The organism is Phenylobacterium sp. 58.2.17, from assembly GCF_026411515.1.
Taxonomy (GTDB): Bacteria; Pseudomonadota; Alphaproteobacteria; order Caulobacterales; family Caulobacteraceae; genus Phenylobacterium.
This window is the reverse complement of sequence record NZ_JAPMTQ010000005.1, coordinates 1-55,106: the sequence shown is the minus strand read 5'-3', so window position 1 is coordinate 55,106 and position 55,106 is coordinate 1. Positions and strand designations below refer to the sequence as shown.

Below are 55,106 nucleotides of genomic sequence, written 5' to 3'. Positions count from 1 at the left end.
ACGGCCCTTGGCCAACCATCTGCATATTGGCGATCTTCCCGAGGGCGTGTTCGCCGACGCCGAGGCCGTAGCGGTCGATTCGGAGACCATGGGCCTGGCGCTGGGCCGCGACCCGCTGTGCGTGGTGCAGCTGTCGGACGGCAAGGGCGACGCCCATCTGGTCCAGCTGGACCGCTCGACCTATGACGCGCCGAACCTGAAGCGGGTGCTGACCGATCCGAAAATCCTGAAGATCTTCCATTTCGGACGATTCGATATCGCCATGTTTCACCTGCATCTGGGGGTGGTCACCGCACCGGTCTACTGCACCAAGATCGCCTCGAAGCTGGCCCGCACCTATACCGACCGCCATGGCCTGAAGGACGTCAGCAAGGAGCTGCTGGGCGTCGACATGTCCAAGGCGCAGCAGAGCTCGGACTGGGGCGCGGCCAAGCTGTCGGACGAACAGATCGCCTATGCCGCCTCGGACGTGCTGCACCTGCACGCCCTGCGCGACAAGCTTGACGCCATGCTGGCGCGCGAAGGCCGCGACGGCCTGGCCCGCGCCTGTTTCGACTTCCTTCCGCACCGCGCCCTGCTGGACGTGAGGGGCTGGGAAGAGGTCGACATCTTCGCGCACGCCTGAGACGCCGATGACGTCGCTCGCCGCCACAGTCCAACCGCCGGTCCGCAGCGACTTCGAGCGCTGGCGGCGGCGTTCGCGGCTGATCCGGCGGCTGCGGGTCATCCTGCCGGCGCTGATCGTGGCGATCCTGGCGGCGCTGCTCGGCTTCATCGCCCACACCACGTTCCTTGGCCGCGACGCCAAGCCGCGCGAGGCCGACGCTCCCATCGAGCTGGTCAATCCGCGCTTTGTCGGCAAGGACGACAAGGGGCGGGCCTTCGTGCTGACCGCATCGACCGCGGTGCGCGACGAGAACGACTATCAACGAGTGCTGCTGGACAAGCCGGCGCTGATCCTCGACGCCGAGGGGGTGAACCCGACGCGGGTGACCGCCAAGTCCGGCGTCTACAGCGAGGACCGGCGGGTGCTGAACCTGGACGGCGGGGTGAAGATGAGCGGCGGCGACGTCACCTTCGACACCGCCAGTTCGATCTTCAACACCGCGACGGGCGAACTCGAAGGCGAGGGGCTGATCTCCGGCGCCTCGTCGCTTGGCGAAATCACGGCGAAGTCCTATGGCGTGTACGACAAGGGCGAGCGCCTGGTCTTCAAGGGCGGGGTGCGCGGACGCATCGATTCGAAGTAGAGCTTGCGGACTCGATCTTTTCGCACTCGACTTTCGGACCGGGCTTCCCAGATGGGCTTCATGAGCATGAGCGGGCTTGAAATGACGAAGCTGGCGGCGATGGCCGTAGTCGCATTGACGCTGGGCGCGAGCCCGGCCGCCGCGCAGCTGAGCCAGAGCTCGGATGCGCCGGTGGACATCACCGCCGACGCGCTGGAAGTCATCAACAACGAGTGCGTGTCGATCTGGAGCGGATCGGCCGAGGCGCTGCAGGACCGCACGCGGCTGCGCGCCGACGTGATCAAGACCTTTTCCAAGAAGGGCGCGGGCCGTCCCGGCGCGGCCGGCGGATCGTGCGGCGCTCTCGACCGCATGGAGGCGATCGGCAACGTCTACTACGTGACCCCGCAGCAGAAGGTCCGCGGCGACAACGCCAACTACGACGTCACCGCCGAACGCATCGTCATCACCGGCGACGTGGTCGCCGTGTCGGGGCCGAACGTGATCCGCGGCGACCGGCTAGTGGTCAATGTCGCGACCGGCGACGCGCAGATGCAGTCGGGCGCCAAGGGCCCCGGCAAGGCGCGCCCGCGCGCCGTCATCTATCCGAACCAGCAGGCGGGCCAGCCCGCCGCCCGCCGCTAGGAGTTCACTTGGCTGAGGCCGAACAGTCGTTGCCGGGCCTGGCCGGCGAGGGTCTTGTCGTCGACAATATCGGCAAGTCCTTCCGCAAGCGTGCGGTGGTCAAGGGCGTGTCGCTGCGCCTGGCGCGCGGCGAGGTCGCGGGCCTGCTCGGCCCCAACGGCGCCGGCAAGACCACCTGTTTCTACATGATCACCGGGCTGATCCCGGCCGACTACGGCTCGATCTATCTCGATGGCGAGAACATTACCCGCCAGCCGATGTACCAGCGCGCCCGCATGGGCGTCGGCTACCTGCCGCAGGAAACCTCGATCTTCCGCGCCATGACCGTCGAGGAGAACGTCATGGCGGTGGTCGAACTGCGCGAGCGCAGCCAGGTCCGCGCCAAGCAGACGGTGACCGAGCTGCTGCAGGAGCTGCGCATCGAGCACCTGCGGACCTCGCCGGCGGTGTCGCTGTCGGGCGGCGAGCGCCGCCGGGTGGAGATCGCCCGGGCCCTGGCCAGCGAGCCGTCGTTCATGCTGCTGGACGAGCCGTTCGCCGGCATCGACCCGCTGGCCATCGCCGACATCCGCGAGGTGATCACCTATCTCAAGGGCCGCGGCATCGGCATCCTGATCACCGACCACAATGTCCGCGAGACCCTGGACATCATCGACCGCGCCTCGATCATCCATGCCGGCGAGGTGCTGTTCGAGGGCACCCCCGACCAGATCGTCGACGATCCGGAAGTGCGCCGGGTCTATCTCGGCGAGCGCTTCGGCCAGGACTGATCGCGTCGGGTCCGAGACGCGTTCGTCCGCGCCTGGACAATCGTCGCGCAAATTCCTTCTATGGCGCCGCCGCGATGGGGCGGTCGGGGGCCCTGTTCCAAATGCGCTACGCCAGTCTGATTGTCGCGGCCTGCGCCGTCCTTTCCGTGACGCCCGCCGTCGCTCAGGTCGCCGAGGCGCCCTCGCGCGTGTTCACGGCCCGCGATCTCTTCGGACTCGAATACGCCTCGGACCCGCAGTTCCGGCCGGACGGAGGCGCCATCGCCTATGTGCGGGTCGCGAACGACATCATGACCGACCGCGGTCGCCGCGCGATCTGGCTGATCGATCCCAAGACCGGCGCCCAGAGTCCGTTGATCGCCGACGATCGCTCGAACAGCCGGCCGCGTTGGTCGCCGGACGGGCAGCGCCTGGCCTATGTCGTGTCGGGGCCCGGCGGCCCGCAGATCCACGTCCGCTGGATGGCCAGCGGGCGCTCGGCCCAGGTCGCCGCCCTGGAGCAGGCGCCCAGCGACCTGGCCTGGTCGCCGGACGGCAAGTCGCTGGCGATCCTGATGCTGACCGCCGACCAGCCGGCCAAGCTGGGCGCGCCGCTGGCCAAGCCCGAAGGCGCGAGCTGGGCGCCGCCGCTGAAGGTCGAAGACCGGATGACCTGGCGCGCCGACGGCGACGGCGAACTGAAGCCCGGCTTTTCCCACGTCTTCGTGGTCTCGGCCGACGGCGGCGCGCCGCGCCAGCTGACCTTCGGCAAGTTCGACGCCAACGGCCCGATCGCCTGGAGCGGTGACGGCGGCAAGGTGCTGTTCTCGTCCAACCGCAACAAGGACTGGGAGCGCAATCCGAACGAGAGCGAGCTCTTCAGCGTCTCGGCGACCGACGGCGCCCTGACCCAGCTGACCCGGCGGGTGGGGCCCGACGCCTCGCCGGTGGTGTCGCCCGACGGACGGCTGATCGCCTATCTCGGCTATGACGACGCCGCGCGGCGCAGCTACGAGAACGCGCAGCTCTATGTGATGGGCGCGGACGGTCAGGGTTCGCGGTCGCTGACCGCCGGCCTGGACCGCAGCATCGACGGCGCGCAATGGTCGCGCGACGGGCGCAGCCTGGTGGTCTCCTACGACGATCACGGCGTGAAGAAGCTGGCCAAGGTGGGGCTGGACGGGAAGGTCCAGGTCCTGGCCGAGGGCTTGGCCGGCCCCGCCCTCGACCGGCCCTATACCGGCGGGGACTTCTCGCTGGCGCGGGACGGCGCCGTGGCGTTCACCCAAGGGTCGCCCGAGCGGCCGGCCGACATCGCGGTCGCCGGCAAGGGGCCGGCGCGGCGGCTGACGGCGCTTAACGCCGACCTGTTCGCCGGCAAGACCTTGGGCAAGGTCGAAAGGCTGGCGGTGACCTCGTCCTATGACGGCAAGCCGATCGACGCGTGGATCGTCACGCCGCCGAACTTCGACCCGTCGAAGAAGTATCCGCTGGTGCTGGAGATCCACGGCGGGCCGTTCTCGGCCTACGGTCCCTACTTCTCGAGCGACAACCAGCTCTATGCGGCTGCCGGCTACGTGGTGGTCTACTCGAACCCGCGCGGCTCGACCTCATACGGCGCGGCCTTCGCCAACGAGATCGACAAGACCTATCCCGCCCACGACTACGACGACCTGATCAGCGTGGTGGACGCGGGGGTGGCCAAGGGTTTCGTCGACCCGAGCCGGCTCTATGTCACCGGCGGCTCGGGCGGCGGGCTGCTGACCGCCTGGATCGTCGGCAAGACCGACCGCTTCAAGGCCGCGGCGACCCAGAAGCCGGTGATCAACTGGACCAGCCAGGTTCTGACCGTCGACGGGGCCAACTTCATGGCCGACTACTGGTTCGGCAAAATGCCGTGGGAAGACCCGCAAGGGTACTGGGCGCGCTCGCCGCTGTCGTTGGTCGGCAATGTGAAGACCCCGACCCTGGTGCTGGTCGGCGACCGCGACCTGCGCACGCCCGTGGGCGAGTCCGAGCAGTACTATCAGGCCCTGCGCCTGCGCGGGGTGCCGACGGCCTTCGTCCGCGTGCCCGAGGCCTCGCATGGCGGGCTGGCGGTGCGCCCCTCGCAGTCGGCGGCGCGGGTCCAGGCGATCCTCGCCTGGTTCGAGCGCTACAAATAGGTCAGGCGGCTAGGTGTTCGGCGCGGCCTGCTGGTCGCGCTGGGCCTCCCATTGCGCGTGGTGGCGGCGGCGTTCCTCCTCCAGCGCCTTGCGCCAGCGGGCCCGCAGCAGCGAAGGGCGGTCGGGGTAGCGGTCCTCGAGGAACTCGGCGGCGACCACCCGATCGGTGCGGAAGTTGCGGAAGTCGGTCCGCAGTTCGCACCAGGCGACCAGCATCCGCACCGTCTCGTGATAGCCGACGGTGACCGGCCAGACGGTGCGGCGGCTCTCGCGGTCCTGCTCGTCGCGATAGTGCAGGGTGATCTTGCGGCCGGCGCGGATGGCGGCGCGGACCTGCGCCATGTCGAGCTGGTCGGGCGGGGCGGTGCGCCAGCCAGGGACGGCGCGGCCAGCCGGCTCCAGCACATAGGGCCGCAGGCGCTCGGGCACCGAGGCGCCGATCTTGGCGATCAGGTCCTGGGCGGCGCGGGCCAGCGAAGGGTCGCCGCGGCTGGCCACCCACTGGGCGCCGAGCACGGCGGCCTCGATCTCGTCAGGGGTCAACATCAGCGGCGGCAGGTCGAAGCCCTGGTCGAGGACATAGCCCATGCCGGCCTCGCCGCGGATCGGCACCCGCTGGCCCATCAAGGTGGCGATGTCGCGATAGACTGTGCGCTTGGAGGTCTCGAGCTCCTCGGCGATGGCGTCGGCGGTGATCGGGGCACGCGCCCGGCGCATGATCTGGATGATCTGAAACAGGCGATCGGCGCGACGCATGGAGATCCGCTTCATGGGGCTGGAGCATCGGCCGGCGATGCTGACAGCATGGTGGCAGCAGCCGGGTTCTAAGCCAACGGAGTTCTTTCAGGGAGAGACTCCATGATCACGCTTTACGGAGCCGGCGCGAACTTCGGCGTGCCCGAGGTCAGCCCCTACGTCACCAAGACCGAGGTCCATCTGCGGATGGCGGGCCTGCCCTATGTGAAGGAAGCCGCCATGCCGCATCTGTCGCCCAAGGGCCAGCTGCCCTGGCTGGACGACGACGGCGAACTGATCGCCGACAGCCACTTCATCCGCCTGCATCTGGAGAAGAAGTACGCCGTCGACTTCGACGAGGGCCTGAGCCTGGCCGAACGGGCCCAGGCCTGGGCCATCGAGCGGATGGTGGAGAATCACTTCGGCTGGACGCTGGCGCACGTGCGCTGGCTGATCCCCGAGAACTACGCCAAGGGCCCGGCGCAGTTTTTCGCCGCCCTGCCGCCGACCCTGCAGGAGGACATGCGCCGCGACATCCAGGGCCGCGTCGCCGAGAACATCCGCGCGGCGGGCGTGGGCCGCCACTCGGAGCCTGAGATCCTGAGCCTGGGCGTGCGCTCCCTGGCGGCGCTGTCGGCGCTGCTGGGGGCCAAGCCGTTCCTGATGGGCTGCCGGCCGAGCGGGGTGGATGCGATCGCCTTCGGCATGCTGGCGGGGCTGATGGCGCCGTACTTCGACGCCCCGATCCGCGAGCGGGCGATGAGCTTTCGCAACCTCGTCGCCTATGTCGATCGGATGATGGCCGGGGTCTATCCGGAGTTCGACTGGGCGCCGCTGGCCCCGGCGCGGGAGACCATGGCCGCTTAATCAAGCTGCGCCGTGCGGTTAACACTTCGGTTGGGATGAGCGCGCTAACCTCGCCAGCAAGAAACAGGCCAGGAGGCGGATTTGGCGCTCGGCGCGCGTTTGGAGCTGAGGCAAGGGCAGGGGCTGGTCATCACGCCCCAGCTGCAGCAGGCGATCAAGCTGCTGCAGCTCTCGAACCTTGAGCTCGAAGCCTTCGTCGAGGGCGAGCTGGAGCGCAATCCGCTGTTGCAGCGCGACGAGCGCGATTCGGAGCCCGACCGCGACGAGGCCCCGCGCGAATCGGACGAGGCCGCCAGCGAACATCTGGCCGACCATGCCGCCGCCGCCGACATGGACGCCGCCCACGACCAGGCCTCGCCCGGAGAGCACGCCACCGGCGACGCCCAGGAGGCCCAGCATGCGGGCGGGGCGGTTGACTGGTCCAAGGCCGGCAAGGGCGGCTCCTTCGAGGACACCGAGGATTTCGAGGGCCGGCTGACCCGCGAGAAGACGCTGGCCGAACATCTGCACGACCAGCTGGCGGTGGCCCGGCTGAGCCCGACCCAGAACGCCATCGCCGCCATCCTGATCGACGGGGTGGACGAGGGCGGATACCTGCGCATCGACCTTTTGGAGACCGCCGAGCGGCTGGGCTGCGAGCTGGCCGCGGTCGAGGGCGTGCTGACCACGCTGCAGGGCTTCGAGCCGACCGGGGTCTTCGCCCGCGACGTGCGCGAATGCCTGATGCTGCAGCTGAAGGAACGTGATCGCTGCGACCCGGCGATGGTGGCGCTGCTGGACAATCTGGAACTGCTGGCGCGGCGGGACATGAACGCGCTGCGCCGCGTCTGCGGCGTCGACGACGAGGACCTGCGCGACATGGTCGCCGAGCTGCGCGGCCTGACGCCGCGGCCCGGCGCGGCGTTCGGCGGCGAGCCGAGCCAGCCGGTGGCGCCGGACGTGTTCGTGCGCGAGGGCCTGGGCGGCCTGTGGCACGTGGAGCTCAACACCGACACCCTGCCGCGGCTGCTGATCGACCAGCGCTATCATGCCCGCGTCGCCGGCGGCGCGCGCACCGACCAGGAAAAGGTCTTCGTCTCCGACTGCATGGCCAGCGCCAACTGGCTGGTGAAGAGCCTGGACCAGCGGGCCAAGACCATCCTGAAGGTGGCCAGCGAGATCGTGCGCCAGCAGGACGGGTTCCTGGCCTTCGGGGTCGAGCACCTGCGGCCGCTGAACCTGAAGACCGTGGCCGACGCCATCGGGATGCACGAATCCACCGTCAGCCGGGTGACCTCGAACAAGTACATCGCCACTCCGCGGGGGCTGTTCGAGCTGAAGTTCTTCTTCACCTCGTCGATCGCCTCGACCTCGGGCGGGGAAGCACACTCGGCCGAGAGCGTGCGCCACAAGATCAAGCAGCTGATCGACACCGAGCGCGGCGAGCGCGACGTGCACTCCGACGACCGGATCGTCGAAATCCTCAAGGAAACCGGCGTCGACATCGCCCGCCGCACCGTGGCCAAGTACCGCGAGGCGATGCGCATCCCTTCGTCGGTCGAGCGCCGCCGGATGCTGAAGGAAGCGGTTTAGGCGCGCCTGCAGGCGAAGGGACGGGCGATGAGCGAGGACGCCAAGCAGTCGCTGACCGCGGTCGTGGTCGCCGTGGTGTTCATCGGCGGCGGGCTTCTCGCCATCCACCTGACCCGGGATGTCGAGCTGCCGGCGTGGGGCAAGTGGGTCTGGATGGCCACGGCCGTGATCGTGATCGTTCGCCTTGCGCTGGCCTGGCGACGGCGCAACCGGCGGCGCTGAGCCCTCAGCCCGCGGCGGGCAGGGCCGTCAGATAGGCCTCCAACAGCCGGACCAATTCGTCCTCCAGCGCTTGCGGATCGAGCCCCAGGCCGGGCTCGGCCGCGGCGGCGCGCAGCAGGCTGACCGGCGCGTGGGTGAGCACGAAGGCGCGCTCGGGCGTGAGCTCGGCGTGGAGCTGGACCTTGCCGTCGATGGCGGCGAGGAACGCCTGATGGTGCTGCTGCAGGCCGCCGTCGTCGCGCCCGCGGTACATGGCGTCGAGCAGGGCTGCGCGGGCGCGCGGGGCGTCGTCGAAGCTGCGGGTCAGGGCCTGGACGATGGCGCGGATGGCGTTCGCGCCGGGCGGGCTGATGACCAGCTGGGCGATGTCGTCGCGCACTGCGCCGGCCCGCTGCTGCGCCAGGGCGGCCAGGATGTCGTCCTTGTCCCGGAAGTACTGGTAGACGGTGCCGATGCTGACCCCGGCGCGGGCGGCGATGTGGTTGGTGGTCAGGCGCTCGAGGCCCTCGGCCTCGAGAAGTTGAAGGGCGGCGCCCAGGATCGCCTCGACGGTCGACCCGGCCCGCGCCTGGCGTGGCGTTCTTCGTTTTCTTTCAGACATTTGCCGGAACCGAAAAGCGGCGGGGCGCGGCCGCGTGAACGCGAGTAGGAATGTGAGGAATGCTTACATATCGTTCCGGGCAGACCAAGACCGCATTGCCTGGAGACGTCCATGACCCCCGCCGTCGAGCGCGCCCGCCAGCGTATCGCCGCCCAGCAAGCCCTGCTGCCGCAGATGTATGCGAGCGTGGATTTCGACCGCCAGCCGGAGCGGTTCACCGACGATCCGGCCTTGGCGGTGGTGCGCGACCGCGCGCCGCTGGGCGTGCAGGTGACCGACGAGGAGATCGAACTGGTTCGCGCCTATTCGATGCTGGGCGACGTGGTGGCCGACGCCTATGCGGCGCTGATCCCGCAGTATGGCTTCAAGCGGCTGATCGCCATGTTGGTGCAGGCCTGCGATGAGGGCGTCGAGGCGGTGGAGGACGCGCCGCCGGAACTGGCCGCCTTCATCGGGGCGATGGAGGCGACGCCGGCCTGGGTGGACATGGAGCTGGTCGCCGAGGGCGCGCGGATCGACCGCAACGCCACCGCCAACCTGGCGCCGTTCGCGATCCGAGGGGCGTTCATCGCCACCTTCCTCAACAAGTACTCGGCCCTGCCGATGGCCCTGACCGGGACCTTGAGCAACGACACCGCCGCGCGGCGGGTCAACGAGACCGCGACCTTCTTTGCGACCACCGTGCTGCCCGGCGCGCTGGAGCGCCATGGCGAAGGGTTCAAGGCCGCCGCCATGGTGCGGCTGATGCACTCGATGGTGCGCTTCAACGCCCTGCGCAGCGGCCGCTGGGACAGCGCCGTCTACGGCGTTCCGATCCCCCAGGTCGACCAGATGCCGGCCGGGCTGATCCCGATCTTCCTGATGGCCTTCAAGATCGTGGGCCAGGGGCGCCGGACCTTCACCGCGTCCGAGCGCGCCCAGGTGGAGCTGGCCCGCTACCGCTGCTTCCTGCTGGGCCTGCCCGAGGAGCTGCTGGCCACCACGCCCGAGGGGATCGTGCGCATCATGACGGCGCGCAATTCGACTCTGCGCCACGGGTTCGACGACGAAACCTGCGGCGAGCTGATCCGCGCCACCCTGTTGGCCTATCTGCCGGCCAGCCGGTCGCCGGCCGCGCGGCTGCACAACGTCATCGAAAAGAGCTTCGCCAAGGCGTTCTTCCTGCGCCAGTTTCTGAAGGGCGACCAGGCCGCGGCGCAGCGGATGGGCGTGCCGGTCAGTGGTCTGGACCGGGCGGTGTTCGCGCTGGTGGCGGTGGCCGTCGGCCTGCGGATGGCGGCCTATCGCTGGGCGTCGCGCACGCCGCTGCTGCGCGGCGCGGCGGATGCGATTCTGGTGCGCAAGATCCGCGCGCTGCTTCAGCGCTATGGCCACGCGGAGTTCACGAGCGACGCCGGCGCCTATCGACCGACCCCGGGCGTGCGCGCGGCGGCCTGATTTCGGCAAGAACGCGCCCGGACCTGCGGGCTTTGCGAGAAATTCTGTCTTGAGCCTGGCGGACGTCCCGATAGGGATGCCCGCGTGATCAGCTTTCAATCCGTCGGCAAGACCTTTGCGCGCGCGCCTGCGCCCGCGCTTCATGACGTCACCCTGCAGGTCGCGGCCGGCGAGGTCTTCGGCGTCATCGGCCAGTCGGGGGCGGGCAAGTCGACCCTGATCCGGCTGATCAACGGCCTGGAGCGGCCGAGCGCCGGCAAGGTGGTCACCGACGGCGAGGACGTCGGGGCGCTGGACGCCGCGGCGCTGCGGGCCCTGCGCCGGCGGGTCGGGATGATCTTCCAGCACTTCAATCTGCTGTCGTCGAAGACCGTCGCCCAGAACGTCGCCTATCCGCTGAAGGTCGCCGGCGTGCCGGGCGCGCAGATCGGGCCGAAGGTGGGCGAGCTGCTGGCGCGGGTGGGGCTGTCAGATCATGCCGCCAAGTATCCGGCCCAGCTGTCCGGCGGCCAGAAGCAGCGGGTCGGCATCGCCCGGGCGCTGGCCAACGGCCCGAAGACCCTGCTCTGCGATGAGGCGACCAGCGCGCTCGACCCGCAGACCACCGAACAGATCCTCGACCTGCTGAGCGAACTAAACCGCGAGCTTTCCCTGACCATCGTGCTGATCACCCACGAGATGGAGGTGATCCGCCGGGTCTGCCATCGCGTCGCCGTGCTCGACGCCGGATCGGTGGTGGAGAGCGGCGAGGTGGCGCAGGTGTTCCTGCATCCGCAGCATGCGGTGACCCGGGCGCTGGTGGCCGACGCCGCCGGTCTGGGCGCAGCGGCGACGCCGGGGGCGTTACGGCTGACTTTCCGCGGCCAGGCGACCTATGAGCCGATCCTGGGGCGCATCGCCCGCGACACCGGGGTCGACTATTCGATCCTGGCCGGACGCATCGACCGCATTCGCGACGAGCCCTACGGCCAACTTCTGGTCAGCCTGGTCGGCGGCGACGTGGCCGCTGCGCGCGCGCGGTTGAGCGCGGCCGGCGTGCGGGTCGAGGAGGCGTGAGCATGTTCGCCAACATCAACTGGTCCGACATCGGACAGGCCAGCCTAGACACCGCGATCATGCTCGCCGCGTCGCTGGGCTTCTCGGTGCTGCTGGGCCTGCCGCTCGGCGTGATCCTGTTTCTGACCGGCAAGGGCCGGCTGCTGGAGAACGGTCCGGCGCACGCGGGCCTGTCGTTCGCGGTCAACGTGCTGCGCTCTGTGCCGTTCGTGATCCTGCTGATCGTGATGATCCCGCTGACCATGCTGCTGGTCGGCACCTCGCTGGGGGTGGCCGGGGCCATTCCGCCGCTGGTGGTGGGGGCCGCGCCCTTCTATGCGCGGCTGGTCGAGACCGCGCTGCGCGAGGTCGACAAGGGCGTCATCGAGGCGGCCCAGGCGATGGGCGCCAGTCCGCGCCAGATCGTGTTCGGGGCGCTGCTGCCCGAGGCGCTGCCGGGGATCGTGGCCGGCGCCACGGTGACGGCGATCGCGCTCGTCTCCTACACGGCCATGGCCGGGGTGGTCGGGGCCGGGGGGCTGGGCGACCTCGCCATCCGTTTCGGCTACCAGCGGTTCCAGACCGACGTCATGGTCGTGACGGTGCTGCTGCTGCTGGCCCTGGTGCAGGGGCTGCAATGGGCGGGCGACCGCCTGGTCATCAAGCTCAGCCGCCGCTGAGCCGAGAGGTTATCCAGATGTTGAACAAGCGCACCCTGATCCTGGCCGCCGCGGCCCTGGCGTTGGCCGCCTGCGGCCAGAAGCCCGCCGCCACGGCCGCCTCCGACACCCTGGTGATCGCCGCCACCCCCGTGCCGCACGCCGAGATCCTGGAGGTCGTCCGTCCGATCCTGGCCAAGGAGGGGGTGAAGCTGGATGTGAAGGTGTTCAACGACTACGTGCAGCCGAACCTGCAAGTGGCGCAGAAGCAGCTGGACGTGAATTACTTCCAGACCGCGCCCTATCTCGACGAGTTCAACAAGGCCCGCGGCGCCAAACTGGTGAAGGTGGTCGGCGTGCACATCGAGCCGATCGGGGCCTATTCGAAGAAGATCAAGTCGCTGGCCCAGCTGCCCCAGGGGGCGAGCGTGGCGATCCCCAACGAGCCGAGCAACGGGGGGCGGGCGCTGCTGCTTCTGCAGAAGGGCGGGCTGATCACCCTGAAGGATCCGACCAATCCGCTCTCGACCCTGAACGACATCGTCGCCAACCCCAAGGGCCTGAAGTTCAGGGAACTGGAGGCCGCGACCCTGCCGCGGGTGCTGGGCGAGCTGGACCTGGCGGTGATCAACACCAACTACGTGCTCGACGCGGGCCTGAACCCGGCCAAGGACGCGCTGATCCTGGAGGACGGGAACAGCCCGTATGTGAACCTGCTGGTCGCCCGGCCGGACAATGCCGGCGACCCGCGGGTGCAGAAGCTGGCCAAGGCGCTGACCGGGCCGGAAGTGAAGGCGTTCATCGCCCAGAAATACGCCGGCGCGGTGCAGCCGGCGTTCTGACTTTCCTTCCCCATCGTGATCGGGGAGGGCGGCCTCAAGCGCGATGCCTGACGCTCCCCCTCCCCCGCTTCGCAAGGGAGGAAGGCCGATTACCCCGCCACGACCTCGGCGATCTGGACCGCGTTGAGGGCCGCGCCCTTCAGCAGCTGGTCGCCGACCACGAAGATGCTGAGCGTGCGGCCGGTCGGGTCGGAGAGGTCGGCGCGGATGCGGCCGACCAGCACGTCGTCGCCGCCCGAGGCCTCGTTCGGCATCGGGAAGTGGTTGCGCAGGGCGTCGTTGACCAGCTTCACGCCCGGGGCGGCGGCCAGCCACTCCTCGGCCTCCTGCGGCGTGATCGGGTTCTCGAACTCGACGGTCAGCGACATCGAGTGGGCGCGCAGCACCGGCACCCGCACGCAGGTGAACGACAGGCGCAGGTCCGGCGCGGACATGATCTTGCGGATCTCCTCCATCGCCTTGAGCTCCTCGCCGTTGTAGCCGGTCTCGGCGTCGATCCCGGCGTTGTGGCTGAACAGGTTGAAGGCGTACGGGTGCGGCAGCACCTTGGGCTCGAAGGCCTCGCCGGCCAGGTAGGCGGCGGTCGATTGCTCAAGTTCGGCCATGGCCGCGGCGCCGGCGCCCGAGGCCGACTGGTAGGTCGCGCCGATCACCCGCTGGACCTTGTTGTTGGCGTTCAGCGGGGCCAGGGCCATCACCGCGATGGCGGCGACGCAGTTCGGGTTGGCGACGATGCGCGGCTGCTCGGCCAGCAGGCCGCCGTTCACCTCCGGCACCACCAGCGGGATCTCCGGCTGCATGCGGAAGGCCGAGGAGTTGTCGACCACCACGCAGCCCTTGGCGGCGGCGATGGGGGCGAACTCGCGGCTGATGCTGGCGCCGGCCGAGAACAGGGCGATGTCCACGCCGGTGAACGACTCGGCGGTCAGCGCCTCGACGGCCACCTGGCGGCCCTGGAAGCTGTAGGTGCGGCCGGCCGAGCGCGGCGAGGCCAGCAGCTTCAACGAGCGGACCGGGAAGTTGCGGCGCTCGAGGCACTCCATGAGCTCGACGCCGACAGCGCCGGTGGCGCCGACGATGGCGACGTTGAACAGGCGTTGGCCGGCGGGGCGGGCGACTTGCGTGGAAAGCATGACTCTATCGTCTCCGGTGGGTGAGTTCCGGAAGGCCGAGGTCTTTCGCTTTTTAGAAATTGCGACCCCAGCCTGCCGGCGGGGTCCTTGGGGTCTTACGCGGCGAGCACGCGCGAACCCCCAAGCCCCGCGGGCATGGTGGTTTTAATCGCGCTTTTAATGGTCGAACGACGCATGGCGCTCCGATATGGCAATAGGCGCCTGCTTGTAAATGAAGAAATTCAGGCCAAATCCAATTCACGTCCTGGGCGTTGTGGTCACGCTGGGCGACTGCAAGGGGCCGTAACGGCGAGGCATGATCGAGGACGACGACGGCCACACCTCCATTTCGGCGATCGTCCGTGAGCTGGGCGCGCGCGACAGCGTGAGCGTCGGCGAGATCATCGACCGGTTCGGCACTCGCGCCTTCGGGGCGCTGTTGTTCATCTTCGCCCTGCCCAACCTGCTGCCGCTGCCGCCGGGCTCCTCGACGGTGCTGGGCGCGCCGCTGCTGCTGCTGGCGCCGCAGGTGGCGCTGGGGGTGGAGGCGCCCTGGATGCCGCGGTCGGTCGACGGGCGGCGGATCAGTGGGGCGGACCTCAACAAGGTGTTCGGGCCGCTGCTGCCGTGGGTGGAGCGGTTCGAGAAAATCTCCCGCCCGCGGATCGCGGTGCTGTTCAGCGCCTGGGGCCAGCGGCTGATCGGCGTGATCTGCACGCTGCTGGCCTTCGTGCTGATTCTGCCGATCCCGCTCGGCAACCTGCTGCCGGGCCTGACGATCGGCGTTCTGGGGTTCTCGCTGTTCCAGCGTGACGGCTTTTTTGCGGTCGCCGGCTACGTGTTGGCGGGGTTCAGCGCCTTTCTTTTGTACGTCGCGGCGGACGCGGTGATCGCCGGAGTTCGCCTTCTCGTGAACTGGCTCGGGGGTGCTTGACACCGGCGCCGCTCAGGCGCGTTGTTAGCTCATGCAAGTCTTGGTCTCTGGCAAGCATGTCGCCGTCGGGGAGGCCCTGCGAGAGCGGGTCACCGACGAAATCACCGGTTCCATCGGCAAGTACTTCGAACGTGGCGGAGACGCCGACGTCGTGGTCAGCCGCGAGGGCCATTCCTTCCGAGTCGACTGCGCGGTGAAGCTGGCCTCCGGCCAGGCGTTGCAGTCCCATGGCCTGGGGAGCGACGCGCACGGCGCGTTCGATGCGGCGCTCGCCAAGATCGAGACTCGCATCCGCCGCTACAAGCGCCGGCTGAAGAGTCACTCGGCTGCGGCCAACGCCAAGCAGGCGGAAACGGCGTCCTATTTCGTCATCCGTGCGCCGGAGGGCGAGGAGGACGTCGACTGGGACGACGGCGAAACGTCGCACGCCGCCCACGCCCCGCCTTCGGCGATGGTGATCGCGGAAACCGAAAAGCCTGTTCGCGAAATGACCGTTTCCATGGCGGTCATGGAGTTGGACTTGACGGAATCTCAGACAATCGTGTTTAGGAACGCCGCTCACGGAGGCTTGTCCGTGGTGTACCGCCGGCCGGATGGGAATATCGGCTGGATCGATCCCGAACGTACGAAAACGCTCGATGGGAACGGCGTAAACGGAACCAGCGTCTAGGCGCTGGATCTCGCCGTCCCCGAGCCGGACGTAAGTCGGGCTTTGTTCGAGTTTGGGCGTCACGAGATTATGCAAATAGGCGATATCCTGGACCGCGCGGCGATCGCGGCGCGTGCGAGCGCGCCAAGCAAGCGTCAGGCCCTGGCCGTGGTGGCGGAAATCGCCGCGCGGGGCTTCGGGCTGGACGCGGGCGCCGTGCTCGACGCGCTCATCGAGCGTGAGAACGCCGGCTCGACCGGCGTCGGCCATGGCGTGGCCGTGCCTCATGCGCGGCTCGAGGGCCTGACCCAGATGCGCGGCGTGTTCGTGCGCCTGGACCAGCCGGTCGCTTTCGAGTCGGTGGATGAGCAGCCGGTGGACCTGATCTTCGCGCTGTTCGCGCCGCCGAACGCCAGTTCGGAGCACCTGCGGGCCCTGGCCCGGGTGTCGCGGATGCTGCGCCAGGGCGACCTGCGCGAACACCTGCGCCAAGCCAGGACGCCCGACGCCATTCATGCGCTGCTGGTTCAGGAGCGGCCGTCGGCGGCCGCCTGATACGGCGACCGGCCGGGCCCCGCAGGGCCCGACCGGCGCAATCTGCTATCGATGATCTAGTGGACCGAGACCGGCGCCAGTTCGTGGGCCAGCGCCGCGGCCACGGCCGAGTCCTTGTCAGTCAGCACCGCCAGGCGTTCGCCGTCGGCGCGGTGGACCGCATACAAAATCTGATCGGGATCGAGCTGAAACCCCTGGATCTGTGCAGCGGGCGTGCTCGCCATGATCTCAGCGGCCTTGATCGGACGGACATAGACCAGGTCCGGGGCGCCAAGAGCGGCGAAAGCTTCAGTCGTAAGATTGGGCGTCATCATGACCACCTCCGTAAAACTCAACGCGTCGAACGGCCGCCGGTTCAGCCGGCCGTCTTGATGGGGATCCGCTGAACGAGGCGCTCTGGTTCCGGGCGGATCAGGTCGATGTGCAGCAGGCCGTGGGCCAGGGTGGCCCCTTCGACCTTCATGCCGTCGGCCAGGACGAACGTGCGGATGAAGCCCCGCGCGGCGATGCCGCGGTGCAGATAGGCCTCCTCCGAGCCGCCCTCGCGCTTGCCGGCCACGACCAGTTGGCGGTCGTCCTCGACCGTCACCTGCAGCTGGTCGGGGGTGAAGCCGGCCACCGCCAGGGTGATCCGCAGGGCGCCGTCGCCGCGGTCTTCCACGTTGTAGGGCGGATAGCTTTCAGCGGCGGCCTTGGCCGCGCGCTCGATCAGGCTGCGGGTATGATCGAAACCCAGCAGGAAGGGGCTGTCGAAGACAAGCGACCGGTTCATTCCAGAGTCCTCAGCTTAAGCGACTCCCCGGAACCCCCGCCCTAGGTTCGGCGCGGCGGTCCGGTTGGATTTCATGTGGCGATTGGCCGGCGCGATTTCAACGGCGCGGCGAGTCGGCCGGCTGCTGACATGTTTCGGCCGCCCGCGCGTTAGGGGGCAGGTCCCGTTGATTGAGGAGCCTTGCCCGATGTCCCTGACCGCTTCCTGCCATTGCGGCGCCACCAAGATCCAGGCGCCGGTCCCGACCAGCGCCACGGAGTGCAACTGCACCTACTGCGCGCGCACCGGCGCGGTATGGGCCTATTACAAGCCCGGCGAGCTTGCGGTGCTCTCGCAGGACGACGTGCGCACCTACTCGGCCACCGAGGCCGACAACCGCCACCACTTCTGCGGCCGCTGCGGGATGCAGACCTGGGGCGACTCGCCGGACTGGGGATCGGTCTACAATACGGATGGGACGCCGAAGCCGGGGTTCGAGGCCGGCGCCATGCCGAGCGCCCGCATCCACGCGCTGAACCTGCGGCTGGTGGACGACCTCGACTGGTCGGCGATCGCGGTCGAGAGGGTCGACGGGCGCAACAGCTGGTGACGCCGCCTGACTCGAAATTCCAAGAGTTGCGCGCAATTCCAATCCAATCAGATCGGACGTTGCTCTAGGCCGGACCCCGGATAAGGCGAAGGCCCGCAGGGTGTCCTGCGGGCCTCCATGGTGGAGCTAAGGAGAGTCGAACTCCTGACCTCTTGAATGCCATTCAAGCGCTCTACCAACTGAGCTATAGCCCCGAGGTCTCGGGTCTCTTCAGTGGTCGCCCCCCGAAGAGGCGCGGAACCTAGTCTGAGAGTTTCGTGCGATCAACCCACCCTGAAAGAAAAATTTGAGCGGGTTGTCGCACCCCTGATTTTTACCGGTCGTCGTCGTTCCCTTCGCCCGGCAGACCCTCGATTTCGGCGTCGTCGAAATCGTCTTCGTCCTCGTCCTCGAGGAACGGAACGTCGTCACCTTCCTCGTCCTCGAGCTCGTCCTCGCTGAACTCGGAGAGCTGGTCTTCCGGCGTGGCGTCGGGCGCCTCGTCGTCGTCGTCCGAGACCAGCGGCGGCTCGTCGGTGACTTCGTCGAGTTCGGGGGTCACCGCCTCGTCTTCTTCTTCTTCGTCCTCGTCCTTGGGCTTGCCGCGAACTTGATCCTCGGCGTCCTCATGGTCCACGGTCGAGGTCCGGGCGCGAACCCGGCGGTTGCGGACGGCTTCGTCCGGGTCGAATTCCGTGCCGCATTTCGGGCAGACGGCGGGCCGGCGGGTCAGGTCGTAGAATTTTGCCTGACAGTTGGGGCAAATTTGCTTTGCGCCCAGTTCTGGATTGGCCAAGGGGCGTAGCCTCTTAGAGAGGTTGGAATTGAAGCGGGCTCCCTTGCCATGGGCGGGGAGCGCTGTCAAAAGCAATCCCCTTTTCGAAAAACAGCAAGCCCTCAAGGAGGCTTGGACATCCCATGACGTCGGCAGGACTGACCGCGAAACGCGGCGGCCCGCTGCGGGGCCGCGTGCGCGCCCCAGGCGATAAATCGATCTCTCACCGCTCACTTATTCTCGGCGCGCTGGCGCGGGGAACGACCGAGATCGAAGGGCTTCTCGAAGGGGACGACGTGCTGCGGACGGCCGCGGCGATGCGCAGTTTCGGGGCCAAGGTCGAACGGCTCGGCGAGGGCCGCTGGCGGGTCGAGGGCGCGGGCGGGTTTTCCGAACCTGCGGACGTGATCGACTGCGGCAACGCCGGCACCGGCGTGCGCCTGATCATGGGCGCGATGGCGGGCTTTCCGTTCGCCGCCACCTTCACGGGCGATGAGTCCCTGCGCGGGCGGCCGATGCGCCGGGTGCTGGGGCCGCTCGGCCAGATGGGCGCGAGCTTCATGGGCCGCTCGAACGGGCGCCTGCCGCTGACCCTGCAGGGCGGGGCGCTGCAGCACCTCTCCTATCGGCTGCCCGAGCCCTCGGCGCAGGTGAAGTCGGCGGTGCTGCTGGCCGGCCTGCATGCGCAGGGCGGCGCGCAGGTGATCGAGCCGGAGGCCACTCGCGACCACACCGAGCGGATGCTGCGGGCCTTCGGGGCGGTGGTCGAGGTGGAGGACAAGGCCGATGGTCGCTGGATCACCCTGCCGGGCGGCCAGACGCTGACCGGGACCACGGTGCGGGTGCCGGGCGATCCGTCCTCGGCGGCCTTCCCGCTGGTGGCCGCGCTGGTCACGCCGGGGTCCGAGGTGACGGTCGAGGGCGTGCTGCTCAACGAGCTGCGCACCGGCCTGTTCACCACCCTGCAGGAAATGGGCGCCGATCTCGCCATCACCAATGTGCGCGAGGAGAGCGGCGAGCCGGTCGGCGACATCACCGCCCGCCATTCGGCGCTGAAGGGCGTTGCGGTGCCGCCGGAGCGGGCGCCGTCGATGATCGACGAGTATCCGATCCTGGCCGTGGCCGCCGCCTTCGCGGACGGTTCGACCGCCATGCGCGGCATCGGCGAGATGCGGGTCAAGGAAAGCGACCGCATCGCCCTGATGGCGGCGGGGCTGGCGTCCTGCGGCGTCGGGGTCGAGGAGGAGCCGGAGGGGCTCATCGTCGTCGGCTCGGCGCGGGGCAACCATCCGGTCGCCGGCGGCGCGCGGGTGACGACCAAGGGCGACCATCGGATCGCCATGTCGCACCTGGTCATGGGCCTGGCCTCGGACGCGCCGGTGGCGGTCGACGAGCCCGGCATGATCGCCACCAGCTTCCCCGGCTTCGTGGAGCTGATGCGCGGCATGGGCGCGGAGATCTCGTGAAGAGGCCGTTCGTCATCGCGGTCGACGGGCCGGCGGCCTCGGGCAAGGGCACGATCGCCAGCCGGCTGGCCGGCGCCTACGACATGCCGATGCTGGACTCCGGGCTGCTCTATCGGGCGGTGGGGGTGCTGCTGGCCCGACACGGCGGCGACCTGGACGACGTCGCGGCGGCCACCCAGGTCGCCCGCGACCTGACCGCCGAGATGCTGACCGACCCGGCGTTCCGCACCCGCGAGGCCGGCGAGGCCGCCAGCCGCGTCGCCGTCCATTCCCCGGTGCGCGAGGCGCTGCGCGACATGCAGCAGGAGTTCGCCCGCCGGCCGGGCGGGGCGGTGATCGACGGGCGCGACATCGGCACGGTGATCGCGCCGGAGGCCCCGGCCAAGCTATACGTCACCGCCGCGCCCGAGATCCGGGCCGAGCGGCGCTGGAAGCAGTTGCAGGGGCAGGGCGAGGCGGTCGCCTACGAGGATATCCTCGAAGACATCCGCAAGCGCGACGCTCGCGACGGCGGCCGGGCCGACAGCCCGATGCGGCCGGCCGACGACTCCGTCTTGCTGGATACCAGCGAAATGACTATAGAGCAGGCCACCGATGCGGCCCGCCGCATCGTCGAGGCGGCGCGCGCGCGCTGGGAGAATTCCTAGCCCGCAAATCCAACCGCGCCTTTCCCTCGCACGGCCGCGGGCAAATCACCGGCGCGGGGTTTCCCGCGTCATCGGTCGCAACCCTCAACCTGACGCCGGGACTCCGTCCGAACTCCGTTCGGCTGGGGTCATGCCCTTTTCGAGGGGCGCCGAGGTCATTCAAGTACGAAAGAACATCAATGGCTGACGATCTTAGCCTGAACCCCTCGCGTGACGATTTCGCCGCGCTGCTCGACGCCTCGATGGGCGGCCGTGACTTCATGGAAGGCACTGTCGTCAAGGGCACCGTGGTCGGCATCGAAAAGGACTTCGCGATCATCGACGTCGGTCTGAAGACCGAAGGCCGCGTGTCCGTGAAGGAATTCGGCGTTGATGAAAGCGGCAAGCCGACCCTGAAGGTGGGCGACACCGTCGAGGTCTTCCTGGAGCGCGTCGAGAACGCCATGGGCGAAGCGGTCATCAGCCGCGACAAGGCCCGCCGCGAAGAAGCCTGGACCCGTCTGGAAGGCGTCTACGAAAAGAACGAGCCGGTCATGGGCACCATCGTGGGCCGCGTGAAGGGCGGCTTCACCGTGGACCTGGGCGGCGCCTCGGCCTTCCTGCCGGGTTCGCAAGTCGACATCCGCCCGGTGCGCGACGTCGGCCCGCTCATGGGCAAGGAACAACCCTTCGCCATCCTCAAGATGGACCGTCCGCGCGGCAACATCGTCGTGTCGCGTCGCGCCATCCTGGAAGAAGCCCGCGCCGAACAGCGCACGGAGCTGGTCAGCCAGCTGCAAGAGGGCGAAGTCCGCGAAGGCGTGGTCAAGAACATCACCGACTACGGTGCGTTCGTTGACCTGGGCGGCATCGACGGCCTGCTGCACGTCACCGACATGAGCTGGAAGCGCGTCAACCACCCGAGCCAAGTGCTCGCGGTCGGCGACACCGTGAAGGTCCAGATCGTGAAGATCAACCCGGACACCCAGCGCATCAGCCTCGGCATGAAGCAGCTGCAGTCCGACCCGTGGGACGGCGTGGAAGCCAAGTACCCGGTGGGCGCCAAGTTCACCGGCCGGATCACCAACATCACCGACTACGGCGCCTTCGTGGAGCTGGAGCCGGGCGTCGAGGGCCTGGTCCACGTCTCGGAAATGTCCTGGACCAAGAAGAACGTCCATCCGGGCAAGATCGTCTCGACCTCGCAAGAAGTCGACGTGGTCGTGCTGGACGTCGATCCGTCGAAGCGCCGCGTGTCGCTGGGCCTGAAGCAAGCCATGGCGAATCCGTGGGACGCCTTCGTGGCTGCCCATCCGATCGGCTCGACCGTCGAGGGCGAAGTCAAGAACGCCACCGAGTTCGGCCTGTTCATCGGCCTGGACAACGACATCGACGGCATGGTGCACCTGTCGGATCTCGACTGGACCGTGTCGGGTGAAGAAGCGATCGCCAAGTACAACAAGGGCGACGTGGTCAAGGCGCGCGTTCTCGACGTCGACGTCGAGAAGGAACGCATCTCGCTGGGCATCAAGCAGCTGGCCGGCGACCCGATGGAAGGCGACACCTTCCGCCGCGGCCAGACCGTGACCGTCACGGTGACGGAAGTCACCACCGGCGGCATCGAGGTCAAGTTCGGCGACGACGAAGCCCCGATGACGGCCTTCATCCGCAAGTCGGACCTGTCGCGCGACCGTGCCGACCAACGTCCGGAACGCTTCGCCGTGGGTGACCGCGTCGACGCTCAAGTGATCCAGATCGACAAGGCCGCCCGTCGCGTGTCGCTGTCGATCAAGTCGCTGGAAATGGCCGAAGAAAAGGAAGCCATCGAGCAGTTCGGCTCGTCGGACTCCGGCGCTTCGCTGGGCGACATCCTCGGCGCGGCCCTTCGCGAGAAGGCCGGCAAGGAATAAGCCTCATAGCCGCATAGCGGTTTGAAGCTGGCGGCGGATCGGGAAACCGGTCCGCCGCTTTCTTTTTGGGGGCCGGGGATCGGGAAGCCGGTCCGCCGTTTCCTTTTCCGGTTAGGCCGGTATCGTGCGCGCCCTCAGTTCCCCGTGGAGGCGCGCCGCCTTGTATCGTACGACCTTGGTGGCGATCGCCGCCGCCGCCTGGTTCTCGCCCGCGCTGGCCGCCAACCGGCCGAGCTTCGGTCCGCCGGCCGCCTGGGTGGCGGTGGCGGATATCCCCCAGACCCCGCCCGAGGACGGGGGCGCGGCGGTGCAGGTGGTGCTGGACGACAACCAGACGCGGTTCTCGCCGGAGGGGGATTCCTACTACAACCGCCGCATCTACCGGGTGACCCGGTCCGAGGGGCTGACCGGCTTCCAATCGCGCAACGTGACCTGGGACCCGTCGGTCGAGCAGGTGGCCTGGCACACCCTGCGCATCGTCCGCGACGGCAAGACCATCGACCTCCTGAAGGGCGGCAAGGACCTGCTGGTCCTGCGCCGCGAGACCAACCTGGAGCGGGCGATGCTCGACGGGCGACTGACCGCCAGCCGCCAGATCGAGGGGCTGCAGGTCGGCGACCTGGTCGACATGGCCTGGACGACCACCCGCCGCGACCCGATCGTCGAGGGCCACTCCTACGACTATGAGCGCATGCAGTTCCCCGGCGCGGCGGGGCGCTATCGCGTGCGCGTCTCCTGGCCGCAGGGCAAGGCGGTGCGCTGGCAGGGCACCGAAGGCTTCGGCGAGCCGAAGGTCGCGAGCCAGGGCGGCTGGACGGTGCTGGAGCGAGACCAGGCCCTGGCCACGGCGCCCAAGCCGCCGCTGGGCGCGCCGCTGCGGTTCCAGCGGCTGGGCGACCTGGAGGTGTCGAGTTACGCCGCCTGGGGTGATGTCTCGCGCATCATGCACCCACACTTCGCCAAGGCCGCGACCCTGGGCCCGGACTCCGATGTGAAGGCGCAGGCCGCGGCCATCGCCGCCGCGCACAAGGATCCCAAGGACCGCGCCTTCGCGGCCCTGCAGCTGGTCGAGGACCAGACCCGCTACCTGTTCCTGGGCATGGGCGAGGGCGGCTATGTGCCGGCCTCGGCCGACGAGACTTGGCAGCGGCGGTTCGGCGACTGCAAGGGCAAGACAGTGCTGCTGCTGGCGCTGCTCAAGGATCTGGGGATCGAGTCCGAGCCGGCGCTGGTGTCGCTGGGCGGCGGCGACGGGATGGACGAGCGCCTGCCCTCGCTGTCGGCGTTCAACCACGTGCTGGTGCGCGCCGTCATCGGCGGCAAGACCTACTGGCTGGACGGCACGCGGACTGGCGACCGCGGCGGGATCGACACCCTGCCAGCGCCCGGCTGGCGCTGGGCGCTGCCGCTGCGCGCCGACGGCGCCGAGTTGGAGCGGGTGGTCGAGCCGCCGCCCAGCCGGCCGCAGATCGTCGCCGAGATCCACCTCGACGCCTCAAAGGGACTGTCGGAGGCCGCCCCGGCGCGAGTCGAACTGCGCATGCACGGCGACGCCGCAGCCGGCTTCCGCCAGGTCGCCGCGCGCGCGCCCAAGGCCGACCTGGAGCGCACCTTCCGCCAGGCTTTCTCCGCCAGCTACAGCTGGATCGCGCTGGACAGCGTCCGCTGGGACAGCCAGCCGGGCGACAACAGCTTCACGCTGGTGATGACCGGCACGGCTGAGGTCGACTGGCGCGAGAACCCCGACCTGGGCGTGCGCGAGTTCAAGCTGCCGGGAGCCGGCGGCGGTGTGACCGCCTATCCGCGGCGCGAGCCGGGCCCCAACCGCGACGCCCCCTATGCGGTGGCCTATCCGACCTTCCGCGAGTCTGTGACCGAGGTGGTGCTGCCGGGCGGCGGGCGGGGCTTTACGATCCGCGGTCCGAACGGCGAGCAGACGATCGGCGGCTACGAAGTGCGGCAATCCTCGCGGATCGAGGGCGAGGTGGCCCGGTTCTCGACCCAGGTGCGCGCGATGGCGCCCGAAATTCCGGCGGCCGATATCGAGGCGGCGAATCGGGGCCTGCGGGCGCTGGCCGCGCAGGAATACTTCGTGCGGGCGCCCAAATGACGTCGCGTGACACTTACCTGACGTCACCTGACGGTTGAAAAACCGGCGAACGGGGCTGTGGGAGGGGGCGTCAACCTTCTTTGCGCCTTGAACATCCAATCGGACTCGACCATGGTCCCGCTCGCTTCCAGCGATTTCTTGCGAGGCGCGCCGTCTGGCGAAGTTGTTGCTCCTAGTTGAAAGCCTATGAGCCGTCTCCCCACGGCTCGGGGACCCGGAAATAGGCATGATCAAGTCGGAACTTATCGCCCGCTTGTCGGAGGAAAACCCGCACCTGACCCAACGCGACGTCGAGCGCGTGGTCGGGGTTATCCTCGAGCGGATGATCCAAGCTTTGGAAACTGACGGCCGCGTCGAGCTGCGCGGCTTCGGGGCGCTTTCGGTGCGGTCGCGCGATGCGCGGGCCGGCCGCAATCCGCGCACGGGCGAGTCCGTGGACGTGCGCGCCAAGCATGTTCCGTTCTTCAAGAGCGGCAAGGAACTGCGGGAACGGCTCAATGCCGATTAGGCAACCCGCAGCGGTTTGCGGTTGACCTAAAGGAAGGGCTCAGTCGATCCTGATCCTTGGTTTGAGCGATCAACGGTGATCCATGGGCATCTTCTCTGAATTCCGCGAGTTCATCGCACGCGGCAATGTCATCGACCTTGCGGTCGGCGTGATCATCGGCGCGTCGTTCAACAAGATCGTCGACAGCCTGGTCAATCAGGTGGTGATGCCGCCGATCGGCCTGCTGACCGGCGGCATGGACTTCTCGAAACTGGAATGGGTGCTGCGGGCGGACGATCCGGCGACCAAGGCCAGCGAACTGGTCGCCATCCAATACGGCGCCTTCATCAACACCCTGATCCAGTTCCTGATCGTCGCCTGGGTTGTGTTCCTGCTGATCAAGGGCGTGAACGCCCTGCGCCGCCAACAGGAGGAGGCGCCCGCCGCGCCCAGCCCCAGCGAGGCGCTACTGACCGAAATCCGCGACCTTCTGAAGACCAAGCCCTGATCCGGCTTGGCTTGGCGCGCCAGCGGGGCTAACTGCGGCCCATGACCGTGCGCGCCAAGATCTGCGGACTTTCGACGCCTGAGACCGTGCGTGCGGCCGCCGACGGCGGGGCCAGCCACATCGGCTTCAACTTCTTCCCCAAGAGCCCGCGCTATGTCGAGCTCGAGGCCGCCGCGATCCTGGCCCAGCCGGCGCGGGCGCGGGGCGTGAAGATCGTCGCCGTCACCGTCGATCCGGACGATGCGATGCTCGACCGGCTGATGGCGACCCTGAAGCCCGACCTCGTCCAGCTGCACGGCAAGGAGACGCCGGCGCGCGCCCATCAGGCGGCCGAGCGCACGGGCGTCGGGATCATCAAGGCGCTGCCGGTGTCGGACGCCTCCGACGTCGCGGCGGCGGGCGGCTTCGAGCCGGTGGTCGAACACCTGATGTTCGACGCCAAGCCGCCGAAGGACTCCGAACTGCCGGGCGGAACCGGCGCGCGGTTCGACTGGACGATCATGGCCGGGCGGCGCTTCCAGCGGCCCTGGCTGCTGGCCGGGGGCCTCGATCCGTGGAACGTCGGCGAGGCGATCCGGCTGTCGGGCGCGCCGCTTGTGGACGTTTCTTCTGGCGTGGAACGCGGTCCCGGACTAAAGGACCCGGCCTTGATCAAGGCGTTTCTCGACGCCGTCCGCCGCGCTTGAAGTTGCAGATTCCTGTGAACGCCCCAGCGAAACCCAACGACTACACCGCCTATCCGGACGCATCCGGCCGCTTCGGCGACTATGGCGGGCGCTACGTTCCCGAGACGTTGATGCCTCTGGTCCACGAGCTGGACGCGGCCTACACGGCGGCGAAGAACGATCCGGCCTTCCAGGCCGAGCTGCGCAGCTTCCTGACCCACTATGTCGGCCGTCCCAGCCCGCTCTACTACGCCGAGCGGCTGACGAAGCACTATGGCGGGCCGAAGATCTATCTGAAGCGCGAAGAGCTGAACCACACCGGCTCGCACAAGATCAACAACTGCATGGGCCAAATCCTGCTGGCCATGCGGATGGGCAAGACCCGGATCATCGCCGAGACCGGCGCCGGCCAGCATGGCGTGGCCACGGCCACCGTCTGCGCCCGCTTCGGCCTGCCCTGCGTGGTCTACATGGGCGCGGTCGACGTCGAGCGGCAAAAGCCCAACGTCTTCCGGATGAACCTGCTGGGCGCCCAGGTCGAGGCGGTCACCGCCGGCTCGGCGACCCTGAAGGACGCGATGAACGAGGCCCTGCGCGACTGGGTCACCAACGTCCACGACACCTACTACCTGATCGGCACGGCGGCGGGCATGCACCCCTATCCGGCCATGGTCCGCGACTTCCAGGCCGTGATCGGCCAGGAGGCGAAGCAGCAGATCCTGGAGCTGGAAGGCCGGCTGCCCGATGCGGTGGTCGCCTGCGTCGGCGGCGGCTCGAACGCCATCGGCCTGTTCCACCCGTTCCTCAACGACGAGGGCGTGCAGCTGTTCGGCGTCGAGGCGGCGGGCGAGGGCATGGACACGGGCCGTCACGCCGCGGCGATCAACGGCGGCCGTCCGGGCGTCCTGCACGGCAACATGACCTATCTGCTGCAGGACGACGAAGGCCAGATCACCGAGGCGCACTCGATCTCGGCCGGCCTCGACTATCCGGGCATCGGGCCGGAGCACTCGTGGCTGCACGACGTCGGCCGGGCCAAGTACCTGACCTGCACCGACCAGGAGGCGCTGGACGCCTTCAAGTTGCTGGCCGAGCTGGAAGGCATCCTGCCGGCGATCGAATCCTCGCACGCCCTGGCCCGCCTGCCGGAGATCTGCGCCGAGGTCGGCAAGGACGGGATTGTAGTGCTGAACCTCTCCGGGCGCGGCGACAAGGACGTGCAGACCGTCGCCGACCACCTGGGCCGCACGATTTGACCGCCTCGATGTCCAGGCTGAGATACGCCCTGCAGATCGTCGTCGCCGTAGCGCTGTTGCTGGCGGCCGGCTGGGCGACGGGCGTCATCAAGGTCGACGTCCGCGGTTCGACCCCCACGGTGCACAGGGCGTCCCCATGAGCAAATCCCGCATCGAGGCCCGCTTCGCCCAGCTGAAGGCGGAGAACCGGGCCGCGTTCGTCGCCTATGTGATGGCCGGCGACCCTGACTACGCGACCGGCCTGGAGATCCTGCGGGGCCTGCCAGGCGCCGGCGCCGACCTGATCGAGGTCGGCTTTCCGTTCTCCGATCCGATGGCCGAGGGCCCGCCGATCCAGCGCGCCGCCCAGCGGGCGCTGGCGAACGGCCAGACGCTGAAGAAGACCCTGGCGATGGTCGCCGAGTTCCGGAAGTCCGACCAGGCGACGCCGATCATCATGATGGGCTACGCCAATCCGCTGGTGCACCATGGCTATGCCGCCTTCGCGCGCGACGCCGCGGCGGCCGGGGTCGACGGCGTGATCTGCGTCGACATCCCGCCGGAAGAGGCCGATCCGCTGGCCGACGCCCTGGACGCCAGCGAGTTGTCGCTGATCCGGCTGGCGACCCCGACCAGCGACGAGAAGCGGCTGCCGGTGGTGATCCGCCGCACGTCGGGCTTTGTCTACTACGTGTCGGTCGCCGGTGTGACCGGCGTGAAGGAGGCCGACGCTGCGGCTGTGGCGCCGAACGTCGAGCGCATCCGCGCCGCCTCGGGCCTGCCGGTGGCGGTGGGCTTCGGAATCAAGACGCCCGAGCGGGCCGCCGAGATCGCCCGGGTGGCGGACGCTGCGGTGGTCGGTTCGGCCCTGGTCGAAGAGGTCGCAACAGGCTTGGCAATGAACGAATCTGTGACCGCCAGGGTTCTTTCCAAAGTGGAATCCTTGGCTAAGGCTGTGCGCTCCGCGCGAGTCGAAAGCCTCACGGTGTAGAACCTCATGGCGATGGCTGAACAGCGAAACGACAAACCGGGCAAAGGCCCTCAGGCGCCCCGCGAACGCCGCGGCTGGCTCTCCCGGATCGCGCCCGGCGTGCGCAATCTGGTCGCCAAGCGCGAGACCCCGGAGAACCTCTGGGTCAAGTGCCCCGACACCGGCGAGATGATCTACCGCTCGGACCTGGAGGCGGCCCTGTGGGTCACTCCGTCCGGCCACCACATGCGGATCGGCGCCGAGCAGCGCCTGCGCTACACCTTCGACGACGGCCAGTACGAAAAGCTGGAAGCGCCGAAGGGCGTGGTCGACGACCCGCTGAAGTTCCCCGACACCAAGCCCTACATGGACAAGCTCAAGGCCGCCCGTAAGGCGAGCGGCGCGCAGGACGCGATGAGCTCGGGCTATGGCACCATCGAGGGCGTGCCCTGCGTCGTCTCGGTGCAGGACTTCAGCTTCATGGGCGGCTCGCTCAGCGTCGGCGTCGGCGAGGCCTTCATCAAGGCCGCGCAGGAAGCCGTGAAGCGCGGCGTCCCCTATGTGATCTTCACCGCCGCCGGCGGCGCGCGCATGCAGGAGGGCACGCTCGCCCTGATGCAAATGGCCCGCACCACCCTGGCGCTGAACGAGGTCAAGGCCGCCGGCCTGCCCTACATCGTGGTGCTGACCGACCCGACCACGGGCGGGGTGTCGGCGTCCTATGCGATGCTCGGCGACATCCACCTGGCCGAGCCGAACGCCATGGTCGCCTTCGCCGGCCGTCGGGTGATCGAGCAGACCATCCGCGAGACCCTGCCCCCTGGTTTCCAGCGCGCCGAGTTCCTGGTCGAGCGCGGCCAGATCGACCGCGTGGTGACCCGCGCAGAGATGCGGCCGGTGCTGGGATCGATCCTCAAGACCCTCATGATGGGGCGCGAGCGTTCGAACGCCGCCTAGGCCTTCCGTTCCAATCTGACTGGAAACCGCGCGCGGCCTTCGCTGTGGCCCGCGAATGGGCTAGTGAGCGCGCGGTCTCCACCCTTAGTCCTGGCAGGCGCACCGCTCATGTATGATCCCATCCGTGCTTCGGACGAGGCGATCCTGCGACTGCGGGCGCATCACCCGTCGCTGATCGACCTGACGACGGGGCGGGTCGAGCGGCTGCTAGCGGCGCTGGGCCATCCCGAGCGCAAGCTGCCGCCGGTGATCCATGTGGCCGGCACCAACGGCAAGGGCTCGACGGTCTCGTACCTGCGGGCGATCGCCGAGGCTGCGGGGATGAAGGTCCACGTCATCACCTCGCCGCACCTGGTGCGGTTCGCCGAGCGCATCCGGGTGGCCGGCGAACTGATCAGCGACGCACGCATGAGCGAGCTGATCGACAAGCTGGAGGCGGCCAACGCCGGTGAGCCGATCAGCTTCTTCGAGATCACCACGGTGCTGGCCATCCAGGCCTTCGCCGAGACCCCCGCCGACCTTTGCATCGTCGAGGTCGGCCTGGGCGGCCGGTTCGACGCCACCAACATTTTCGACGCCCCCGCCGTCAGCGTCATCACCCCGGTCGACTACGACCACCTTGAGATGCTGGGGCCCGAGCTCTCCAAGATCGCCTGGGAGAAGGCCGGCATCATCAAGCAGGGCCGCCCGGTGGTGGTCGCCCGGCAGATGGAGGAAGGCGAGGCGGTGATCCTGGAGGAGGCCGAGAAGCTCGCCGCGCCGGTCATGCTGATGGGCCGCGACTTCGACGCCTGGGAGGAGCGCGGGCGGCTGCTGGTGCAGATCGGAGACCAGCTCTACGACCTGCCGCCGCCCAGCCTGTTCGGCGGCTATCAGTTCGACAACGCTGGGCTGGCGGTCGCCGCGGCCCTGGCGCTGGGCGACCCGCGCATCGACGAGGCGGCCCTGGCCAAGGGCGTCTCCAGCGCCGTCTGGCCGGCCCGCTTCCAGCGGCTGACCAAGGGGCCGATGGCGCGGCTGGCGGCCGAGCGCGGCAGCGACCTGTGGCTGGACGGCGGGCACAATCCGCATGCGGGCCGCGCTCTGGCCGAGGCGGCCGGGCGGCTGGTCGCGCGCGATCCGCGGCCCTTGGTGCTGGTGGCGGCGATGTTCGCCCGCAAGGACGCGCTGGGCTTCTTCCAGCCGTTCCAGGATCTCAAGCCGACGGTGTTCGCAACCACCTTCGACTCGCCCAACGCGGCCCCGGCCGATGAACTGGCCGCCGCCGCCGCTCAGGCGGGGCTCGCCGTGGAAGAGGCGGCCGACGTCACCGAGGGCGTTCGCCGCGCCCTGGCCATGCCCGGTCCGGCCCCACACATCCTGATCTGCGGCGGGCTGCATTTCGCCGGCGAAGTGCTGGCCATGAGCCCGGAAACCTGGCCGACATGATCCCCTGGGTTCACCTCGCCACTGCTGTGGTGCCCGACGACGGCGGCGAACTGCGGCTCATGCAGCGCGGGACCGAGTTCTCGATCATGGCCGGCGCCATCGAGCTGATGAGCAGCCGGCTCAGCGGCTCGGAAAAGGCGCTGGCCACCCTGGCCTGCGAGCGCCTGAAGGACCGTCCCAAGCCCCACATCCTAATCGGCGGCTACGGCATGGGCTTCACCCTGCGCGCGGCGCTGGAGAGCCTGGGGCCGTCGGCGCAGGTCACGGTCGGCGAACTGGTTCCCGAGATCGTCGATTGGGCGCGCGGGCCGATGGCCCACCTGTCGGGCGAATGCCTGAAGGATCCGCGGCTCGCGATCGCCCTCGGCGACGTCGGCGACCTGATCGGCTCGGGCCGCGAGAGCTACGACGCCATCCTGCTGGATGTCGACAACGGGCCCGAGGGCCTCAGCCGGGCCGGCAATGACAGGCTCTACAACGACAGCGGTCTGGCGGCGGCGCGGCGCGCCCTGCGGCCAGGGGGGATCCTGGCCGTCTGGTCGTCGGCGCGGGACGAGCGCTTCACCAAGCGCCTGCGCAAGGCCGGCTACGATGTCGAAGAGGTCGGGGTGCGCGCCACCGGCGGCAAGCGCGGCGCGCGGCACGTCATCTGGATGGCGACCGCGCCCGCGAAGGGATGACGCAGCCGGACCCGCGGGGGACCGGCTGCTCAGAGGCTGTTAGATGCCGGCTTCGTTGAGCCACTCAACGATCTTCTGCTTGGGCATGGCGCCGACCTTCATCGAAGTCATCTGGCCGCCCTTGAACAGCATCATCGTCGGGATGCCGCGCACGCCGTAGCGCGACGGGGTCGTCGGGCTGTCCTCGATGTTCAGCTTGGCCACGGTGACCTGCTCGCCGAGTTCGGCGGCGATCTGTTCCAGGGCCGGAGCGATCTGCTTACAGGGGCCGCACCACTCGGCCCAAAAGTCCACCAGCACAGGCTTGGAAGCCTGCAGGACGTCCTTGTCGAAGGATTCGTCGGTGACCGTCACGGTGCTCATGAAAAGCTCCTTTTAGCCCGGCCGGAAGAACGTTTGGCCGCGGCTCTCGATCCGCCGATGTAGGCGGGCATGGCTCCGGTATCAACCTTCACGATGGAGCTCGGCAAGGGTCTGACGCCACAGGTTTTCTGGAACCGCCATCAGCTTCGGGCCGTCGGTCCAGACCAGGGCCGCCTCGATGCGCCGGCCCTCGAAGATATCCTCCAGCACCGCGGCGTAGATCGCCATCTGCCGCAGATAGGCGCGGTCGGCGTCCTCGATGCGGTCGGGGGAGGGACGGTTGGTCTTGAAATCCGCCACCAGGACACGGTCTTGCAGCACCACCAGCCGGTCGATGCGGCCGGATATGGCCAGGCCCGGCGGAAGGCCGCGGGCGGTCCCGGCGACCGAGACCTCGGCCCGGCTGCCCGGCCCGAACACCTCCGAAAAGCGGGCGTCGGTAAGCACGCCCATGGCTGCTGCGGTCATCTCCGCGCGCTGGTCGCCGGTCAGATCACGTTCGCGAGAGAGGATACGGATGGCGGCCGGTTCGCGTTCCGCGGGCGGAAGGTCGGGCAGGATCTGCAGCAGGCGGTGAATCAGGTCGCCGCGCCGGAACCGGCCCAGGCCCTCCGTGCGGACCAGCGGCGAGGTGGCGGGCGTGGCCACATCCTCGCCGAGCTGCGAGGGCGAGGCGTAGCGGGCGAAGGCCTCGGCCGGCGGGGCGACCTGGGCCCAGGCGGGCAGGGCCGCCGCGGTCTTGGCCTGCGCCTGGGCCGCGCCCAGGGCGATCGGGTCGGGTCCGAAGCGCACGAATTCGCGGCCGCCGCCGACGATGGACCGCTTCTCGCCGCCGACATGGGCGTGGTCGAAGGCGGCGACCATTGCGCCCCACCAGCCCTTGATGTTCTCTTCCTTGGCGGTGGCCGAGACCCGGCCGCACAGCACCAGCCGGTCGCGGGCCCGGGTCAGGGCGACATAGAGCAGGCGCGCGGCCTCATCCTCGTCCTTCTTGGCCCGCCACTCGCGCGCCTCCAGCGAGGCGGCGCAGTCGGTCCCTTTCGACGTGCTCCAGAGGAAGCCGCCAGCCGGCGTCGGCATCAGCGGCGAGCCGCGGGCGGTGCGGCCCAGCGTCGTCTCCGGCAGGAAGACGATCGGCGCCTCCAGCCCCTTGGCGCCGTGGGCGGTCATCACCCGCACCTCGTCGCGGCCGGCCTCCATCTCGCGCTTCACCGTGATGTCGAGACTGGCGAGCGCGGCGGCCAGGCTTTCGAGATCCTCGAGCCCGCGGCCTTCGGCGGCCAGCACCTGGGCCAGGAACTCGTCGAGCGCGTCTTCGGCTTCGGCCCCCAGCCGCTCCATCAGGCGCCGGCGCATCGAGCGGCCGCCTTCGTCGCGCAGGGCCAGCAGGCGCGAATAGAACTCGAAGGGCCGCAAGGCGCGGTTGGCGACCAGCCATTCGACCAGATCGGCCGCGGCCGACCATTCGGGCGCCTCGTCGCGGCGGCGACGCAACACTGCGGCGAGGTTCTCGCGGCCGCGGCCGTGGGCCACGGCATAGAGGCTGTCGTCGGAGAGGTCGCAGAACGGGCTGCGCAGCAGGGCGGCCAGGGTCAGTTCGTCGGCGGGGTACTGGGCGAACCGGGCCAGGGCGAGCAGGTCGTCGAAGACGATGTGCTCGGAGAGCGCCAGCCGGTCGGCGCCGGCCACCGGGATCTTGCGGTGCTTGAGCGCGCGGAGGATCTCCTCGAACAGCGCCTTGCGGCGGCGGACCAGGATCAGCACGTCGCCGGCGGTGGCTGGGCGCGGTCGGCGGGTCTCCTTGTCGAGCACCGCGTCGCCGCGTTCGATCAGGGCGCCGATCTCGGCGGCGATCTTCTCGGCTAGGCGCTTGTTGGCGCTGGCCTGGCCTTCTTCGTCGAGCGGCGCGTCCCAGGCGTCGCGGACGTCGCCCTTCTCTTCGCGCTCCAGCGGCCAGAGGTCGACGCAGCCGGCGTCGGAGCGGACGGCCTGGTGGACGATGGCCTCGGCCTCGAGGCGCGGCAGGACGGCGGCGGCGAGCTCGGGCGGGGCGAAGGCGGCGTCGACGAAGGCCAGCACCTGGGGCGTCGAGCGCCAGGAGGTCAGCAGGTCGACCCGCTCGAAGCGGAAGCCGGCGCCGGTGGCGCGCTCGCGGTGGAACTCGAACTCCTGGATCAGCAGCTCGGGCCGCGCGCCCTGGAAGGAGTAGATCGACTGCTTCTCGTCGCCGACCACGAACATGTTGCGGTCGAGCAGGCGCTGGGTGGACTGGCCGGCGCCGGCGAAGAACTCCTCGGTCAGGGCGCGGACGATTTCCCACTGCTCGGGAGCGGTGTCCTGGGCTTCGTCAACGAGGATATGATCAACCCCGCCGTCGAGCTTGTAGAGCACCCAGGCGGCCATGGGGCGCGAGGCGACCAGGTCTCGTGTCTTTTCAATGAGATCGGTGAAGTCGAGCGCGCCTGAGGCGGTCTTTTCGATGCCGTAGGCGGCGAGGTAGGCGCTGGCCAGGATCAGGGCGCCATGGGTGTCGTGGGCGACGCGGGCGGCGCGGCGCCGTTCGCGGGCGATCTCCAGGCGGTCCTGTTCGGCCAGCAGGAAGAACCGCAACTCCTCGCGGACCTTGAGGCCGGAGGTCTTCTGCACCCAGGCGACGGGCGTGCTCTCGCCCTTCTCGGTGAAGAGGGCGGCCAGCGCCTCGTCGAGGCCCGCGCCGGGCGCCAGGGCGGCGGCCAGCTTGGCGGAGTTGGTGATGTCGGCCTTGCCGCCCTGGGCCAGGACCTCGACGCAGTCCTGCCAGGCCGAGCGGTTCATCTGCGCCAGCGCTTCGGCCTCGACCTCGTCGGGGTCGGTGGGGGCGTCGAAGCCGCAGACGCGCCAGACGTCCTCGACCGCGCCCTCCAGGCCGCCCTGGGCGCCCAGATAGGCGGCGAGCGGGCCGCGCTGGAACTCGAAGGTCGCGAACATGCCCTGGAAGCTCTGGAAATCCAGCGCCACCGAGAAGCGGGCGTAGGCCTCCGCCACCGCCCCCTCGCCGCGCAGGGCGTGGCGGGCGACGGCCTTGCGCGCGGCGTCGGCGACCGCGGCGCTGGCGCTGTCGTCCATGACCCGGAAGCCCGGCGAGACCCCGGCCTCCAGCGGGAAGCGCCGCAGGAGCTTTTCGCAGAAGGCGTGGATGGTCTGGATTTTCAGCCCGCCGGGCGTCTCCAGGGCGCTGGCGAACAGCGCGCGGGCCTTCGACAGGCTGCGCGCATCGTAGGCGTCCGGCGTGCGGCCTTCGAGCTTGGCCAGTTCGGCGCTGAGGCTGGCGTCGTCATAGACCGACCAGCCGCCGAGCAGGTCGTAGAGCCGCCGCTGCATCTCGGCGGCGGCGGCCTTGGTGTAGGTGACGCAGAGGATGGTCTCGGGCTTCGCCCCGGCCAGCAGCAGGCGGGCGACCCGGTCGATCAGGGTCTTGGTCTTGCCCGAGCCGGCGTTGGCGGTGACGAAGGCCGAGATGGCGGGGTCGGCGGCCAGGCGCTGCGGATCGCCGGCGGTCAGGGTCGCGTTCATTCGCCGTCCTCCTCGCCGCTGGTCGACCACTCGAAGACCCGGGCCAGGTGGTCGTAGTCGCTCATGTGCAGCTTCACGAACTGCGGGGCGACGCGCGAGGCGTAGGGGCGGCCATGGTCGAACTGGGCGACCAGCTTGGCCAGGCCCTCATAGGCGTTGGCGGCCGCCAGGGCGCTCTCGTCGCCCGCCAGGGCGCGGACTTCCTCGCGTCCGGCGGGCTTGCGGCCGGTGATCTCCAGATAGGTCAGCTCCCCCGGCCCCGGATGGCCCAGGGTCGGGAAGCCGCCGGATTGGAGGATCGCCGCGGTCAGGGTGAGCTGTGGCGAGAAGCCGGTCTCCACGACCTTCTTCGACGGCGCCTTGCCGGTCTTGTAGTCGAGGATGTGGCCATAGCCCTGCGGGTCGATCTCGATGCGGTCGGCGCGGGCATTGACGGTGAACGGCCCGGCCGGGGCCTCGATGGTCAGTTCGCCCTTCAGCTCGACATGAATCGTACGGCCGTCGGCGCGGCGGCGGCGCTCCAGGTCGGCGACCCAGGCGGCGGCTTCCTTGGCCAGGGCGGTCTCGCGGGCCAGCGCTTCGTGCGGCATGCCGGCGGCTTCCAGTTCGGCGACATAGAAGCCTTCGAAGATCGCCGCGGCATCGGGCGGCAACTGGTCGGGGTGATCCTCGGCGAGCCGCTCGAAGGCCTTGTGGATGGCGGTGCCGCGGGCGCGGGCCTCGACGGCCTCATCGGGCCGTTCCAAGGGAAATAGTTTGAGGATGTCGCGCGCCCAGACGGCGTAGGGATCGCGGGTCAGGGCCTCGATGCGGGTGACGGCCATCTCCCGCGGGCGGTCGGCGATCGGCGGCGATGGGGCCGGGCGTTTGGCGGGCCTGTAGTCCTGGGCGGCGTCGAGCGCGCGGGCCCAGTCGAGGACGTCCGGGCGGCCGGGCAGCAGCACGCCGGCGCCGCGCGCCAGGGTTTCCAGCCGCCAGAGCCAGCGCGACTTCACCGCCGGGGCGCCCTCGCGACGCTCGGAATGCAGCAGGATCACCTCGGGCGCGCAGGCGGCCTGGGCGAAGTCGTGGGCGGCGAGGCCGACGCGGCGCTCGGGCGGCGGCAGGCCCAGGCGCTCGCGCATCGGACGCGACAGGAACGGGTCGAGCGGCGCGCCCTGCGGCCAGACGCCTTCCTCCAGGCCGGCGACCACCAGGCGGTCGGCGCGGGTCAGACGGGCCTCGATGGCGCCGAGGATGCGCAGGCGCGGATGGGTCGAGCCGCCGGTGCGCACGCTCTCACCGGCCATCAGCCGCGAGAGCAGGTCGGCGAAGCCGCGCGGCGTGACGGGCGGCAGGCCTTCGGATTCGTCGATCAGCCCGGCCAGCAGCCGGCCCAGGGCCTCGCCGCCGTGATCGGCCCAGAGGCCGCCGGCGTCGCCGAGCGGATCGGCCGCGAGGGCCTCCAGGGTCTCAGTCAGGCGCCGGGCGGCCTCGGCCGGCGGTTGGTCAGGCGCGTCGATCATCAGGCGCGCTAGGGCGGCCTGCAGCGTGCGCGCCAGGGTCAGCGCGATGTCGGACTTGCCGAGCCGCGCCTCGAGTGCCGGCCAGCTCGTGCAGCGCGGACCGCGCAGACCCTCCCGCTCCAGCGCCGCGCGCGCCTCGACCAGATGCTCGGGATCGAGGCCCAGGCGCACCAGCGGATGCTTGAGGATGGCCAGCAGGGTGACCGGATCGAGCGGATCGACGGCGGCCTTGGCGACCAGGCCGGCCAGCACCCCGCCGGCGCAGCCGGAGAGCGAGAGACCGGCGGAGGAGTCGGCGGCGACGCCCCAGCGGGCGAGCTTGGCGGCGACGCGGCGGGCCAGGGCCTGGTCGGGGGCGACCAGGGCGGCGGTGCGCCCTGGCGTCTCCAGCGCCTCACGCAGCAGCAGGGCGGCGGCGGTGGCGGCCTCTTCCTCGGCGCGGGCGGTGACGACCGAGAGGCCCGACAGGCCTTCGGCGATGGCGTCGACGCCGTCCTTGTCGCCTTCGCGGCGCAGGCTCTCGATCACCGACAGCCAGTCGGCGGTGCGTTCGGCCGGGCGCAGGGCCTCGTTGATCACCCGGCGGCGCCAGCGGCCGCGCGAATCGAGGGTGAAGGAGGCCGGCCACTCCATGACGTCGCGGCGCTCGACCCCGGCGCGGTGCAGCAGGCGGCGCATGGCCCCCTGCGGGTGCTGCTCGCCGACCTCGATCCAGGCGCTCTCGGCCAGGCTGTCGTCGAGGCCGGGCAGGACCACCGCGCCCTGCGGCGCGGCGGCGACCACGGCCAGCAGGTCGGCGGTGGCCGGCGCGGTGCCGGTCGAGCCGGCGGCGATCAGCACGCCCTGGGGCGGACGGTCGGTCCAGGCCTGGGCGAGCTTGCGCAGCAGGGCCACGCGCCGCTGGGAGACGTCGACCAGGCCAAGTTCGGCCAGGCGCGCGGGCCAGGCGACCTGGGCCATCTCCAGGAACTCGCGGCTGATGCGCCAGTGTTCGGCGAGGTCCGCGCCGACCAGGTCGGCCAGGCCGGCGCCGCTGACCTCCTCGATCTGCAGGCTGTCGAGGAAGCCGCCGAGGGCGTCGGCCAGCTCCAGGGCGGCGGAGGCGTCGAGGTCGCGGCCGAGCTGCCGCTCGTGCGCCTTGACCAGCCGGGTCAGCTCGAAGCGGCGGCGCAGGGAGCCGATGGCGGCGGGCAGCTCGACGGCCAGGTCGCCGGGCTCGAACGGCGGCTCGCCCTCGTCGAGATCGCCGAGCGGGCGGATCTGCGGCGGCAGCACGGCCTTGCCGCCGGCCGCGGCGATGAAGGCGTCGGCCAGGGCCCGCGCGCCGCGCCGGGTCGGGGTCAGGATGATCGCCTGCGACAGAGCGTCGGGGCCGAGCGGGGTCAGGGCGTCATAGAGCCCGGCGGCCAGGTCCTGCACGAACGGCCGGTGGGCGGGGATGTTGAACCAGCGCGGACCGGGGCGGGCGAAGAGGGTCATTGGGTCTTCGAGCCCCGGACGTCATCCCGGCTGAAGCGAGGCGGAAGGCCGGCGCCCCTTCGCTCAGCAAGGGCCAGGTGGAAGAGAGGTCGCGCAGCTGCTTGCGCGATCAGGTGTCCATGGGCCCCGGTCTTCGGCCTGCGGCCGAAACCGGGATGACACCCTTGGCGGGGGGCGCCCGTCACCGGAGCTTCGCCTCGGTCGCCTCCCGGGCGGCGGGGTCTCCGACGTGCATCCAGAAGCCGTCCATGACGGCGCCGTAGAGGCGGCCCTGTTCAGACAGCCGCCACCAGACGGGCACGATCGAGAACGCGCCGTCCGGCTCGCCGTCGAGGATTTGGGGCTTGAGGATCTGGAAGCCGACATTGGCGTAGGGGGTCGGCGGCTCGGGCTTGGCCGAGTGGGTCAGTCGGCCGGCTTCGTCCATGAAGAAGCCCTGCGGCCCCTCGAAGCCGATGCCGTGGCCGCGGCGGACCAGCAGCAGGCAGAGGTCCATGGCGTCCGGGTTCCAGGTCGCCTTGAGGGTTTCCAGGGCCGGGGTCTCGCCCTCGATCCACAGCGAGTCGATGTTGGCGATCAGGATCGGCTCGTCGCCCAGCAAATGGCGCGCGTGCTTGATGCCGCCGCCCGAGTCGAGCAGGGCGGCCCGCTCGTCGGAGATCAGGATCTTGATGTCGCGCCGACCGGCGAGATGGGCCTCCATCTGGTCGGCGAAATGGTGGACGTTGACCACGGCGGTTTCGATCCCGGCCGCGACCAGCCGGTCGAGGACGTGGTCGATCAGCGGCCTGCCGGCGACGGTGACCAGGGCCTTGGGGCGCTCGTCGGTCAGCGGCCGCATGCGGGTGCCCAGGCCCGCGGCCAGGACCATGGCGGTCTTGATCTGGCTCATCGGCGAGCCTCGACCGGAACGTGGCGGTCGAACCAGGTCTTGAGGCCGGCCATCGACGGGTCGGTCAGGTTGCGTTCCAGGTAGCGCCAGGTGCGGGGCATGAAGGCCTCGTACTGGCGGCGGCCCAGCAGGGCCTGGCGGGCGAAGACGCGGCCGAGGATGCGCGCGGCGTTGGAGGCGGCCAGCGCGCGGTAGTCGTGGATGAAAGCTTCGCGATCGAGGGCCGGGCGCGCGGCCAGGAAGCGGTCCAGCATCGCCGCTTCCAGCTCGGGCGAGACATCGCGGCGGGCGTCCTGCAACAGATGGGTGAGGTCCCAGGCCGGGTGGGCGCGCAGGGCGTCCTGGAAGTCGAGCAGGCCCACGCGGGCGACGCTGGCGCGCTGCGGCAGCCAGAGCAGGTTCTGAGCGTGGAAGTCGCGATGGGTGAAGACGCTGGCGCCGGCTGCGCCGCGGGCGAACACCGGGGTCCAGAGGGCGTCCCACTCGGCGAGCGCGTCGGGCGAGAAGGCCGCGATCTGCGCGAACTGCGGCCACCATTCGAGGAAGGTGTCGGTCCCGACCTTCAGCGCCAGGGCGTCGTAGCTCAGCAGCGGCCAGGAGGCGCCGTCGGCCGTGAGCACGTCGGGGGGCGTGGTCTCCTGAAGCTGCACCTGCACGTCGACGGCGGCCTCGTAGAGCGGGGTTTCCGCCTCGCCGTCCGCGATCAGGGTGGCGAACAGGCCATCGCCCAGGTCTTCGAGCACGGCCAGGCCGGCGTCGATGTCGTGGGCGAGGATCTTCGGGGCCGAGAGGCCATGGTCGCGCAGCCAGGCGGCGGTGGTGACGAAGGCGGCGACCGAGCCGGCGGCCAGGCGCGCGGCGGCGTTGTAGCCCATGGCCAGGCGTTCGGCCTCGCTGGCGCCGGGCGGGCAGACCGCGCTCTCGGCGGCCGGCGGCTGGTCCATGAAGATGACGGTCGAGCCGTCGGCGCGGTGCAGGCGTTCGTAGGCGCGCGTCGAGGCGTCGCCGGCCAGCAGCTCGCGACGGGCGTCAGCCAGGCCCGCCGCCTTCAGGAACTCGGCCTTGCGGCCGTCACGATCGGAATTCAAGCCCACGTCCTTCCCAGGCGCCCGCCGGCGTCAGCCGGGCGCGCCGCGCCTCCCCGCCGTCCGGCGACTCATCGACGACGATCTCTACATCAAGTCGGTCGGGGGGAAGATGGCCCTCCAGCCGCTCGGGCCATTCGATCACCGCCGCGCCGTCTTCGAGCGCCTCGTCCAGGCCGATCTCATAGGCCTCGTCCGCCGAGGTGAGACGGTAGAGATCGAAGTGCGCGACCTTCAGCCGCGCGCCCTCGTAGAACTGCACGATGGTGAAGGTCGGGCTGGGCACGTCCTCGGTCGCGGTGGTCAGGGCGCGGACCAGGGCGCGGGCGAGGGTGGACTTGCCGGCCCCCAGCGGCCCGGTCAGGCAGATCGCCTCGCCCGGCTTCAGCTCGGCGGCGATGGCCGCGCCCAGCCGCCCGGTGGCGGCCTCGTCATCGAGCCGGAAGTCGCCTTCGGCCTGGGTGATCATGCGAACGGCCTTTCGGGATGCTGCGGCAGGGTGCGGACATAGGCCTTCAGCGCCTCGGTGGCGGCGACGGCGTCGACGTCGAGCGCGTCAGGCGGCACCGGCGGCCCGAGGATCAACGAGAACTCCCGCCCGCGCTTGTTCAGCAGCTCGTGGAACAGGGTGATGTCGCGCAGCTCGTTCGAGAAGCGGTTGAAGAAGTGGAACAGGGTCGAGGACGGGCCGCTGAGGTGCATCGGGATCACCGGCGCCTCGTACTTGCGGGCCAGCGAGATGGCGCTGGGCATCCATTCGGGATCGCTGAGCACGCCGCCCGGGCCGCGCCTGGCCAGGCGGCCGGCCGGGAAGATCATCAGGGCGCGCTCGGCCTCCATGGCCTGGCGGGTCAGCTGCAGGGTCAGACGGGTGCGTTCGCGGGTGCGCTTGGCCTCGACCCACTCGACCGGGATCAGCACCTCGTCGAAGTGCGGCGCGACGCGGTGGGCGTCGGAATTGGCGTAGAAGCAGATGTCGGGCCGCAGGCGTTTGAGCGCGTCGAACACCGCGATGCCGTCGGCGATGCCGGTCGGGTGGTTGCAGATGAAGATCGCGCGCCCTGTCGGCGGAACATGCTCCAGGCCGCGGGCCTCGACCTGTACGCTGAGCAGGTCGGAGACGTAGTCGAGGGCGGCGCGGCCGGGCAGCGGGGCGATGGCGTCGGCCATGGCCCGGGCCTTGCGATAGTCGAGGATCCGGTAGAGCGCCGGCCGGACCAGCGGCCACAGCGCGCCGCCCGACAGCCGCGGCGCGCGCTCGGCGATCAGCGTATCGACGATGTGGTCGTGATAGGCGCCGGCGGCGGGCAGGGCGGAGGCGGTGGGCGAAAGGCTCGTCATCGGACGCGCAGAATGCGACGTCCCGCCGCGCCGGAGCAAGCCGAGGGCGAAAACACCGCCGTGCTCACGTTGGGTGATGTCTACCCAGGCCCCTTCGGAGGGCCTACAACGCCGATATGCGCGACATCCAACACTTCATTTCCGGTGCGGCTCAGCCTGGCGTGTCCGGGCGGTTCGGCGAAGTTTTCGACCCCAACACTGGAGAGGTGCAGGCAAAAGTCGCCCTGGCGACGCCGGCCGAACTCGACGCCGCGGTGCAGGCGGCGCTGAGGGCCCAGCCGGCCTGGGCGGCGACCAACCCGCAGCGCCGCGCGCGGGTGATGTTCGAGTTCAAGCGCCTGGTCGAGGCGCGCATGGACGAGCTGGCGGCGCTGCTGTCGTCCGAGCACGGCAAGGTGATCGCGGACTCCAAGGGCGACATCCAGCGCGGGCTGGAGGTGATCGAGTTCGCCTGCGGCATCCCGCATGCGCTGAAGGGCGAGTACACCGAGGGCGCCGGCCCCGGCATCGACGTCTATTCGATGCGCCAGCCGCTGGGCGTGGCGGCGGGGATCACCCCGTTCAACTTCCCGGCCATGATCCCGATGTGGATGTTCGGCATCGCCATCGCGGTGGGCAACACCTTCATCCTGAAGCCGTCGGAAAAGGACCCGAGCGTGCCGGTGCGGCTGGCGCAGCTGTTCATGGAGGCCGGGGCGAACCTGGGCATGGACCTGGCCGGGGTGCTGAACGTGGTGCATGGCGACAAGGTCGCGGTCGACGCGATCCTGACCCATCCGGACATCGCGGCGGTCAGCTTCGTCGGCTCGTCAGACATCGCCCACTACGTCTATTCGACCGGCACGGCGCACGGAAAGCGCGTGCAGGCGATGGGCGGGGCCAAGAACCACGGCATCGTCATGCCGGACGCCGACCTCGACCAGACGGTCAAGGACCTGGTCGGCGCGGCCTATGGCTCGGCCGGCGAGCGCTGCATGGCGCTGCCGGTGGTCGTGCCGGTGGGCGTCAAGACCGCCGAGGCGATCCGCGAGCGGGTGGTCGCCGAGCTGGAGACGCTGAAGGTCGGGGTCTCGACCGACGCCGCGGCCCAGTACGGCCCGGTGGTGAGCGCCGCGCATCGCCAGAAGATCGCCGACTACATCCAGATCGGGGTCGACGAGGGGGCCGAGCTGGTGGTCGACGGCCGCGGCTTTGCGCTGCAGGGCTTCGAGAAGGGCTTCTTCATCGGCCCCAGCCTGTTCGACCACGTCAAGCCGAGCATGAAGACCTATCAGGAGGAGATCTTCGGCCCGGTGCTGCAGATCGTCCGCGCCGAGAGCTTCGAGGAGGCGCTGGCCCTGCCGAGCGCGCACCAGTACGGCAACGGGGTGGCGATCTTCACCCGCAACGGCCGCGCCGCGCGCGAGTTCGCCGCCCGGGTCAATGTCGGCATGGTCGGGATCAATGTGCCGATCCCGGTGCCGGTCGCCTACCATACCTTCGGCGGCTGGAAGCGCAGCGCCTTCGGCGACGTCAACCAGCACGGCATGGAGGGCGTGAAGTTCTACACCAAGGTCAAGACGATCACGGCGCGCTGGCCCGAGGGCATGACCGACGACAGCGCCTTCGTGATTCCCACCATGCGGTGATCGAACTACGCTGCGGCGAGTTCGCGGCGGAGGTTCGATGAAGCGGTTTCAGCTCTGGGCGATCATCGCCCTGGTCCTCGCCCTGGCGGGGGCTGGCGGCTTTGCGTGGTGGAACTACGACCTGCGCTGGCGGCCGCACACGATCACCAAGCATCAGGACGAGATCGCCAGGATCCTCGAGACCTCCGGCTGGGTGTCGCCCGGCAAGACCGGGCCGAAGCTCTACATGGTCTCGTTCCGCGCCTGCCCCGACTGCGTGCGCTACAAGGCCGAGGAGTTTCCGCTGCTGCAGGCCGCCGACGTCGACACCCGGGTGATCGAGATCGCCCGCCGCGACCTCAATGGCGTGGCCAAGTCCACCCCGGCCGAGCGGGCCACGGTGGCCGAGCTGTGGCTGACCCGCTCCTGGCCGCTGATGGAGCAATGGGACGACGCCCCGGCCGCGGCCTGGGCGGCGCCGGGCCTCCCGCCGGCCGACGGCGACATGGCGCGCACGGCGGTGGTCGAGGCCGGCCGCAAGCTGGTCGACGACCTCACGCCGCTGCTGAGGGCCAACGGGGTCAGGTTCGCCTATCCGACCCTGGTCTGGTGGACCAAGGACGGCAAGATGCGGGCCTGCGCCTGCGACCGGCGCGAGACCTACAAGCACGTTCGCAAGGAACTCGGCCTGGCCAGCTAGCTCGCGTAGGGGCGGCCGCTGACGATCTGCTTGCTGCGGGTGCGGGTCTTCATGCCGTGTTCGCGGTCGGCGGGATGGCCGCTGGCGCGTCGTCCGAAGCTTTGGCGGCTGGCCTCGTCTTCCAAGGCGTCGTCCGGGGCGAGTTCGAGTTCAGGGTCGGTCTCGCCGTCGATGACGGGGTCGGGCGTGGCGTCGCGGGTCTTTCCGGCCATGGCAGGCTCCTCATCTTGGGTCCGACTAGATCAACCGTCGAGGCGGCGGGCTGTTCCGCGCCGAAGTTCGGTGCTTGAGGCGCACGGCGTGAGGGGCTAGGCGAAGTCCATGCCGTCGCAGTTGCAAGCCGCCTATGACGCCCGCCTGGCGCAGGGCGAGATCCGTCCCGACGCGGCCCAGGCCGCCGCGCTGGCGGCGCTGGTGCGCCTGGAGGGCGAACTGGCGCGGGCCGAGCCAAGCGGCTTCGCCTCGTTCTTCAAGAAGCCCGAAAGCCAGCGCGGGGTCTACCTGATCGGGCCGGTCGGGCGCGGCAAGTCCATGCTGATGGACCTGTTCTTCGCCCATGCGCCGGTCGAGAAGAAGCGGCGCATCCACTTCCACGTCTTCATGGGCGAGATCCATCGGCTGATCGACGCCTGGCGCAAGGGCGATCCGGCGGCGCGGAAGGCCAGGTTCGGGCAGCACAAGGGCGACGATCCGATCCCGCCGGTCGCCGACGTGGTCGCCGGCCAGGCGCGGCTGCTGTGCTTCGATGAGTTCCAGGTCACCGACATCGCCGACGCCATGATCCTGGGTCGGCTGTTCGAGGCGCTGTTCGCCCGCGGCGTGACCCTGGTGGCGACCTCCAACCGCCTGCCGGACCAGCTCTACAAGGACGGCATCAACCGCCAGCTGTTCCTGCCGTTCATCGCGCTGCTGAAGAGCAAGGTCGAGGTGGTCAGCGTGGCCGGGCCGCACGACTATCGGCTGGATCGCCTGCGGGCGGCCGGCACCTGGTTCAGCCCCAACGATCCCGACAATGCGCGCAGTTTCGACGCGCTCTGGAAGGACATGCTGGGCGGCGAGGAGGAGGTCGGCGAGACCCTGGAGGTGCTGGGCCGCCAGGTGCATCTGCCGCACGCCCAGGGCGGCATGGCGCGGGCGACCTTCGCCAGCCTGTGCTCGGTGGCGCTGGGACCGAACGACTACATCGCCATCGCCGAGCGGTTCCACACCCTGTTCCTGGAAGACGTGCCGATGCTGACGCCGAACCGGCGCGAGGAGGCGCGGCGGTTCGTGATCCTGATCGATGCGCTCTACGAGGCGCACGCCAAGCTGATCGTGCTGGCGCAGGCCGAGCCGACCAAGCTCTATCCGGAGGGCGACGGGGCCTTCGAGTTCGAGCGCACGGCCTCGCGGCTGCAGGAGATGCGATCCGCCGACTGGCTGGCCGAGGATGCGGACTAGCCGGACCTCAGGCTTTCGACGAGGTCGCGGGCGTAGGGGGCCAGGCCCGCAAGGCTGCGCACGCAGATGGTGAGCTCGCGCTGCGCCCAGTCGTCGGTCAGGTCGACAATGCCCAGCGACATGGTGCGGGCCGCGCGGCGGGCGGTGGTCTCCGGCACGATGCCGACCCCGACCCCGCACTCCACCAGCCGGCAGACCGCATCGAAGCTGCGCAGCTGCACGCGCAGCCGCAGCGGGCGGCCCTCGCGCACGGCCTTGGCAGACAGGAACCGCTGCAGCGAGGAGGCGCGGTCCAGGCCGACCAGGTCGCAGCCCAGCACGTCGGCGAAGGTCATCGATTTGCGCTGGGCCAGCGGGTGAATGGCGCTGGTCACCACCACGAAGCGGTCCGACCGGAACGGAAAGGTCTCCAGGCTGCCCATGTCGACAGTGCCGGCGACGATGCCGATGTCGCCGACGCCCTCGGCCACCAACCCGACGATCTCGTCGGAGAGCCGCTCCTCGAGGTTGATGCTGACGTGCGGATGGTCGGCCAGGAAGCGGCTCAGCGCCTCGGGGATGAATTCGGTCAGGGCGTTGGTGTTGGCCAGCAGCCGCACCTCGCCCGACAGCCCGCCGGCATAGGCGCCGAGGTCCTCGCGCAGGCGGGCGGTCTGCGAGAGGATGGTGCGGGCGTGCTTGAGCAGGGTGCGGCCGGCCGGCGTGGGGGTCACCCCTTGCCGCGACCGCTCCAGCAGCGGCGCGCCCAGCGCGTCCTCCATATTGCGGATCCGAGTCGAGGCCGCAGCCAGGGCCAGGGCGCAGCGTTCGGCCCCGCGGGTGATGGATCCGGCGTCCGCCACCTCGCAGAACAGCCGCAAGTCAACCAGGTCGAACCGCATCCTTCGTCTCCCGCGAAGGATGCATACGGGAAAGACGCATTGCATCAAAAGAAAAAGGTCGGAAACTTCGGCTTTGGCGAAGGGGAGGTCGCTGCTCTGTAGAGAGCGGGACTGCGCCTTCGTTGACACTCGAAGGCCGCGGCTTAAAAGCGGAGCCGCCTCCTACTCAGGAAATACGCTCGTCATGTCCGACGCACCTCGCCCACGCCCGCTATCACCGCACCTGATGACCGGGGGCATCGGTTCGCCGCTGCTCTGGCGCTGGCACATCACCATGGCGACCTCGATCTTCCATCGGGCGAGCATCTTCGGGCTCTACCTTTCGGCCCTGCTGCTGGCGGGCTGGCTGCTGGCGCTGGCCGGCGGGCCGCAGAGCTACGGCGCCTATACCGGCGCGCTCAGCTCGCCGCTGGGGCTGCTGGTTCTGTTCGCCCTGACCTTCATGCTGTTCTTCAACCTGGCCTACAATGTCCGCCAGGCCTTCTGGGACATGGGCAAGGGCTTCAAGATTGCGGAGGCCAACGCCGGCTCGATCGCGATCATCGCGTTCGCCGTGGCGACCACCCTGGCCTTCTGGGCCGCCCTCTTCATCCTGGGAGTGCTGTGATGACCACGGGTCCGACCCTTCGCACCCCCCGTTCGCGCGCGCTCGGCCTCGGCTCGGCGCATCACGGCGTGGGCCATTTCATCGTCGAACACGTCACCGCGGTGATGCTCGTGCCGCTCGGCCTCTGGGGCGCCTGGGTGGCGATCCAACTCGCCGGCCAGGGCTATGACGCCGCCGCCTACTGGATCTCCAAGCCGGTGAACGCCGTGCTGCTGGCGGTGCTGCTGGTCTGCGCGCTGGTGCACGTGAAGAACGCCATGCAGGTGGTCATCGAGGACTATATCGGCCGCTTCTTCTCCAAGGCCGTCCTGCTGCTGCTCAACTATTCTATCTGCGTCCTCGCCGGCGCCCTGGGCGTCTTCGCGATCCTCAAGGCCGCCTTCTCCGGAGCCTTCTGATGGCCGAGTATAATTTCATCGACCACAAGTTCGACGTCGTCGTCGTCGGCGCCGGCGGCTCCGGCCTGCGCGCCGCCCTGGGCTGCGCCCAGGCCGGCCTGAAGACGGCCTGCATCACCAAGGTGTTCCCGACCCGCTCGCACACCGTGGCGGCCCAGGGCGGCATCTCGGCCAGCCTCGGCAACATGGGCCAGGACGACTGGCGCTGGCACATGTACGACACCGTCAAGGGGTCGGACTGGCTGGGCGACCAGGACGCCATCGAATACCTGTGCCGCAATGCGCCGGCCGCGGTCTACGAGCTGGAGCACTGGGGCGTGCCGTTCTCGCGCACGGCCGAGGGCAAGATCTATCAGCGCGCCTTCGGCGGCATGACCAAGAACTTCGGCGAGGCTCCGATCCAGCGCACCTGCGCGGCGGCCGACCGCACCGGTCACGCCATGCTGCACACGATGTACGGCCAGAGCCTGGCCCACGACACCGAATTCTTCATCGAGTACTTCGCCCTCGACCTGATCATGGACGAAGGCGTCTGCCGCGGCGTGACCGCGTGGAAGCTCGACGACGGCACCCTGCACCGCTTCCAGGCCCAGCAGGTGATCCTGGCCACCGGCGGCTATGGCCGCGCCTACTTCTCGGCCACCAGCGCCCACACCTGCACCGGCGACGGCGGCGGGATGGCCCTGCGCGCCGGCCTGCCGCTGCAGGACATGGAGTTCGTGCAGTTCCACCCGACCGGCATCTACGGCGCCGGCTGCCTGATCACCGAGGGCGCCCGCGGCGAAGGCGGCTACCTGACCAACTCCGAGGGCGAGCGCTTCATGGAGCGCTATGCGCCGTCCGTGAAGGACCTGGCTCCGCGCGACATGGTCAGCCGCGCCATGACGATCGAAATCCGCGAAGGCCGCGGGGTGGGTCCGAAGAAGGACCACATCTTCCTGCACCTCGATCACCTGGATCCGAAGATGCTGGCCGAGCGCCTGCCGGGCATTTCGGAAAGCGCCAAGATCTTCGCCGGCGTCGACGTGACCAAGGAGCCGATCCCGGTCCTGCCGACCGTGCACTACAACATGGGCGGCATCCCCACGAACTTCTTCTCCGAAGTCGTGACCCGCGAGGGCGACAACCCCGACAAGGTGGTTCCGGGCCTGATGGCGGTGGGCGAAGCGGCCTGCGTGTCGGTGCACGGCGCCAACCGCCTGGGCTCCAACTCGCTGATCGACCTGGTGGTGTTCGGCCGCTCGGCGGCGCTGCGCTGCGCCGATACGATCAAGGCCGGGGCGACCCAGCCGGAGCTGAAGCCCTCGATGACCGACGGTCACCTGGCCCGCTTCGACAAGCTGCGCAACGCCAATGGCGGCACCTCGACGGCGCACCTGCGCCTGGAGATGCAGCAGGCGATGCAGGAGGACGCCGCGGTGTTCCGCACCACCGAGGCCCTGGCCTCGGGCGTCAAGCGCCTGGAAGCCGTGCACGCCAAGCGTCCGGACCTGAAGGTCACCGACCGCGGCCTGATCTGGAACACCGACCTGCTCGAGACCCTCGAACTGGACAACCTGATCGGCCAGGCGACCGTCACCGTGGTCGGCGCGCATAACCGCACCGAAAGCCGCGGCGCCCACGCGCACGAGGACTATCCGGACCGCAACGACCAGGACTGGATGAAGCACACCCTGACCTGGTTCGACGACGTCACCGGCAAGGTGCGCATCGATGACCGCCCGGTGCACAGCTACACCATGACCAACGACATCGCCTACATCCCGCCGAAGGCGCGGGTTTACTAGGTCCTGTCGATGTCCCGCCACCTCACTCTGCTCAACGCGTCCGCCGTCAAGGAAAGCGTCTGATGGTCCAGCTCGCCCTGCCCAAGAACTCCCGCGTCCAGAAGGGCCGCCACCATCCGGCCCCGGCCGGGGCCAAGAACGTCAAGACGTTCCGGATCTACCGCTACGACCCGGAAGGGAACGAGAACCCGCGCTGGGACACCTATGACGTCGACGTCGACGCCTGCGGTCCGATGGTCCTGGACGTTCTGATCCACATCAAGAACGAGATCGACCCGACGCTGGCCTTCCGTCGGTCGTGCCGCGAAGGCGTCTGCGGCTCCTGCGCGATGAACATCGGCGGCCGCAACACCCTGGCCTGCACCCACGGCCACGAGGAAACCCCCGGTTCGGCCTGCCAGATCAGCCCGCTGCCGCACATGCCGGTGGTCAAGGACCTGATCCCGGACCTGACGATGTTCTACGCGCAGTACGCCTCGATCGAGCCGTGGCTGCACACCGAGACCCCGGAACCGCAGAAGGAATGGCGCCAGACGCCGGAGGACCGCGAGAAGCTCGACGGCCTCTATGAGTGCATCCTCTGCGCCTGCTGCTCGACCTCGTGCCCGAGCTACTGGTGGAACGGCGACAAGTATCTCGGCCCGGCCGCGCTGCTGCACGCCTATCGCTGGCTGATCGACAGCCGCGACGAGGCCACCGGCGATCGCCTGGACGAGCTGGAGGACCCCTTCAAGCTCTACCGCTGCCACACGATCATGAACTGCGCCCAGGTCTGCCCGAAGGGGTTGAACCCCGCCAAGGCGATCGCGGAGATCAAAAAGATGCTGGTGGATCGCGTCGTCTGACGCTTCTCCGGAGCGCTTTGGCTTCGGGCCGGCTGGCCCAAAGCGTGAAAAAGCGCTCCAAATTCAAAGTTCGAGCGTGATCGCCGCCGCAACCGGTCCACTATCGGCTATCACGTTCGGGAGAGGCGAACGATCCGAACTGTGTTTGGAAAGTTGACGCCGCCGTCACTTTTCTGCATGGGGCTTATATGAGCCAGTCGGACGCGCATGTTGTGATCCTGGGAGCGGGCCACGCCGGTGGCACCGCCGCCGCGTTGCTTCGCCAGTATGGGCACGCCGGCCCCATCACCATGGTCGGCGACGAGCCGATTCCGCCCTATCAGCGTCCGCCGCTGAGCAAGGCCTGGCTGAAGGGGGAGGCCGACGCCGACTCCCTGGCGCTCAAGCCGCTGGAGTTCTACGCCGAGCAGAACATCGACTTCAGGCCGAACCTGCAGGCGGTGAAGCTGGCGCGGTCCGACAAGGTCGTGACCCTGTCGGACGGTTCGACCGTGTCCTACGACATCCTGATCATCGCCACGGGCATGCGGGCCATCCGCCTGCCGATCGAGGGCGTGGACCTGCAAGGGGTGCTGACCCTGCGCACGGCGGCCGACGCCGAGGCCATCAAGGCCGCGCTCGGACCGGGCAAGCGCCTGGCCATCGTCGGCGGCGGCTATATCGGGCTGGAGGTCGCCGCGTCGGCCCGCGCCCTGGGCGCCGAGGCGGTCGTCATCGAGCGCGAGGCCCGCATCCTGGCCCGCAGCGCCTGCGAGCCGCTGTCCAACTTCTTCCACGGCTATCACGTCGACCGCGGCGTCCAGTTCCTGCTCGGGGCCAGCGTCGCCGGCTTCGTCGGCGAGAACGGCAAGGTGACGGGCGTGCGTCTGGCCGACGGCCGGGTCGAACCCTGCGACCTGGTGCTGCTGGGCGTCGGAGCCATCCCGAACGACGATATCGCCCGCGACGCCGGGCTGGAATGCGCCCGGGGCATCGTGGTCGACCTGGAGGCCCGCACGGCCGATCCCAGCGTCTTTGCGATCGGCGACGTCACCCACCGCCCGATGCCGCACTATGGCCGGATGTTCGGCCCGGAGAGCGTGCCCAGCGCCCTGGAGCAGGCCAAGCAGGCCGCCAGCGCCATCACCGGTCGTCCGGCCCCGACGCCGGAAGTGCCGTGGAACTGGTCGGACCAGTATGACCTGAAGCTGCAGATCGCCGGCCTGCCGTTCGACGCCGACCGCGTCCTGCTGCGCGGGGATCCGGCCAGCGGCAAGTTCGCAGTGTTTCACCTGAAGGGAGATCAGGTGCAGTCCGTGGAGGCGATCAACTCGCCCCCGGAATTCATGATGGGCAAGCAGCTCATCGCCAACCGCAAGCCGATCAATGCCGAGAAGCTTGCTGATCCAACGGTTTCCATGAAAGAGGTCGCCGCTTAACAGGCGACGAAGGGGAGTAAATGGCCAAGATCACCTACATCGAGCATGACGGCACCGAACACGTCGTCGACGTGAAGAATGGCCTGACGGTCATGGAAGGCGCGGTGAAGAACAACATCCCGGGCATCGACGCCGACTGCGGCGGCGCCTGCGCCTGCGCCACCTGCCACGTCTATGTCGACGAAGCCTGGCAGGACAAGACCGGCTCCACTTCGGCCATGGAAGACTCGATGCTCGACTTCGCCGAGAACGTTGAGCCCAACAGCCGTCTGTCCTGCCAAATCAAGGTCAGCGATGCCCTGGACGGCTTGGTCGTGCGGATGCCGGAAAGCCAGCACTAGGCGTTTCCGCGTGCTTATAGCCCGGTCCGGACGCGCGCGAGCGCTCCGGACCGGAGGCGCGTCCCCAGCGGACGCGATGCGCCTGATCCTTCGTTCGATCGGGCCGATTAAGCCCATCGCTGAGTCACCGAAGGCGGCCTAGGCGATCCAGGCCTTGTTCTCGGCGTGTCTGCAGGACGATGAGGGCGCGTCTCGGCGCCGAGCGCCGAGACGACTCTTCCAAAGGGGCGCTAGGCGACCCGACGCAGGCCGTCGAGCTCAGCGATGATGGTGGCCATGGCGCTCGAAGGCAGGACGTCATCCCGTCCGTAGGAGCCGTCCTCGATGATCGTCGACAGCCGGTCGCGGGCGCGGCTGACCCGGCTCTTGATGGTGCCGATGGCGCAGCCGCAAATTTCCGAAACTTCCTCGTAGGAGAGGCCGCCGGCCCCGATCAGGATCAGCGCCTCGCGCTGGTCGTCGGGCAGGCAGGCCAGGGCGCGGCGCACTTCGTCGAGCTCGAGGCTGGCGATGGGGTTGGAGGCGGCCTCCAGGGTGCGCTCGGCGACTTCCGGGTCCAGCTGGCTGGAGCGCCACGAGCGGCGCTTGTCCGAGTAGAACTGGTTGCGCAGGATCATGAAGGTCCAGGCCTTCATGTTGGTGCCGGGTTCGAAGCTGGCCCGGTTGTTCCAGGCCTTGAGCAGTGCGTCTTGCGCCAGGTCGTCGGCGGCGGTCGCATCCCGGCAGAGCGAGCGGGCGAAAGCGCGCATCTGGGGGATCAAAGCCGTGAGCTCGGTCTTGAACTCGTGGTCCGCTTGAGCCTGTTCGGTCATGTGGTCACCTCCGTTCAGTAGGGACCGTAGACGCCCCTTAAGGCGTAAACGCGGCGCCGCTCCAAAGGCTCCGCTTGGCGTGGCCGTTGCGATCACAAATCCTTGTACGGCAAGGGGCGGCGGCTTTCCGAGCGCAGCGCAGCAATATGGCGTGATTGCGACGAACCTGGGCGAAGACGGCGGGCTAGAAGCTCAGTTCCGGGTGGCCGGCCGCGCCCTGGGCGGCTTCGGGCAGGTGGCAGGTGAAGGTCGCCCCGGCGCCGGGCTCGCTCTCCAGCGCCACCCAGCCGCCGTGTAGTTCGACCAGCGCCTTGACCAGGGCCAGGCCCAGGCCCGGGCCGCCGCGCTCGCGGCCGATGAAGCGGTCGAAGATGTGCGCCTGGACGTGGAAGGGGATGCCGCGGCCGGTGTCGGTGACCTGCAGCTGCACCTCGCCGAGCCCCCGGCGCGCGGCGATGGTCACCACCCCGCCGGGCGGGGTCTGGCGCACCGCGTTCTCGGCCAGGTGGTCCAGGGTCTGGGCGAGGCGGCGCACGTCGCCGCGCAGCAAGCCGATGTCGGCCGGATGCTCGACCTTGATCGTCACCTGGGCGGCCTCGGCTTCCTTCTGCCAGCGGGCGGCCGCCTCGGCGAGCAGATCGGCGACGCGGACGTCCTCGAGGTCCAGCGCCATCTCGTCGGCGTCGATCTGGGCCATGTCCAGCACGTCGTCGATCGAGCGGGCCAGCTGGGTCGCGGCGGTGCGCACGGCGGCGGCGTGGCTGCGGCCGCGTTCCGAGAGGTTCTCGCCCGAGCGTTCCAGCAGTTCGGAGTAGCCGATGATGGTGGTGAGCGGGGTGCGCAGCTCGTAGGAGACGTTGCCGACGAAGTCGCGCTTCAGGCGCTCGGCCTCGGCCAGGGCGGCCGAGCGGTCGGCGAGCGCGCTCTCCAGCTTGCGTGCGTCGGTGACGTCGGCGAAGGCGATCAGGGTGGCGCCGTCCGGCAGCGGGCGGCTCTGGTAGACGACGATGCGCGAGTCCGAGGTCTTCACCTCGCCCGAGATCGGCGCGCGGGCCTGCGGATCGGGGTCGGCGACGCGGCCCTTCAGCTCGCGCCAGAAGTTCATGTCGTGCAGCCGGCGCACGCAGAGCTCGACCACGCCCTCGAAGTCGTGGGCCACCTCCAGCTGGTCGCCGGTGACGTTCCAGAACAGCTCGAAGGCCTCGTTGTGCAGCCGCAGGCGACCGTCGGAGCCGAACACCGCCACGGCGTCGTTGAGCTTGTCGAGAGTGGCCTGCTGGACCTGGATCTGGCCGTTGTACTGGGCCTTGAGGCGCAGCTCGCCGGTGATGTCGGAGAACAATAGCACCACCCCGCCCATCGGGTGCGGCTGGCGGCCCACCTTGAGGGTGCGGCCGTCCGGCAGGCTCCAGAGGTCGTCGGGGCCGGTGGAGGTGTCCTCGTAGCGGTCGAGCTCGGCGGCCTTCCACTTTGCGTAGTCGATGGTCTCGGGCAGCCGCCGGCGCTGGCGCAGGCGGTCGAGCACCTCGCCGTGGCTCGGGCGGTCGGCCAGCCAGGCCGGCTCCAGGCCCCACAGCTCGGCGAAGGCGGTGTTGTGGAAGATCAGCCGCTTGCCCTCGCCGAAGATGGCGACGGCGTCGGCGATGTGGTTCAGCGTCTCGTCGTGAGCCTCGACATGGCGCTTGAGCGCCTCGCGCAGCTCCTCGGTCTCGGTGACGTCGTCGGTCCAGACCCCGACCCCGCCGCCTTCGAGCGGCTGGGCGGTCACCTGGAAGGCGCGGCGGCGTCCGCCCAGGGTGGTCCAGCGCAGGGCCTGGCGCTTGGAGCCGAGGTTGGCCGCCTCGCTGGCCAGGCTTTCAGCGCCCTTGTCGAACGAGGCGCCGCGCTCGGCGGCTTCGTCCAGGCTGGAGACGCCGGCTGCTGTCAGCCAGGCGGTGTTGACCCAGACGGGCGCGCCGTCGGCGGCGGCGATCCAGGCGGGCGCGGCGCGGGCGGCGAGGAAGGCGGCGAAGCGCGGGGCGGTCGGCAGGCCGGCGTCCTCGCCGATCACCGCCGACAGCCGCAGCCAGGCCAGGGCTCCGGCGGCGCGGCCCTCGACGGCGACGACGCCGGCCGGGCCCTGCACCTCGAAGGCGCAGGCCTCGCCCCGCTCGAACAGGGCGCGCAGGCGGCGGGCGTGATCGGGATCGGCGCGCATCAGGGCGGCGACCACGGCCTGCGGGTCGGGGCTGGCCGTGCCGAGGGCCTCGGCGCAGACCGCCAGGCTCTCTTCGCCGGAGGTCAGGCGGGCGTGGCCGTCCTCGACCGACAGCAGAGCCGAATCGAAGGCGTCGACCGAGGCCTGGGCCGCCTCGGCCCCGGCTTCCAGGTCGGCGATGCGGGCGTGCAGCACCCGGAGCCGCGCGTCATTGCGGCGGCGCTGGTCCACCAGCCAGAACATGGCGCAGAGGGCGAGCAGCACCGCGCCGGCGGCGGCCCCCAGGATCAGATCTTGCTCGCTCATCGGCGCTCCGTCGCCGCAGGTCGTCGAAGTCGGCGAATCATCTCAAGCGACCATAGTTTGGTCCGCGCATTTCGGCGATGATCGGGAGGTCATGACCGCCATCCTCTATCCCGTGGCCGCCGATGCGGCGCAGGCCTTCGCCGCGCCCAAGGGGCGTGCGGCCCGCGAACGCGACGCTGCGGCGCTGGCGGGCGAGGCCGTCGCCTTCCTGACCGAGCCGCTCGGGCCGGTCTATGCGACGCGCGAGGCGGCGCTGGACGCCCTGGCCGGCCGGGTCGAGGACGACCGCGCGGGCCGCATCGCCACCCTGGCGGCCGAGGACCGCTTCATTCAGCTGACCGAGATGGCGGCCCCGCGCGGCGGCAAGCGGACGCGCGCGCCGGCG

General features: G+C 69.6%; 55 protein-coding genes, 1 tRNA gene and 1 pseudogene. 39 read left to right on the top strand and 18 right to left on the bottom strand.

The features are described 5' to 3' along the window. Nucleotides 1–7 precede the first annotated feature (7 nt). From OUA97_RS05920 to OUA97_RS05900, 5 genes are all read left to right on the top strand, one after another. Complete coding sequence (locus OUA97_RS05920; protein ID WP_267230900.1) at nt 8–625, top strand: ribonuclease D; 618 nt, start codon at nt 8–10, stop codon at nt 623–625. A 7-nt stretch (nt 626–632) separates the two neighbouring features. After that, nucleotides 633–1,250, top strand: a complete 618-nt coding sequence (lptC, locus tag OUA97_RS05915; protein ID WP_267230899.1) for an LPS export ABC transporter periplasmic protein LptC — start codon at nt 633–635, stop codon at nt 1,248–1,250. Between the two features lie 81 nt (nt 1,251–1,331). Continuing rightward, entirely contained in the window at nt 1,332–1,874 is a 543-nt protein-coding gene (locus OUA97_RS05910) for an LptA/OstA family protein (protein WP_267230898.1), read from the top strand. Between the two features lie 29 nt (nt 1,875–1,903). Continuing rightward, complete coding sequence (gene lptB / locus OUA97_RS05905) at nt 1,904–2,644, top strand: LPS export ABC transporter ATP-binding protein (RefSeq protein ID WP_267231005.1); 741 nt, start codon at nt 1,904–1,906, stop codon at nt 2,642–2,644. 101 nt (nt 2,645–2,745) lie between these two features. Continuing rightward, complete coding sequence (locus OUA97_RS05900; RefSeq protein ID WP_267230897.1) at nt 2,746–4,788, top strand: S9 family peptidase; 2,043 nt, start codon at nt 2,746–2,748, stop codon at nt 4,786–4,788. Between the two features lie 9 nt (nt 4,789–4,797). On the opposite strand, the gene OUA97_RS05895 is transcribed toward OUA97_RS05900, so the two are convergent. Next, nucleotides 4,798–5,544, bottom strand: coding sequence for a helix-turn-helix transcriptional regulator (locus tag OUA97_RS05895; RefSeq protein WP_267230896.1), 747 nt, complete (start codon nt 5,542–5,544; stop codon nt 4,798–4,800). A 102-nt stretch (nt 5,545–5,646) separates the two neighbouring features. Here OUA97_RS05895 and OUA97_RS05890 point away from each other — a divergent pair, with 102 nt between their 5' ends. The 3 genes from OUA97_RS05890 (at nt 5,647) to OUA97_RS05880 (ending at nt 8,184) form a co-directional block, all read left to right on the top strand. Continuing rightward, nucleotides 5,647–6,390 carry a glutathione S-transferase family protein gene (locus OUA97_RS05890; RefSeq protein WP_267230895.1) on the top strand — a complete coding sequence of 248 codons (744 nt, stop codon included), beginning with the start codon at nt 5,647–5,649 and terminating at the stop codon, nt 6,388–6,390. A gap of 81 nt (nt 6,391–6,471) precedes the next feature. Continuing rightward, nucleotides 6,472–7,962: an RNA polymerase factor sigma-54 gene (rpoN, locus tag OUA97_RS05885; RefSeq protein WP_267230894.1), complete on the top strand. Its 1,491-nt coding sequence runs from the start codon at nt 6,472–6,474 to the stop codon at nt 7,960–7,962. 27 nt (nt 7,963–7,989) lie between these two features. Then, nucleotides 7,990–8,184 (top strand): hypothetical protein, encoded by a 195-nt coding sequence (locus OUA97_RS05880; protein ID WP_267230893.1) that lies wholly within the window; start codon nt 7,990–7,992, stop codon nt 8,182–8,184. Nucleotides 8,185–8,188: 4 nt separating this feature from the next. On the opposite strand, the gene OUA97_RS05875 is transcribed toward OUA97_RS05880, so the two are convergent. Next, nucleotides 8,189–8,785, bottom strand: coding sequence for a TetR/AcrR family transcriptional regulator (locus tag OUA97_RS05875; RefSeq protein ID WP_267230892.1), 597 nt, complete (start codon nt 8,783–8,785; stop codon nt 8,189–8,191). Between the two features lie 111 nt (nt 8,786–8,896). Between OUA97_RS05875 and OUA97_RS05870 the strand changes: the two genes are divergently transcribed. The 4 genes from OUA97_RS05870 to OUA97_RS05855 all read left to right on the top strand — a co-directional run bounded on the left by OUA97_RS05870 (nt 8,897) and on the right by OUA97_RS05855 (nt 12,758). After that, nucleotides 8,897–10,222, top strand: coding sequence for an oxygenase MpaB family protein (locus OUA97_RS05870; protein WP_267230891.1), 1,326 nt, complete (start codon nt 8,897–8,899; stop codon nt 10,220–10,222). 84 nt (nt 10,223–10,306) lie between these two features. Continuing rightward, complete coding sequence (locus OUA97_RS05865) at nt 10,307–11,278, top strand: methionine ABC transporter ATP-binding protein (protein WP_267230890.1); 972 nt, start codon at nt 10,307–10,309, stop codon at nt 11,276–11,278. Between the two features lie 2 nt (nt 11,279–11,280). Beyond that, nucleotides 11,281–11,937, top strand: a complete 657-nt coding sequence (locus tag OUA97_RS05860; protein ID WP_267230889.1) for a methionine ABC transporter permease — start codon at nt 11,281–11,283, stop codon at nt 11,935–11,937. 17 nt (nt 11,938–11,954) lie between these two features. After that, nucleotides 11,955–12,758: a MetQ/NlpA family ABC transporter substrate-binding protein gene (locus tag OUA97_RS05855; protein ID WP_267230888.1), complete on the top strand. Its 804-nt coding sequence runs from the start codon at nt 11,955–11,957 to the stop codon at nt 12,756–12,758. Nucleotides 12,759–12,847: 89 nt separating this feature from the next. On the opposite strand, the gene OUA97_RS05850 is transcribed toward OUA97_RS05855, so the two are convergent. Continuing rightward, nucleotides 12,848–13,891: an aspartate-semialdehyde dehydrogenase gene (locus OUA97_RS05850; protein ID WP_267230887.1), complete on the bottom strand. Its 1,044-nt coding sequence runs from the start codon at nt 13,889–13,891 to the stop codon at nt 12,848–12,850. Nucleotides 13,892–14,186: 295 nt separating this feature from the next. Between OUA97_RS05850 and OUA97_RS05845 the strand changes: the two genes are divergently transcribed. From OUA97_RS05845 to ptsN, 3 genes are all read left to right on the top strand, one after another. Continuing rightward, nucleotides 14,187–14,804, top strand: a complete 618-nt coding sequence (locus OUA97_RS05845) for an exopolysaccharide biosynthesis protein (RefSeq protein WP_267230886.1) — start codon at nt 14,187–14,189, stop codon at nt 14,802–14,804. A 31-nt stretch (nt 14,805–14,835) separates the two neighbouring features. Then, entirely contained in the window at nt 14,836–15,474 is a 639-nt protein-coding gene (gene hpf, locus OUA97_RS05840; RefSeq protein WP_267230885.1) for a ribosome hibernation-promoting factor, HPF/YfiA family, read from the top strand. Between the two features lie 69 nt (nt 15,475–15,543). Then, a complete protein-coding gene (gene ptsN, locus OUA97_RS05835; protein WP_267230884.1) occupies nt 15,544–16,008 on the top strand; it encodes a PTS IIA-like nitrogen regulatory protein PtsN in 465 nt (154 codons plus the stop codon). 56 nt (nt 16,009–16,064) lie between these two features. Here the strand turns inward: ptsN and OUA97_RS05830 are convergent, their stop codons facing one another. Then, complete coding sequence (locus tag OUA97_RS05830; protein WP_183772404.1) at nt 16,065–16,319, bottom strand: DUF1150 family protein; 255 nt, start codon at nt 16,317–16,319, stop codon at nt 16,065–16,067. Nucleotides 16,320–16,363: 44 nt separating this feature from the next. Further along, nucleotides 16,364–16,780, bottom strand: coding sequence for an Hsp20 family protein (locus tag OUA97_RS05825; RefSeq protein WP_267230883.1), 417 nt, complete (start codon nt 16,778–16,780; stop codon nt 16,364–16,366). A gap of 187 nt (nt 16,781–16,967) precedes the next feature. Here OUA97_RS05825 and OUA97_RS05820 point away from each other — a divergent pair, with 187 nt between their 5' ends. Beyond that, complete coding sequence (locus OUA97_RS05820; RefSeq protein ID WP_267230882.1) at nt 16,968–17,369, top strand: GFA family protein; 402 nt, start codon at nt 16,968–16,970, stop codon at nt 17,367–17,369. A 118-nt stretch (nt 17,370–17,487) separates the two neighbouring features. Here the strand turns inward: OUA97_RS05820 and OUA97_RS05815 are convergent. Together OUA97_RS05815 and OUA97_RS05810 are read right to left on the bottom strand one after the other, a co-directional pair. Continuing rightward, nucleotides 17,488–17,563, bottom strand: a tRNA-Ala gene (locus OUA97_RS05815). 119 nt (nt 17,564–17,682) lie between these two features. Beyond that, a complete protein-coding gene (locus OUA97_RS05810; RefSeq protein ID WP_267230881.1) occupies nt 17,683–18,144 on the bottom strand; it encodes a TIGR02300 family protein in 462 nt (153 codons plus the stop codon). Between the two features lie 122 nt (nt 18,145–18,266). On the opposite strand from OUA97_RS05810, the gene aroA reads away from it, so the two are divergent. The 13 genes from aroA (at nt 18,267) to OUA97_RS05745 (ending at nt 31,165) form a co-directional block, all read left to right on the top strand. Continuing rightward, on the top strand, nt 18,267–19,589 hold the full coding sequence (aroA, locus tag OUA97_RS05805; RefSeq protein WP_267230880.1) for a 3-phosphoshikimate 1-carboxyvinyltransferase: 1,323 nt from the start codon (nt 18,267–18,269) through the stop codon (nt 19,587–19,589). Continuing rightward, on the top strand, nt 19,586–20,236 hold the full coding sequence (gene cmk / locus OUA97_RS05800) for a (d)CMP kinase (RefSeq protein ID WP_267230879.1): 651 nt from the start codon (nt 19,586–19,588) through the stop codon (nt 20,234–20,236). The genes aroA and cmk overlap by 4 nt, the downstream gene beginning before the upstream one ends. A 179-nt stretch (nt 20,237–20,415) precedes the next feature. Beyond that, nucleotides 20,416–22,125 carry a 30S ribosomal protein S1 gene (rpsA, locus tag OUA97_RS05795; RefSeq protein ID WP_267230878.1) on the top strand — a complete coding sequence of 570 codons (1,710 nt, stop codon included), beginning with the start codon at nt 20,416–20,418 and terminating at the stop codon, nt 22,123–22,125. Between the two features lie 160 nt (nt 22,126–22,285). Then, nucleotides 22,286–24,235: a DUF3857 domain-containing protein gene (locus tag OUA97_RS05790; protein WP_267230877.1), complete on the top strand. Its 1,950-nt coding sequence runs from the start codon at nt 22,286–22,288 to the stop codon at nt 24,233–24,235. Nucleotides 24,236–24,461: 226 nt separating this feature from the next. Then, a complete protein-coding gene (ihfB, locus tag OUA97_RS05785) occupies nt 24,462–24,743 on the top strand; it encodes an integration host factor subunit beta (RefSeq protein ID WP_267230876.1) in 282 nt (93 codons plus the stop codon). 82 nt (nt 24,744–24,825) lie between these two features. After that, nucleotides 24,826–25,230, top strand: a complete 405-nt coding sequence (mscL, locus tag OUA97_RS05780) for a large-conductance mechanosensitive channel protein MscL (RefSeq protein ID WP_267230875.1) — start codon at nt 24,826–24,828, stop codon at nt 25,228–25,230. Between the two features lie 41 nt (nt 25,231–25,271). Continuing rightward, a complete protein-coding gene (locus OUA97_RS05775; protein ID WP_267230874.1) occupies nt 25,272–25,916 on the top strand; it encodes a phosphoribosylanthranilate isomerase in 645 nt (214 codons plus the stop codon). Between the two features lie 14 nt (nt 25,917–25,930). Continuing rightward, complete coding sequence (trpB, locus tag OUA97_RS05770) at nt 25,931–27,151, top strand: tryptophan synthase subunit beta (protein WP_267230873.1); 1,221 nt, start codon at nt 25,931–25,933, stop codon at nt 27,149–27,151. 8 nt (nt 27,152–27,159) lie between these two features. Then, nucleotides 27,160–27,291 (top strand): hypothetical protein, encoded by a 132-nt coding sequence (locus OUA97_RS05765; protein WP_267230872.1) that lies wholly within the window; start codon nt 27,160–27,162, stop codon nt 27,289–27,291. After that, on the top strand, nt 27,288–28,121 hold the full coding sequence (trpA, locus tag OUA97_RS05760) for a tryptophan synthase subunit alpha (protein WP_267230871.1): 834 nt from the start codon (nt 27,288–27,290) through the stop codon (nt 28,119–28,121). Before OUA97_RS05765 ends, trpA begins: the two co-directional genes overlap by 4 nt. Before the next feature lie 6 nt (nt 28,122–28,127). Further along, on the top strand, nt 28,128–29,057 hold the full coding sequence (accD, locus tag OUA97_RS05755; RefSeq protein ID WP_267230870.1) for an acetyl-CoA carboxylase, carboxyltransferase subunit beta: 930 nt from the start codon (nt 28,128–28,130) through the stop codon (nt 29,055–29,057). 108 nt (nt 29,058–29,165) lie between these two features. Further along, entirely contained in the window at nt 29,166–30,485 is a 1,320-nt protein-coding gene (locus OUA97_RS05750) for a bifunctional folylpolyglutamate synthase/dihydrofolate synthase (protein WP_267230869.1), read from the top strand. After that, nucleotides 30,482–31,165: a spermidine synthase gene (locus OUA97_RS05745; RefSeq protein WP_267230868.1), complete on the top strand. Its 684-nt coding sequence runs from the start codon at nt 30,482–30,484 to the stop codon at nt 31,163–31,165. Before OUA97_RS05750 ends, OUA97_RS05745 begins: the two co-directional genes overlap by 4 nt. Nucleotides 31,166–31,204: 39 nt before the next feature. Here the strand turns inward: OUA97_RS05745 and trxA are convergent, their stop codons facing one another. From trxA to OUA97_RS05710, 7 genes are all read right to left on the bottom strand, one after another. Continuing rightward, nucleotides 31,205–31,528 carry a thioredoxin gene (gene trxA, locus OUA97_RS05740; protein WP_267230867.1) on the bottom strand — a complete coding sequence of 108 codons (324 nt, stop codon included), beginning with the start codon at nt 31,526–31,528 and terminating at the stop codon, nt 31,205–31,207. 81 nt (nt 31,529–31,609) lie between these two features. Then, the gene (gene addA, locus OUA97_RS05735; protein WP_267230866.1) at nt 31,610–35,080 is read right to left on the bottom strand and encodes a double-strand break repair helicase AddA; all 3,471 of its coding nucleotides are present in this window, start codon (nt 35,078–35,080) and stop codon (nt 31,610–31,612) included. Next, nucleotides 35,077–38,064, bottom strand: coding sequence for a double-strand break repair protein AddB (gene addB / locus OUA97_RS05730; RefSeq protein ID WP_267230865.1), 2,988 nt, complete (start codon nt 38,062–38,064; stop codon nt 35,077–35,079). Before addB ends, addA begins: the two co-directional genes overlap by 4 nt. 181 nt (nt 38,065–38,245) lie before the next feature. Beyond that, the gene (locus tag OUA97_RS05725; RefSeq protein WP_267230864.1) at nt 38,246–38,956 is read right to left on the bottom strand and encodes a nucleotidyltransferase family protein; all 711 of its coding nucleotides are present in this window, start codon (nt 38,954–38,956) and stop codon (nt 38,246–38,248) included. Further along, nucleotides 38,953–40,050 carry an N-acetylmuramate/N-acetylglucosamine kinase AmgK gene (amgK, locus tag OUA97_RS05720; protein WP_416362413.1) on the bottom strand — a complete coding sequence of 366 codons (1,098 nt, stop codon included), beginning with the start codon at nt 40,048–40,050 and terminating at the stop codon, nt 38,953–38,955. The genes OUA97_RS05725 and amgK overlap by 4 nt, the downstream gene beginning before the upstream one ends. Beyond that, a complete protein-coding gene (gene tsaE, locus OUA97_RS05715) occupies nt 40,028–40,510 on the bottom strand; it encodes a tRNA (adenosine(37)-N6)-threonylcarbamoyltransferase complex ATPase subunit type 1 TsaE (RefSeq protein WP_267230862.1) in 483 nt (160 codons plus the stop codon). The genes amgK and tsaE overlap by 23 nt, the downstream gene beginning before the upstream one ends. Beyond that, nucleotides 40,507–41,382, bottom strand: coding sequence for a 1-acyl-sn-glycerol-3-phosphate acyltransferase (locus OUA97_RS05710; protein ID WP_267230861.1), 876 nt, complete (start codon nt 41,380–41,382; stop codon nt 40,507–40,509). The genes tsaE and OUA97_RS05710 overlap by 4 nt, the downstream gene beginning before the upstream one ends. Before the next feature lie 116 nt (nt 41,383–41,498). Here OUA97_RS05710 and OUA97_RS05705 point away from each other — a divergent pair, with 116 nt between their 5' ends. Beyond that, a complete protein-coding gene (locus tag OUA97_RS05705; protein ID WP_267230860.1) occupies nt 41,499–43,010 on the top strand; it encodes a CoA-acylating methylmalonate-semialdehyde dehydrogenase in 1,512 nt (503 codons plus the stop codon). Between the two features lie 37 nt (nt 43,011–43,047). Then, nucleotides 43,048–43,689: a hypothetical protein gene (locus OUA97_RS05700; RefSeq protein ID WP_267230858.1), complete on the top strand. Its 642-nt coding sequence runs from the start codon at nt 43,048–43,050 to the stop codon at nt 43,687–43,689. Here the strand turns inward: OUA97_RS05700 and OUA97_RS05695 are convergent. Next, nucleotides 43,686–43,901 carry a hypothetical protein gene (locus OUA97_RS05695; RefSeq protein ID WP_267230857.1) on the bottom strand — a complete coding sequence of 72 codons (216 nt, stop codon included), beginning with the start codon at nt 43,899–43,901 and terminating at the stop codon, nt 43,686–43,688. The genes OUA97_RS05700 and OUA97_RS05695 overlap by 4 nt on opposite strands. 109 nt (nt 43,902–44,010) lie before the next feature. Here OUA97_RS05695 and zapE point away from each other — a divergent pair, with 109 nt between their 5' ends. Further along, complete coding sequence (gene zapE, locus OUA97_RS05690; protein WP_267230856.1) at nt 44,011–45,129, top strand: cell division protein ZapE; 1,119 nt, start codon at nt 44,011–44,013, stop codon at nt 45,127–45,129. Here zapE and OUA97_RS05685 read toward each other — a convergent pair. After that, a complete protein-coding gene (locus OUA97_RS05685; RefSeq protein ID WP_267230855.1) occupies nt 45,126–46,010 on the bottom strand; it encodes a LysR substrate-binding domain-containing protein in 885 nt (294 codons plus the stop codon). The genes zapE and OUA97_RS05685 overlap by 4 nt on opposite strands. Before the next feature lie 184 nt (nt 46,011–46,194). Between OUA97_RS05685 and sdhC the strand changes: the two genes are divergently transcribed. The 6 genes from sdhC to OUA97_RS05655 all read left to right on the top strand — a co-directional run bounded on the left by sdhC (nt 46,195) and on the right by OUA97_RS05655 (nt 51,406). Then, a complete protein-coding gene (gene sdhC, locus OUA97_RS05680; RefSeq protein ID WP_267230854.1) occupies nt 46,195–46,617 on the top strand; it encodes a succinate dehydrogenase, cytochrome b556 subunit in 423 nt (140 codons plus the stop codon). Next, nucleotides 46,617–47,015, top strand: a complete 399-nt coding sequence (sdhD, locus tag OUA97_RS05675) for a succinate dehydrogenase, hydrophobic membrane anchor protein (RefSeq protein ID WP_267230853.1) — start codon at nt 46,617–46,619, stop codon at nt 47,013–47,015. Before sdhC ends, sdhD begins: the two co-directional genes overlap by 1 nt. Further along, a complete protein-coding gene (gene sdhA, locus OUA97_RS05670) occupies nt 47,015–48,802 on the top strand; it encodes a succinate dehydrogenase flavoprotein subunit (protein ID WP_267230852.1) in 1,788 nt (595 codons plus the stop codon). The genes sdhD and sdhA overlap by 1 nt, the downstream gene beginning before the upstream one ends. A 62-nt stretch (nt 48,803–48,864) precedes the next feature. Further along, nucleotides 48,865–49,647, top strand: coding sequence for a succinate dehydrogenase iron-sulfur subunit (locus tag OUA97_RS05665; protein ID WP_267230851.1), 783 nt, complete (start codon nt 48,865–48,867; stop codon nt 49,645–49,647). 188 nt (nt 49,648–49,835) lie between these two features. Then, a complete protein-coding gene (locus OUA97_RS05660; protein ID WP_267230850.1) occupies nt 49,836–51,065 on the top strand; it encodes an NAD(P)/FAD-dependent oxidoreductase in 1,230 nt (409 codons plus the stop codon). A 20-nt stretch (nt 51,066–51,085) separates the two neighbouring features. Beyond that, the gene (locus OUA97_RS05655) at nt 51,086–51,406 is read left to right on the top strand and encodes a 2Fe-2S iron-sulfur cluster-binding protein (RefSeq protein ID WP_267230849.1); all 321 of its coding nucleotides are present in this window, start codon (nt 51,086–51,088) and stop codon (nt 51,404–51,406) included. 230 nt (nt 51,407–51,636) lie between these two features. Here the strand turns inward: OUA97_RS05655 and OUA97_RS05650 are convergent, their stop codons facing one another. Both OUA97_RS05650 and OUA97_RS05645 read right to left on the bottom strand, forming a co-directional pair. Continuing rightward, a complete protein-coding gene (locus tag OUA97_RS05650) occupies nt 51,637–52,218 on the bottom strand; it encodes a sigma-70 family RNA polymerase sigma factor (RefSeq protein ID WP_267230848.1) in 582 nt (193 codons plus the stop codon). A 184-nt stretch (nt 52,219–52,402) separates the two neighbouring features. After that, the gene (locus OUA97_RS05645; protein WP_267230847.1) at nt 52,403–54,721 is read right to left on the bottom strand and encodes a PAS domain-containing sensor histidine kinase; all 2,319 of its coding nucleotides are present in this window, start codon (nt 54,719–54,721) and stop codon (nt 52,403–52,405) included. A 91-nt stretch (nt 54,722–54,812) separates the two neighbouring features. Here OUA97_RS05645 and OUA97_RS05640 point away from each other — a divergent pair. After that, nucleotides 54,813–55,106 (top strand): annotated as a pseudogene (locus OUA97_RS05640) (hypothetical protein); the annotation flags it as partial.

Excerpts from the sequence above, each read along its gene's own strand:
- ptsN (WP_267230884.1), top strand. The coding sequence starts at position 15,544 with ATGCAAATAGGCGATATCCTGGACCGCGCGGCGATCGCGGCGCGTGCG.
- OUA97_RS05685 (WP_267230855.1), bottom strand. The coding sequence starts at position 46,010 with ATGCGGTTCGACCTGGTTGACTTGCGGCTGTTCTGCGAGGTGGCGGAC.
- OUA97_RS05660 (WP_267230850.1), top strand. The coding sequence starts at position 49,836 with ATGAGCCAGTCGGACGCGCATGTTGTGATCCTGGGAGCGGGCCACGCC.
- addB (WP_267230865.1), bottom strand. The coding sequence starts at position 38,064 with ATGACCCTCTTCGCCCGCCCCGGTCCGCGCTGGTTCAACATCCCCGCC.
- OUA97_RS05875 (WP_267230892.1), bottom strand. The coding sequence starts at position 8,785 with ATGTCTGAAAGAAAACGAAGAACGCCACGCCAGGCGCGGGCCGGGTCG.
- tsaE (WP_267230862.1), bottom strand. The coding sequence starts at position 40,510 with ATGATCACCCAGGCCGAAGGCGACTTCCGGCTCGATGACGAGGCCGCC.
- OUA97_RS05845 (WP_267230886.1), top strand. The coding sequence starts at position 14,187 with ATGATCGAGGACGACGACGGCCACACCTCCATTTCGGCGATCGTCCGT.
- OUA97_RS05725 (WP_267230864.1), bottom strand. The coding sequence starts at position 38,956 with ATGAGCCAGATCAAGACCGCCATGGTCCTGGCCGCGGGCCTGGGCACC.
- aroA (WP_267230880.1), top strand. The coding sequence starts at position 18,267 with ATGACGTCGGCAGGACTGACCGCGAAACGCGGCGGCCCGCTGCGGGGC.
- trxA (WP_267230867.1), bottom strand. The coding sequence starts at position 31,528 with ATGAGCACCGTGACGGTCACCGACGAATCCTTCGACAAGGACGTCCTG.
- OUA97_RS05765 (WP_267230872.1), top strand. The coding sequence starts at position 27,160 with ATGTCCAGGCTGAGATACGCCCTGCAGATCGTCGTCGCCGTAGCGCTG.
- OUA97_RS05775 (WP_267230874.1), top strand. The coding sequence starts at position 25,272 with ATGACCGTGCGCGCCAAGATCTGCGGACTTTCGACGCCTGAGACCGTG.
- OUA97_RS05695 (WP_267230857.1), bottom strand. The coding sequence starts at position 43,901 with ATGGCCGGAAAGACCCGCGACGCCACGCCCGACCCCGTCATCGACGGC.
- OUA97_RS05860 (WP_267230889.1), top strand. The coding sequence starts at position 11,281 with ATGTTCGCCAACATCAACTGGTCCGACATCGGACAGGCCAGCCTAGAC.
- mscL (WP_267230875.1), top strand. The coding sequence starts at position 24,826 with ATGGGCATCTTCTCTGAATTCCGCGAGTTCATCGCACGCGGCAATGTC.
- OUA97_RS05650 (WP_267230848.1), bottom strand. The coding sequence starts at position 52,218 with ATGACCGAACAGGCTCAAGCGGACCACGAGTTCAAGACCGAGCTCACG.
- sdhD (WP_267230853.1), top strand. The coding sequence starts at position 46,617 with ATGACCACGGGTCCGACCCTTCGCACCCCCCGTTCGCGCGCGCTCGGC.
- OUA97_RS05825 (WP_267230883.1), bottom strand. The coding sequence starts at position 16,780 with ATGAACCGGTCGCTTGTCTTCGACAGCCCCTTCCTGCTGGGTTTCGAT.
- OUA97_RS05830 (WP_183772404.1), bottom strand. The coding sequence starts at position 16,319 with ATGACGCCCAATCTTACGACTGAAGCTTTCGCCGCTCTTGGCGCCCCG.
- lptC (WP_267230899.1), top strand. The coding sequence starts at position 633 with ATGACGTCGCTCGCCGCCACAGTCCAACCGCCGGTCCGCAGCGACTTC.
- zapE (WP_267230856.1), top strand. The coding sequence starts at position 44,011 with ATGCCGTCGCAGTTGCAAGCCGCCTATGACGCCCGCCTGGCGCAGGGC.
- ihfB (WP_267230876.1), top strand. The coding sequence starts at position 24,462 with ATGATCAAGTCGGAACTTATCGCCCGCTTGTCGGAGGAAAACCCGCAC.
- OUA97_RS05855 (WP_267230888.1), top strand. The coding sequence starts at position 11,955 with ATGTTGAACAAGCGCACCCTGATCCTGGCCGCCGCGGCCCTGGCGTTG.
- OUA97_RS05820 (WP_267230882.1), top strand. The coding sequence starts at position 16,968 with ATGTCCCTGACCGCTTCCTGCCATTGCGGCGCCACCAAGATCCAGGCG.
- sdhC (WP_267230854.1), top strand. The coding sequence starts at position 46,195 with ATGTCCGACGCACCTCGCCCACGCCCGCTATCACCGCACCTGATGACC.
- sdhA (WP_267230852.1), top strand. The coding sequence starts at position 47,015 with ATGGCCGAGTATAATTTCATCGACCACAAGTTCGACGTCGTCGTCGTC.
- OUA97_RS05750 (WP_267230869.1), top strand. The coding sequence starts at position 29,166 with ATGTATGATCCCATCCGTGCTTCGGACGAGGCGATCCTGCGACTGCGG.
- OUA97_RS05700 (WP_267230858.1), top strand. The coding sequence starts at position 43,048 with ATGAAGCGGTTTCAGCTCTGGGCGATCATCGCCCTGGTCCTCGCCCTG.
- accD (WP_267230870.1), top strand. The coding sequence starts at position 28,128 with ATGGCGATGGCTGAACAGCGAAACGACAAACCGGGCAAAGGCCCTCAG.
- OUA97_RS05705 (WP_267230860.1), top strand. The coding sequence starts at position 41,499 with ATGCGCGACATCCAACACTTCATTTCCGGTGCGGCTCAGCCTGGCGTG.
- OUA97_RS05910 (WP_267230898.1), top strand. The coding sequence starts at position 1,332 with ATGACGAAGCTGGCGGCGATGGCCGTAGTCGCATTGACGCTGGGCGCG.
- OUA97_RS05745 (WP_267230868.1), top strand. The coding sequence starts at position 30,482 with ATGATCCCCTGGGTTCACCTCGCCACTGCTGTGGTGCCCGACGACGGC.
- OUA97_RS05645 (WP_267230847.1), bottom strand. The coding sequence starts at position 54,721 with ATGAGCGAGCAAGATCTGATCCTGGGGGCCGCCGCCGGCGCGGTGCTG.
- OUA97_RS05655 (WP_267230849.1), top strand. The coding sequence starts at position 51,086 with ATGGCCAAGATCACCTACATCGAGCATGACGGCACCGAACACGTCGTC.
- trpA (WP_267230871.1), top strand. The coding sequence starts at position 27,288 with ATGAGCAAATCCCGCATCGAGGCCCGCTTCGCCCAGCTGAAGGCGGAG.
- OUA97_RS05895 (WP_267230896.1), bottom strand. The coding sequence starts at position 5,544 with ATGCGTCGCGCCGATCGCCTGTTTCAGATCATCCAGATCATGCGCCGG.
- addA (WP_267230866.1), bottom strand. The coding sequence starts at position 35,080 with ATGAACGCGACCCTGACCGCCGGCGATCCGCAGCGCCTGGCCGCCGAC.
- OUA97_RS05880 (WP_267230893.1), top strand. The coding sequence starts at position 7,990 with ATGAGCGAGGACGCCAAGCAGTCGCTGACCGCGGTCGTGGTCGCCGTG.
- rpsA (WP_267230878.1), top strand. The coding sequence starts at position 20,416 with ATGGCTGACGATCTTAGCCTGAACCCCTCGCGTGACGATTTCGCCGCG.
- OUA97_RS05870 (WP_267230891.1), top strand. The coding sequence starts at position 8,897 with ATGACCCCCGCCGTCGAGCGCGCCCGCCAGCGTATCGCCGCCCAGCAA.
- OUA97_RS05850 (WP_267230887.1), bottom strand. The coding sequence starts at position 13,891 with ATGCTTTCCACGCAAGTCGCCCGCCCCGCCGGCCAACGCCTGTTCAAC.
- OUA97_RS05710 (WP_267230861.1), bottom strand. The coding sequence starts at position 41,382 with ATGACGAGCCTTTCGCCCACCGCCTCCGCCCTGCCCGCCGCCGGCGCC.
- hpf (WP_267230885.1), top strand. The coding sequence starts at position 14,836 with ATGCAAGTCTTGGTCTCTGGCAAGCATGTCGCCGTCGGGGAGGCCCTG.
- OUA97_RS05890 (WP_267230895.1), top strand. The coding sequence starts at position 5,647 with ATGATCACGCTTTACGGAGCCGGCGCGAACTTCGGCGTGCCCGAGGTC.
- OUA97_RS05900 (WP_267230897.1), top strand. The coding sequence starts at position 2,746 with ATGCGCTACGCCAGTCTGATTGTCGCGGCCTGCGCCGTCCTTTCCGTG.
- OUA97_RS05665 (WP_267230851.1), top strand. The coding sequence starts at position 48,865 with ATGGTCCAGCTCGCCCTGCCCAAGAACTCCCGCGTCCAGAAGGGCCGC.